The sequence below is a fragment of the Streptomyces sp. NPDC057682 genome, assembly GCF_042799575.1.
In the GTDB taxonomy this organism is placed as follows: domain Bacteria; phylum Actinomycetota; class Actinomycetes; order Streptomycetales; family Streptomycetaceae; genus Streptomyces.
This window is the reverse complement of record NZ_JBHVIN010000030.1, coordinates 1-52,938: the sequence shown is the minus strand read 5'-3', so window position 1 is coordinate 52,938 and position 52,938 is coordinate 1. Positions and strand designations below refer to the sequence as shown.

General features: G+C 72.5%; 35 protein-coding genes and 1 pseudogene. 14 read left to right on the top strand and 22 right to left on the bottom strand.

Going from position 1 to position 52,938, the window contains the following annotated elements; translation table 11 throughout:
• Positions 1-51 precede the first annotated feature (51 nt).
• The 5 genes from ACFVDM_RS37090 to ACFVDM_RS37070 form a co-directional block, all read right to left on the bottom strand.
• A complete protein-coding gene (locus ACFVDM_RS37090) occupies positions 52-426 on the bottom strand; it encodes a hypothetical protein (protein ID WP_383651097.1) in 375 nt (124 codons plus the stop codon).
• Between the two features lie 67 nt (positions 427-493).
• Positions 494-2,008, bottom strand: coding sequence for a methyltransferase domain-containing protein (locus ACFVDM_RS37085; protein WP_383651096.1), 1,515 nt, complete (start codon positions 2,006-2,008; stop codon positions 494-496).
• A 15-nt stretch (positions 2,009-2,023) separates the two neighbouring features.
• A complete protein-coding gene (locus ACFVDM_RS37080) occupies positions 2,024-3,265 on the bottom strand; it encodes a glycosyltransferase family 39 protein (protein WP_383651095.1) in 1,242 nt (413 codons plus the stop codon).
• A gap of 169 nt (positions 3,266-3,434) precedes the next feature.
• Positions 3,435-6,992, bottom strand: a complete 3,558-nt coding sequence (locus tag ACFVDM_RS37075) for a CDP-glycerol glycerophosphotransferase family protein (protein ID WP_383651094.1) — start codon at positions 6,990-6,992, stop codon at positions 3,435-3,437.
• Between the two features lie 340 nt (positions 6,993-7,332).
• Positions 7,333-7,938, bottom strand: coding sequence for a TetR/AcrR family transcriptional regulator (locus ACFVDM_RS37070; protein ID WP_383651093.1), 606 nt, complete (start codon positions 7,936-7,938; stop codon positions 7,333-7,335).
• Positions 7,939-8,294: 356 nt separating this feature from the next.
• On the opposite strand from ACFVDM_RS37070, the gene ACFVDM_RS37065 reads away from it, so the two are divergent.
• The 4 genes from ACFVDM_RS37065 to ACFVDM_RS37050 all read left to right on the top strand — a co-directional run bounded on the left by ACFVDM_RS37065 (position 8,295) and on the right by ACFVDM_RS37050 (position 13,968).
• Entirely contained in the window at positions 8,295-9,233 is a 939-nt protein-coding gene (locus ACFVDM_RS37065) for an ABC transporter permease (protein WP_383651092.1), read from the top strand.
• Positions 9,226-10,017 (top strand): ABC transporter ATP-binding protein, encoded by a 792-nt coding sequence (locus tag ACFVDM_RS37060; RefSeq protein ID WP_383651091.1) that lies wholly within the window; start codon positions 9,226-9,228, stop codon positions 10,015-10,017. The genes ACFVDM_RS37065 and ACFVDM_RS37060 overlap by 8 nt, the downstream gene beginning before the upstream one ends.
• A 118-nt stretch (positions 10,018-10,135) precedes the next feature.
• Complete coding sequence (locus ACFVDM_RS37055) at positions 10,136-11,950, top strand: serine/threonine-protein kinase (RefSeq protein WP_383651099.1); 1,815 nt, start codon at positions 10,136-10,138, stop codon at positions 11,948-11,950.
• A gap of 170 nt (positions 11,951-12,120) precedes the next feature.
• Positions 12,121-13,968 (top strand): serine/threonine-protein kinase, encoded by a 1,848-nt coding sequence (locus ACFVDM_RS37050; protein ID WP_383651090.1) that lies wholly within the window; start codon positions 12,121-12,123, stop codon positions 13,966-13,968.
• Here the strand turns inward: ACFVDM_RS37050 and ACFVDM_RS37045 are convergent.
• The 6 genes from ACFVDM_RS37045 to ACFVDM_RS37020 form a co-directional block, all read right to left on the bottom strand.
• Positions 13,949-17,398 carry a hypothetical protein gene (locus ACFVDM_RS37045; RefSeq protein WP_383651089.1) on the bottom strand — a complete coding sequence of 1,150 codons (3,450 nt, stop codon included), beginning with the start codon at positions 17,396-17,398 and terminating at the stop codon, positions 13,949-13,951. The two genes, ACFVDM_RS37050 and ACFVDM_RS37045, sit on opposite strands and share 20 nt — an antisense overlap.
• A complete protein-coding gene (locus tag ACFVDM_RS37040) occupies positions 17,395-18,468 on the bottom strand; it encodes a hypothetical protein (protein ID WP_383651088.1) in 1,074 nt (357 codons plus the stop codon). Before ACFVDM_RS37040 ends, ACFVDM_RS37045 begins: the two co-directional genes overlap by 4 nt.
• Entirely contained in the window at positions 18,465-19,532 is a 1,068-nt protein-coding gene (locus ACFVDM_RS37035) for a hypothetical protein (protein ID WP_383651087.1), read from the bottom strand. Before ACFVDM_RS37035 ends, ACFVDM_RS37040 begins: the two co-directional genes overlap by 4 nt.
• Positions 19,529-21,205: a VWA domain-containing protein gene (locus ACFVDM_RS37030; protein WP_383651086.1), complete on the bottom strand. Its 1,677-nt coding sequence runs from the start codon at positions 21,203-21,205 to the stop codon at positions 19,529-19,531. Before ACFVDM_RS37030 ends, ACFVDM_RS37035 begins: the two co-directional genes overlap by 4 nt.
• Positions 21,206-21,278: 73 nt before the next feature.
• Positions 21,279-22,727: a hypothetical protein gene (locus ACFVDM_RS37025; protein ID WP_383651085.1), complete on the bottom strand. Its 1,449-nt coding sequence runs from the start codon at positions 22,725-22,727 to the stop codon at positions 21,279-21,281.
• Between the two features lie 233 nt (positions 22,728-22,960).
• Entirely contained in the window at positions 22,961-23,827 is an 867-nt protein-coding gene (locus ACFVDM_RS37020) for a hypothetical protein (protein ID WP_383651084.1), read from the bottom strand.
• Positions 23,828-23,934: 107 nt separating this feature from the next.
• Here ACFVDM_RS37020 and ACFVDM_RS37015 point away from each other — a divergent pair, with 107 nt between their 5' ends.
• The gene (locus ACFVDM_RS37015) at positions 23,935-25,074 is read left to right on the top strand and encodes an FHA domain-containing protein (RefSeq protein WP_383651083.1); all 1,140 of its coding nucleotides are present in this window, start codon (positions 23,935-23,937) and stop codon (positions 25,072-25,074) included.
• 70 nt (positions 25,075-25,144) lie between these two features.
• Here ACFVDM_RS37015 and ACFVDM_RS37010 read toward each other — a convergent pair whose 3' ends face one another.
• The gene (locus tag ACFVDM_RS37010) at positions 25,145-30,163 is read right to left on the bottom strand and encodes an NAD-glutamate dehydrogenase (RefSeq protein ID WP_383651082.1); all 5,019 of its coding nucleotides are present in this window, start codon (positions 30,161-30,163) and stop codon (positions 25,145-25,147) included.
• A 417-nt stretch (positions 30,164-30,580) separates the two neighbouring features.
• Here ACFVDM_RS37010 and ACFVDM_RS37005 point away from each other — a divergent pair.
• Positions 30,581-31,145: pseudogene (locus tag ACFVDM_RS37005) on the top strand (DJ-1/PfpI family protein).
• A 19-nt stretch (positions 31,146-31,164) separates the two neighbouring features.
• On the opposite strand, the gene ACFVDM_RS37000 reads toward ACFVDM_RS37005, so the two are convergent.
• Together ACFVDM_RS37000 and ACFVDM_RS36995 are read right to left on the bottom strand one after the other, a co-directional pair.
• Positions 31,165-31,836, bottom strand: a complete 672-nt coding sequence (locus ACFVDM_RS37000) for an HAD family hydrolase (protein WP_383651081.1) — start codon at positions 31,834-31,836, stop codon at positions 31,165-31,167.
• A 60-nt stretch (positions 31,837-31,896) separates the two neighbouring features.
• Positions 31,897-32,403, bottom strand: a complete 507-nt coding sequence (locus ACFVDM_RS36995) for a DUF6912 family protein (protein WP_383651080.1) — start codon at positions 32,401-32,403, stop codon at positions 31,897-31,899.
• A gap of 288 nt (positions 32,404-32,691) precedes the next feature.
• Here ACFVDM_RS36995 and ACFVDM_RS36990 point away from each other — a divergent pair, with 288 nt between their 5' ends.
• Entirely contained in the window at positions 32,692-33,111 is a 420-nt protein-coding gene (locus ACFVDM_RS36990; RefSeq protein ID WP_383651079.1) for an Rv3235 family protein, read from the top strand.
• A 663-nt stretch (positions 33,112-33,774) separates the two neighbouring features.
• On the opposite strand, the gene secA is transcribed toward ACFVDM_RS36990, so the two are convergent.
• On the bottom strand, positions 33,775-36,585 hold the full coding sequence (gene secA, locus ACFVDM_RS36985) for a preprotein translocase subunit SecA (protein WP_383651078.1): 2,811 nt from the start codon (positions 36,583-36,585) through the stop codon (positions 33,775-33,777).
• A 241-nt stretch (positions 36,586-36,826) separates the two neighbouring features.
• Here secA and ACFVDM_RS36980 point away from each other — a divergent pair, with 241 nt between their 5' ends.
• On the top strand, positions 36,827-37,414 hold the full coding sequence (locus ACFVDM_RS36980; RefSeq protein WP_383651077.1) for a GNAT family N-acetyltransferase: 588 nt from the start codon (positions 36,827-36,829) through the stop codon (positions 37,412-37,414).
• A gap of 69 nt (positions 37,415-37,483) precedes the next feature.
• Positions 37,484-38,659, top strand: a complete 1,176-nt coding sequence (locus ACFVDM_RS36975; protein ID WP_383651076.1) for a winged helix-turn-helix domain-containing protein — start codon at positions 37,484-37,486, stop codon at positions 38,657-38,659.
• A gap of 30 nt (positions 38,660-38,689) precedes the next feature.
• Here ACFVDM_RS36975 and ACFVDM_RS36970 read toward each other — a convergent pair whose 3' ends face one another.
• From ACFVDM_RS36970 to mtnA, 7 genes are all read right to left on the bottom strand, one after another.
• Positions 38,690-39,445: a response regulator gene (locus ACFVDM_RS36970; protein ID WP_383651075.1), complete on the bottom strand. Its 756-nt coding sequence runs from the start codon at positions 39,443-39,445 to the stop codon at positions 38,690-38,692.
• Between the two features lie 182 nt (positions 39,446-39,627).
• A complete protein-coding gene (gene hpf, locus ACFVDM_RS36965; RefSeq protein ID WP_383651074.1) occupies positions 39,628-40,317 on the bottom strand; it encodes a ribosome hibernation-promoting factor, HPF/YfiA family in 690 nt (229 codons plus the stop codon).
• A 321-nt stretch (positions 40,318-40,638) separates the two neighbouring features.
• The gene (locus tag ACFVDM_RS36960; protein WP_383651073.1) at positions 40,639-41,361 is read right to left on the bottom strand and encodes a ComF family protein; all 723 of its coding nucleotides are present in this window, start codon (positions 41,359-41,361) and stop codon (positions 40,639-40,641) included.
• 77 nt (positions 41,362-41,438) lie between these two features.
• On the bottom strand, positions 41,439-43,262 hold the full coding sequence (locus ACFVDM_RS36955) for an LpqB family beta-propeller domain-containing protein (protein WP_383651098.1): 1,824 nt from the start codon (positions 43,260-43,262) through the stop codon (positions 41,439-41,441).
• A gap of 34 nt (positions 43,263-43,296) precedes the next feature.
• The gene (gene mtrB / locus ACFVDM_RS36950) at positions 43,297-45,300 is read right to left on the bottom strand and encodes an MtrAB system histidine kinase MtrB (RefSeq protein ID WP_383651072.1); all 2,004 of its coding nucleotides are present in this window, start codon (positions 45,298-45,300) and stop codon (positions 43,297-43,299) included.
• 1 nt (position 45,301) lies between these two features.
• Complete coding sequence (mtrA, locus tag ACFVDM_RS36945; protein ID WP_187740742.1) at positions 45,302-45,991, bottom strand: two-component system response regulator MtrA; 690 nt, start codon at positions 45,989-45,991, stop codon at positions 45,302-45,304.
• Between the two features lie 4 nt (positions 45,992-45,995).
• On the bottom strand, positions 45,996-47,141 hold the full coding sequence (mtnA, locus tag ACFVDM_RS36940; protein WP_383651071.1) for an S-methyl-5-thioribose-1-phosphate isomerase: 1,146 nt from the start codon (positions 47,139-47,141) through the stop codon (positions 45,996-45,998).
• Between the two features lie 152 nt (positions 47,142-47,293).
• On the opposite strand from mtnA, the gene ACFVDM_RS36935 reads away from it, so the two are divergent.
• The 5 genes from ACFVDM_RS36935 to ACFVDM_RS36915 are packed head-to-tail and all read left to right on the top strand — an operon-like array spanning position 47,294 to position 52,736.
• Positions 47,294-48,493: a glycerophosphoryl diester phosphodiesterase membrane domain-containing protein gene (locus tag ACFVDM_RS36935; protein ID WP_383651070.1), complete on the top strand. Its 1,200-nt coding sequence runs from the start codon at positions 47,294-47,296 to the stop codon at positions 48,491-48,493.
• 4 nt (positions 48,494-48,497) lie between these two features.
• On the top strand, positions 48,498-49,187 hold the full coding sequence (locus ACFVDM_RS36930; protein ID WP_383651069.1) for a DUF4129 domain-containing protein: 690 nt from the start codon (positions 48,498-48,500) through the stop codon (positions 49,185-49,187).
• The gene (locus ACFVDM_RS36925; protein WP_383651068.1) at positions 49,184-50,413 is read left to right on the top strand and encodes a DUF4350 domain-containing protein; all 1,230 of its coding nucleotides are present in this window, start codon (positions 49,184-49,186) and stop codon (positions 50,411-50,413) included. Before ACFVDM_RS36930 ends, ACFVDM_RS36925 begins: the two co-directional genes overlap by 4 nt.
• Positions 50,410-51,411 (top strand): AAA family ATPase, encoded by a 1,002-nt coding sequence (locus tag ACFVDM_RS36920; protein WP_383651067.1) that lies wholly within the window; start codon positions 50,410-50,412, stop codon positions 51,409-51,411. Before ACFVDM_RS36925 ends, ACFVDM_RS36920 begins: the two co-directional genes overlap by 4 nt.
• Positions 51,412-51,422: 11 nt before the next feature.
• Positions 51,423-52,736 (top strand): DUF58 domain-containing protein, encoded by a 1,314-nt coding sequence (locus ACFVDM_RS36915; RefSeq protein ID WP_383651066.1) that lies wholly within the window; start codon positions 51,423-51,425, stop codon positions 52,734-52,736.
• Positions 52,737-52,938: the final 202 nt, after the last annotated feature.

The window sequence follows — 52,938 nt, the reverse complement described above, 5'->3', positions numbered from 1 at the left end:
GGTCCGGACCGGTCCGGACCGCGGGCCCCCTGCCGTGGATGCGGGGCGGGGTCAGCGTTGCTGGCCCGCCATGACCGTGATCAGGCCGACCACCACGAGCAGCGAGCCGCCCCAGGTCCACATCGAGGTCCGCTCGTGCAGCACCGTCGCCCCGGCCCCCACGATCAGCAGATAGCCGAGGGCGTTGAAGGGATAGGCGAGCGAGAGCGGCACCGTGGCCAGCGTCGACATCCAGGCGAGCGCGGAGACCGCGAAGACCACCAGGCCGATCACGACCCAGGGGGTGGTGGCGGCGCGCAGCGCGACCGAGGTGCCGTCCCGTCCCGCGGCGGTCGCGGCGCTCCTCATCCCGTGCTTGAGCATGATCTGCCCGCCCGCCGAGGAGAACACGGCGAACAGCAGCAGGAGGAGACTGGAGAGGGTCAAGGCCTTGCTCCTGACGGCGGCCCGGGGTCCGGAGTCCGGGGCGCGGGTGGGTTCGGGGATCGCGGGCTCAGACGCCGACCCGGTCGCCGGGGACGTACTGTCGGTTGAGGATGTCCTGAACATCGACGTGCTCTCCAGCGATGATCGTCTCGGCCGCGTGCGGGGTGAGCAGGGCGACGTGCTGATAGCCGAACAGCGTCGGCCGGATCCGGGTCAGCAGCCGCGACATCCCGCCGAGGACCGAGGCGAGCGGCCCGCGTCCCAGCAGGGACCAGAACGGGGCCCCGGTCGAGGCGATGTCCAGGACGTCGTAGCCCGCGTCGCGCACGGTGCGGCGCAGGCTGGCCCGGGTGAAGAAGCGCAGGTGCGTTTCGTCGAGGATGCCCCGGCGGTCGTAGCCGAAGGCGCCGACGGCGACCCGCATGCGGGAGTACCAGTGGCTGAAGTTCGGCACGGAGAGCAGCACTTCACCGCCCGGCCGGAGCACGGTCGCGATCTCGGCGAGGACCCGCTCCGGGCGGGAGAGGTGCTCGATGACGTCCCCGGCGACCACGTAGTCGAAGCCGGTGCCGATCTCCGGGGGCAGCCCCTCCTCCAGATCGGCGAGGTGGAAGTGCGTACAGCGTTCACGGACGCCGGGCACCTCCACGTAGTCGACGCCGGTCACCTCGTGGCCGAGGGATTCCAGGCGCTGGGCGAACAGCCCGCCGGAGCAGCCGAGGTCGAGGACGCGGCCGGGCGGCATGGTGCGCATCTTCTCCAGGATGACGGCGTGCGAGGAGCCGTCGCCCTCCTTGAAGGCGTACTCGACGGGCTTGGGGATCCAGGCGCAGGTGCCGAATCCCTTGACGGCCAGCCGGTATTCGAGGACGTCCTTGACGACGTCCTTCGCGTATTTCATGCCGTTGACGTAGCAGATCTCGTCGCCGTAGTACGTGGGCACGGGGATCTCCTTGATCCGCATGCCGGCGTCGAGGAGCTGGACGATGATCTGGGTGTCGAAGTCGAAGGCGTCGGTGTTCCGGTCGACGGGCAGTTTCTTGAGGGCCTCGACGCTGTAGGCGCGGTATCCGGAGTGGAATTCGGTGAGATCGGATCCGAGGAGCCGGTTCTCCAGCCGGGTGAGAATGCGGTTGCCGAGCCATTTGTACATCGGCATGCCGCCCTTGCGGGCTCCGCCGGATTTCATCATCCGGGAGCCGAACACAGCCTCGCATTCGCCGTTCTCGATGGGGGCGACCATATCGGGGAGGAATTCGGGGGCGTACTGCCCGTCGCCGTGCAGCAGGACGACGATGTCGAGTCCGTGGGCGGCGGCGAGGGCGTATCCGGCCTTCTGGTTTCCGCCGTAGCCGAGGTTCTTGGTGTGGCGCATGACGACGGTCCTGGGCATTCCCTCGGCCTGCGACCAGCGGCAGCCCGCGGTGAAGGTGGCGTCGTGGCTCGCGTCGTCGAGGATGAGGATCTCGTCGATCCGGGACCGGAAGTCCTCCGGGATCCGGTCGAGGGTCTTCTCCAGCGTTGTCTCCGCGTTGTACGCGACCACCAGGATGCCGATCCTGGGACTCGGGCTTTCCTTCACGGGGCGTTCTCCTGTTCAGGGGGCGGTGGAGCGGGAGGGCTGGGCGGTGCGGGGTGCGGAGAGCTCCGCCGGGCCGGAACGGTTCTCCGGGCCGGTGACGGGGGGTGCGGTGAGGAGGCCGTGGATGCCGGTGGCGAGTCCGGCCGCGAGGACGAACCAGCCGGCGGCGCCCAGGTGGAGCACCGGTTCGCTCCAGCGCACGGGGGAGCGTCCGCCGTAGCCGAGGACGGCGGTCAGTCCGGCCACGGCGTTGAACGCGAGCCCTTCCCAGGGCCCGAGGACGAACATCGCGGCCGCCGCCCAGGTCAGGTACTGGAGCCCGGAGGCGGTGGAGAGCAGGAGCAGCAGGCCGAGCGTGGCGGCGGTGACGCCGGGCAGCTGGTCGGGGCGCAGCACCGCGAGCCGGACGCCGACGGCCACGCAGACCAGGACGAAGAGGAGGTGGCCGCTGCCCTGCATGAAGGTGATGGCGGCCTCCGGCAGTCCGAGGACGTCGGCGAACCGGATCAGGCCCCAGAGGTGGTAGGAGCCGCCTGTGTAGTCGAGGACGTTCTCCTTGAGGTGCAGGGGGACGGTCACCAGGACCGGCCCCCAGACCACGGCGATCACGGCGGCGAACCCGGCGGTGAACCGGAGCGCCGCCGGCCGGCCGCCGCGCAGGGCGGCGACGAACAGGGCCGGGAGAGCCACGACGGGGACGAACTTGACGCTGATCGAGAGGGCCGCCGCGATCCCCGCCGCCAGGGGTGACCTGCGGTCGGCGAGCAGATGGGCGGCGGCCAGCGCGCACACGACGGCGACCGCGTCGGTGTTGCCGTGGTAGCCGGAGGTCGCGAGGAGCACCGGGCTGAGGGCCACCCCGGCCCCGCACAGCACGGCGGTGCCGAGACGGGCGCGGCGGCGGACGATCTCGAAAACGAGCAACGCGCAGACGAAATCGGCGAGCGAGGCGGGAAAGCGGATCAGCGTGGCGAAGGAAATGCCGTTCTCGGACAGGGCGTTCAGTCCGAGCAGCATCCAGCCGGCCAGGGGCGGATGGTTGTAGACGGGAAGTCCGGGCAGCGGTTGCTCGTAGATGCGGATGGGCCCGTACACCGTGAGCGCCTTGGCGAATCCCTGGAAGAAGCGCACATCCGCGGGCCCCGGTGAATTCGCGGCGATGAGCATGCGCGTCAGGAGACCGGTGGCCGCGACGGCCGACACCACGGTCCTCGCCCGGCGCACGCTCCAGGTCTCGCCCCGCATTCGGATACCCATGAAAACAGAACGTAGCAACCCGGCGACGCTATGCAACGCACCGATGAACAGACTTATCCGGGCCGTCGCTCGCATGCCTGCGCATCAACGCAAACGCCGCCGGGCCGGAATCACCCGAACGGTTCAGCCAGTTCGGACCGCGTGTCCGTCAACGCGCGGGCGCACGGGCTCACTCGGCCGGTGCGAGCATGCGGTCCACCACCCGGGCGGCGGCCCGGCCGTCGTCCAGGTCGCAGAAGTCGCGCCGGAACGCCTCGTACGCCTGGGCGTGTCCCTCGGTGGCCCGGACCGGATCGCGCAGCGCCTCGACGAGGGCGGCGGAGTCCGCGATCAGGGGGCCCGGGGCCCGGGACTCGAAGTCGAGGGCGAAGCCGCGCAGGGTGTCGCGGTAGTGCTCCAGGTCGTAGGTGTGGAAGAGCATGGGCCGCCCGGTCTCGGCGAAGTCGAAGAGCATCGAGGAGTAGTCGGTGACCAGCGCGTCGCTGATCAGCAGGAGTTCGGCGGCGTCCGGGTAGCGTGAGACGTCGCGGACGCGTCCGGTGCCGGAGTCGGGGAGCCGGTCGGTGACGAGGTAGTGGCGGCGCACCAGCAGGACGGTGTCCGGGCCCAGCGCGCGTTCGGCGGCGGCGAGGTCGAGCCGCAGGTCCATGGGGTAGCGACCGCCGTTCTTCGGCAGGTCCTCACGCCAGGTGGGGGCGTAGAGCACCACCCGGGCGGTGTCGGGGATGCCGAGCGAGGCGCGTACGGCGGCGGCGACCTTGGCGCGGTCCGGGGCGTGGAAGAGGTCGTTGCGGGGGTAGCCGCACTCCAGGATCTCGCCCTCGTAGCCGAAGGAGCGCCGCAGTACGGGGGTGGCGAAGGTGTTCGGGGAGACCAGGAAGCTCCACTGCCGGGCTCGGTGCCGCAGGGTGGCGATGTACGCGCGGTTGGCCCGCGCGGTGTCGGCGAGGTCGAGGCCGATGCGCTTGAGCGGGGTGCCGTGCCAGGTCTGGACGACGGTCTGGCCCTCCCGCCGCTCGAACCATTCGGGCAGCTGGGTGTTGGTGACGACGTACCGGCTGCGGGCCAGCGCCTCGTACCAGGCGGCCGATCCGTGCTCCACGGTGTCGGCCGAGGCCGGGACGCGGGCCTGCCCGTCGCGGACGACCCAGACGTGGTCGAGTCCGGTCCCCCGGCGGGCCAGTTCCTCGTGCACGGCGCGCGGCGAGTCGGAGTACTGCCGGCCCTCGAAGCTGGTGAACAGCACGGTGTCGCGCAGGGCGGCGGTGCGCTGGGCGGTGTGGGCGGCGGTGAGCAGCCGCCGGGCGCGCGGTCCGCGCTCGGCGGCCGTCAGCGGCGGTGCGCAGCGCAGCAGCAGCTGGTCGTGGTAGCGGCGTTCGATGGCGTACGTGCGGCCCGCGAGGGTGCGGGCGGCGGGCAGGGTGTGGTGGACGGCGGCGGGCAGGCGCAGGGCGGTGTCGCGGCTCTCGTCGGTGGCGCCGCGCTCGCGGAGGAAGAAGTACCAGTTGCCCTCGCCGAGCGGCAGCGCGCCGCCGCCGCAGACCTCGACGGCGTCGGGGCGCAGTTCGGCGGCGAACCGCCGTTCGCCGCCGGGTCCGGTGAAGGTGACGGGCAGCACGGTCTCCTCGTGGTGGCCGCTGTGCCGGGCCACGAGGACGACGGGCCGGGCGGTGTCCTCGGGGAAGGTGCCCTCCAGGAGCAGCCTGCCGTCCTGGGTCCAGGCGGCCAGGTCGACGAGGGGCTGCACGGGGCGGTCCCCGATGAGCAGATTGCCGCGGGCGCTGACGGTGAGCCCCAGCTCGCGCGGTTCCTCACCGGCCGGAACGAGCGGGTAACGGCCGGGCGGTACGGGGCCGGGGACGTCGAGCGGTGTGCGCCGCCCGCCGGGCCCGACGAGATGGACGCTGTACGGGAGGCCGGCGCGGGGCCCGGTGTCCGCCGGGCGGGCCTCGCCGAGGGCGGCCAGCGGGAGGGCGGCGGTGAAGCGCCGCCAGCCGGTGCGGTCGGGTGCGGCACCCTCGTGGACGGTGACGGGGGCGTCGAGGGCGGCTCCGGAGGCGCGGTGGGTGAGGCCGAGCCGCAACTCCCCGTCGGCGAGCCGGGCCCTGACCATGCCTTCGACGACGACGGCGGGCGCTCCGTCGGCGTCCTCGCCCGCGTGGTGGCTCTCGAAGCGGGCGTCGACGCGCTCGGCGTGCAGGACCAGGCGGTCGGCGTCGAAGACGGGCACGATGCGGTGGTCGCCGTCCGGGCGGTGGACGGGCGGGGCGACGGAGGCCTCGGCGGTGGTGGGCGCGGCGCGGCGCAGGAGGCCCTGGCGGGCGGCGCCGATCTCCAGGCGCCAGGTGACGCGGTCGACCGGCCCGTCGGGGGCGATGCGGATCCGGGCGGGGTCGAGCACCGCCTCGAAGCCGGAGCGGTCGTAGTCGTGGAGGCTCTGCCGGGAGCGGGCGGTGGCCTCCGGTTCGGTGGTGCGGCGCAGGCGCAGCGGGACGATCTGGCGGCGCCCGGCCCGCAGCCAGCCGGCCCGGAACTCCGCGCGGCCGGAGCCCGCGGGGAGGTTGCGCAGATAGGCGTATCCGCCGAGGTGGAGCTTGCCGTCCCGCCAGGTGACGTCGCGGAGCCGGGCGACGAGCGGCAGGTCGCGGTCGGCGACGCGCAGCACCCGGTCGGGGACCGCGCGGGTGAGTGCCGGGTGGACGGCCCGGCGGCGGCGCAGTCCGCGTACGGCGAAGGCGCCGGGTTCGCGCCGGTCGAGGACGAGCACGTCCAGCAGTTCCTCCAGACGGCGTTCGCGCACCAGGTGCCACATCAGCCGCAGCCGCAGCGGGAGGGCGTCGAGGACCGCGGGGTCGACCTGGCCGAGGAAGGCGTTGGCGCGGTCCAGGAAGGCCTCGCGGTAGGCGTCGTCGCCGTCGGGCAGGACCTCCATGAAGTACCAGAGGTCGTTGGCGAGGGCGTGTGCCTCGTAGTGGTTCTTGTCGGCGGGGGTGTGGTGCTCGGCCAGGAACTCGGACACGCCCTGGACATGGGCGACGCGATCGCGGACGCCCCGGACGACGGCCCGGCCGGCGGTGATGGAGCCGGGGCGGTCGCGCCAGTGGTAGACGGGGTCCTTGAGGATGTCGACGGAGGACGCCAGGAAGTGCGCGGGGAGCACGACGGGGATGTCCTCATAGAGCGCGCCGACCGGGAAGGCGAAGGCGTGCGCGTCCCAGAAGGAGCGGCGGAAGACCTTGTTGCAGGCGATCCGGTCGCCGGCGAGGACCCGGTCGCGGGTGATGTGGGTGCGCAGCCGGGTGGTGGCCATGGGCGCGCGGAACATCGGCGACTGCACGAGCCGGCCGCCTGCCCGCAGCCGCAGCACATTGCCGGAGGCGAGGTCGGATCCGGTCTCCTCCAGGGCGCCGAGCAGCCGTTCGTACGCGCGCGGCGGAACGATGTCGTCGCTGTCGACGAAGGCCAGGTAGCGGCTCTCGGGGTCGCAGTGGCGGACGCCCGTGTTGCGGGCGTGGCCGAGCCCGCCGTTCTCCTGGCGGACCAGGCGGAAGCGGTCGTCCCGGGCGGCGAAGCCGGCGGCCAGGGCGGCGCTGTCGTCGGTGGACCCGTCGTCGACGATCACCACGTCGAGGTCGGTGACGGTCTGCTCCGCGAGGGACCTCAGGCAGTCCGTGAGGAAGGGTTCGACGTTGTAGACGGGGACAACGACACTGAGCCGTGGCGGCATGGCGGACACGTCCGTTCATCGGGGGAGCCTGGCGATCCGTAGGGCTCAACCCCGTGTACGGCCGGGGGTCACCGGTAACGGCCCCCGACGGGTGACGGCGCGCGCATGCGTGCTGACGGCGCCTGGCGGGCGAAGGTGTCCGGTGGGTGAGGGTGTTCGGTGGGTGACGGCGGTCGGCGGGGGGACGGCGGTCAGGGGGTGACGGCGGCTGGGGGTGACAGCGGCCGGGGGGTGACAGGCGGCCGGGGGTGACGGCGGCCAGCGGGCAGGGGCTTCTGCGGGCGACGGCCGTCAGCGGGTACGGGGTTCGGCGGGTGCGGGGTTCGGCGGGTGCCGGCGGTCAGCGGGTGAGGGCGGCGACGGCCGAGGCGGCCAGGTCGTCCAGATAACCCGGGGGCAGGTCGCCCCGGACGACCGCGAGCCGCCAGTAGAGCGGTCCGACGATCAGGTCGAGGACCCGGTCGGGATCGGTGTCCCCGGGCAGTTCGCCACGGGCCACGGCCTCGCGCACGACGACGGCCGCGATCCCCTGCTGCGGGTCGAGCAGGACGGCCTTGATGGTGTCGGCGATCTCCGGATTGCGGGCCGCCTCGACGAGCAGGTCCGGGATGACCTGCGAGGCCAGCGGGTGGCGCAGACCGTACGCGGCGAGGTCGAGCACCGCGCGGATGTCGGTGTACAGCGAACCGGTGGACGGCGCGGGCATGCCCTGCACCGCCACGGCCGTGACCAGGTCCTGGACGAGGTGGAGCTTGGACTTCCAGCGCCGGTAGACCGCGGTCTTGCCGACGCCGGCCCGGCGGGCGATGCCCTCGATGGACATCCGGGAGAAGCCCACCGCGGCAAGCTCCTCGAACACCGCTCTGCGGATGGCGTCGGTCACGTCCTCGCGCAGCACTGCGGCTCCGGCGGGGACACGGCGGCGGCTTCCGGGGGCGGTGGTCATGGCCGAAGCATAGTCCGGTGCGACGAAACGGTTGCGTCTCGACGTGGGGAGGTCTTTACCTCGACGTCACGACGAAACGGTTGCGTCGCGACGCTGGAGCGTCCTAACCTCGACGTTACGACGAAACGGTACCGTCGCGACGCAGAGGCGTTCCCTCCTCCGCGTGACGACGAAACCGCCCCGTCGCGACGCAAGACCGTTCCACCCCGTGCGTCACGACGAAACAGTCCCGTCGCGACGCACGACCGTCACACCCCCCGCGTCGCCACGCAACGGTCCCGTTCCGTCGCCCGCACACGTTCCCGCACCCCCGGCACCCCGGGGGGCGCCCCCGCACTTCCGCGTCGAAAGTGATCGTGGTGAGCCAGACCATCGCCCCGGCCCCGCCGGACGCCCCGCCGCCCCCCGGCCCTCCCTCGTACGCCCCCGGCGAGCTCGCCGCCCTAGCCGCCCGGCACGGGCTGGGCGTGAGCGGGGCCCGTCCGTCGCTGCCGCGGTACGTACGACAGCTGTGGGGGCGCCGGCACTTCATCACGGCGTTCGCCACCGCCAAGCTCACCGCCCAGTACAGCCAGGCGAAGCTCGGCCAGATCTGGCAGCTGATGACCCCGCTGCTCAACGCGGCGGTCTACTACTTCATCTTCGGCGTCCTGATGAGGACCAAGCAGGGCGTCGCCGACTTCGTGCCGTTCCTGGTGACCGGTGTCTTCGTCTGGACCTTCACCAGCAGTTCGATCACCGCGGGCACCCGGGCCATCAGCGGGAACATCGGGCTGGTCCGGGCGCTGCACTTCCCCCGGGCCTCGCTGCCGATCGCGCTGGCCCTCCAGCAGCTCCAGCAGCTGCTGTTCTCGCTGGGCGCGCTGGTCATGATCCTGCTGGTGTTCGGCCAGTACCCCCGGCCCTCGTGGTTGCTGGCGGTTCCGGCGCTCGGTCTGCAGGCCGTGTTCAGCGCGGGCGTCTCGATGGTGGTCGCCCGGCTGGCCGCCCGCACCCCGGACATCGCCCAGCTGATGCCGTTCGTGCTGCGCACCTGGATGTACGCGTCGGGGGTCATGTGGAGCATCGACAAGAGCCTGAGCGGCGACCGGGTCCCGCATCTGGTGAAGGCGGCGCTGGAACTCAATCCGGCGGCCGTCTACATCGACCTGACCCGGTTCGCGCTCATCGAGAGCTTCCACGCCTCCCAACTGCCCCCGCACGTCTGGACCGTCGCCGCGGGCTGGGCGCTGCTGTGCGGGGTGGGCGGTTTCGTCTTCTTCTGGCAGGCCGAGGAGCGTTACGGACGTGGCTGAGCACCCGGGCACCGCGGTGCCGACCGTCGTCGTCGACGACGTCCACATCACGTACAGGGTCAACGGCGCGCGCACCGGCCGGGGCAGTGCCACCTCGGCGCTGAGCCGGATCGTCTCGCGCCGGGCCGCCCCGGGCGTCCGCGAGGTGCACGCCGTCAAGGGCGTCAGCTTCGCCGCGTACAAGGGCGAGGCGATCGGCCTGATCGGGTCCAACGGCTCGGGGAAGTCCACGCTGCTCAAGGCCGTCGCCGGGCTGCTGCCCGCCACGAAGGGCCGGATCCACACCCGGGGCCAGCCCTCGCTGCTCGGGGTGAACGCGGCGCTGATGGGCGATCTCACCGGCGAGCGGAACGTGGTGCTCGGCGGACTCGCGATGGGCATGAGCCGGGAGCAGATCCGCGCACGCTACGACGACATCGTGGACTTCTCCGGGATCAACGAGAAGGGCGACTTCATCACCCTGCCGATGCGCACGTACTCCTCCGGCATGGGGGCGCGGCTGCGCTTCTCCATCGCCGCCGCCAAGGACCACGACGTGCTGCTGATCGACGAGGCGCTGTCCACGGGCGACGCCCGGTTCCAGCGGCGCAGCAAGGAACGGATCGCCGAACTGCGGCAGCGGGCCGGCACGGTCTTCCTGGTCAGCCACCACAACAAGTCGATCACCGAGACCTGCGACCGGGCGATCTGGCTGGAGGCGGGGGTCCTGCGGATGGACGGACCGGCGGCGGAGGTCGTCGCGGCGTACGAACGGTTCACCGCGGGGAAGGGCAAGGGCAGATAAAGAGCCGGAAGGGTGGTCCGGAAGGTCCCAAAGCTCCTTCGTAACCAGGGATCTGACAGACCGGTACCTGTCATAGGCTCGTGCGGTCGCACACGATGACGAGGGCGGGGAGGCTCCCATCAGTACAGGCTTCGGCACGGCACTCACGCCCCTCGGCCCCGGCGACCCGGCCGAGATCGCCGGCTACCGGCTGCTCGCCCGTATCGGCGAGGGCGGCATGGGGTCCGTCTACTTCTCGTACTCGCGCGGCGGTCAGGCCGTCGCGGTGAAGCTGATCCGCCGGGAGTTCGGCGACGATCCCGAGTTCCGGCTGCGGTTCGAGCAGGAGGTGCGGGCGGCCCGGATGGTGCGCGGCTACCACCTGGTGCCGGTCGTCGACCACGACACCTCGGGCGAACAGCCGTGGCTGGCCTCGACCTACATCCCCGGCATGCCGCTCCACGAGGCGCTGACCTCGCACGGCCCCCTCCCGCTGCCCTCGGTCCTGGCGCTCGTCGGGATGGCCGCCCAGGCCCTGGGCGCCATGCACACGGCCGGTGTGATCCACCGCGACCTGAAACCCGGCAACATCCTGCTCGGCGCCGACGGCCCGCACGTCATCGACTTCGGGATCGCCCGCGCCGCCGACGCCACCCACATCACCCGCAGCGGCCGGCTGATCGGCACCCCGCAGTTCATGTCCCCCGAGCAGACGCTCGGCGAGGAGGTCGGCCCGCCCAGCGACGTGTTCTCGCTCGGGCTGATCGCCGCCGTGGCCGCAACGGGCCGCCATCCGTACGGGGAGGGCGGGGCGGTCTCCATCGGTACCAGGATCGCCAACACCGAGGCCAGGCCGCCCTCGCTGGACGGGTACGAGGACGGGCTGCGCGAGTTGCTGGCCGGCTGCCTGGCCCAGGATCCGGCGGCCCGCACCACCCCGGCCGAACTGGCCGCCCGCTACGCGCCCCCTGCGGGCCGCGAGGGCTGGCTCCCCGCGCCGCTCACCGCGGAGATCGCCCGCCGCGCGGCCTCCGTTCCGCCGGCCCCCGGCCCCGCCGCTCCCCCGCCGGCGCAGGGCGTCCCCGACGCGCCGCCGCCCCCGGTCGCCGGTTCGGTCGCCGCCGGGACCACCGTGCCGCCCGTGGCCGGAGCGGGGACCACACTGCCGCCGCGTACGGACGCGGGGACCGGCCCGCTGACGCCCCCGCCGCCCACCGCCGCACCGACCGGACCCGGCACCGGCGCCCCGCCGTACGGGACGGTCCCGCCGATGCCGTACCCCGGGCAGCCCCTTCCGCAGACCGGCCGGCAGCCCTCGCGCATGTCCGACCGGCGCCGCGGGCTGCTCGCGGGCGCCGCGATCCTGCTGGTGGCGGTGGGGGTCGTGATCTGGTCGCAGTCCGGCCCGGACGGCTCCGGGAGCGGCGACAAGGCGGTCTCCTCGGACCCGGCGACCACGGCCGGCACGGACCGGGCGTCCCAGGGGGCGGAGAGCCCGGAGAAGTCGTCCTCGCCGAAGCCCACGTACACCGTGGTCTTCAAGGACAAGCCGCTGCTGATCAGGGCGCCGCAGAACACGGACACCAGCGTGATCGACTTCGACGCTCCGAGGCTGAACCCACAGGGCAGCTCCGACAGCGAGGACACGAAGGGGCAGGAGATTCTTTACGAGAACAGCGTCGGTGCGAAGTGGGAGTTCCTGACCCCCGCGGGTACCTCCTCGGCCGCCACGCCCGAGGCGTGCCGGGACGCCGTGGGCACCTCCGCACTCCAGGATCTGGACGAATACGATCTGCGGGACGGCAAGCCCCTGGGCAAGGGCACCATCGTCTGCACGGTGACCACCGACGGCAATCTCGCCATGATGAAGATCGTCGACTGGCATCTGGCGGACGGCGATTACACCGTCCCCGGCTTCGACACCGAACTGACCCTCTGGAAGATCAACGAGTAGCCGTCCGAGCGCGGTCCGGCCGGCCGGCGCGCGGGTCGGACCGGCTTCGCGCACGAAGGGCCAACTACACCGCGGCACAGCACATGTGAGGCCCCTCAACCGTCGTAAGCTCGTTCGGTCAGCTGGACGCGTGAGCGCGGGAGGATCCCATCGGCACCAGCACCGGCACGATGTTCGCACCGCTCGGGCCCGACGATCCGCGCGAGATCGGCGGCTACCGGCTGCTCGCCCGGATCGGCGAGGGCGGGATGGGCACCGTCTACCTCTCGCGCACCCGTGGCGGCCAGGCCGTCGCGCTGAAGGTGATCCGCCGGGATTTCGGGGAGGACACCGAATTCCGCCGCCGCTTCGCGCAGGAGGTGCGGGCCGCCCGCCTGGTGCAGGGCTACCACCTGGTGCCGGTGGTCGACCACGACACCTCCGGCCCCCGCCCCTGGCTCGCCACGGTGTTCGTCCCGGGGCTGTCGCTCCGGGCCGCGCTGGAGGACCACGGCCCGCTGCCCCTGCCGTCCGTCATGCGGCTCATGGGCTGTACGGCTCAGGCCCTCGTCGCCATCCACACGGCGGGAGTCGTCCACCGCGACCTGAAGCCGGGCAACATCGTGCTCGGGAGGACGGGCCCGTACGTCATCGACTTCGGCATCGCCCGCGCCGCCGACACCACGCATCTCACCCGCAGCGGCGGGCTGATCGGCACCCCGCAGTTCATGTCACCGGAGCACGCCCAGGGCGAGGACGCCGGCCCCGCCTCGGACGTCTTCTCGCTCGGGCTGATCGCGGCCCTGGCGGCGACCGGCAGCCATCCGTACGGGACGGGCGGGGCGATGACCCTGGGCGCCCGGATCGCCAACACCGCGTTCCGGCCGCCCCGGCTGGACGGCTTCCTGCCCCAGCTGCGCGAGGTGCTGGAACAGTGTCTGGCGGCGGATCCGGCGGTACGCATCACCCCCGCCGCGCTCGCCTCGCTGTGCGAACCCTGGACGGGCAGGGCGCCGGACGGCCTCGACTCCTGGCTGCCCGGCCCGCTCGCCGCGGAGATCGCCCGCCGTGAGCAGGCCCTCCCGGGACCCCCGGCCCTGCCCGACCCGCCGCCCCCGCTCCCCCGGTCCGGGGCCGGAGACCCCGCGCCGCCTCCCGGCCGGGCGGTCCCGCCCGACCCGGCTCCCCCGGTCCCGGCCGGGACCGGCGAGCGCACGGTGCCGCCCGCCGGGGCGGTGCCACCGGGTGGCGTTCCCGCGCCCCCGGCCGCCGTACCCGCCGCGCACGCGCCCTCCGCACCGGCCCCCTCGGCACCAGCCCCTTCGGCCCCCGGCCCCTCGGCCCCCGGCCCTTCCGCCCCCGGCCCTTCCGGGCCGGTCCCCCGGGCGCCGGGCGGTTCGCGCCGCAGGGCCGTGCTCCGGGTCGCGCTGGCGGCGGGCGCGGCGGTCCTGCTCGTCGCGGGTACCTGGCTGGTCGCCACCCGGACCGCCGACCCCGGCCGCACCCCGGCCGACGGCACCCCCGGCGACGTGCGTACGCCCGGCGGCCGGCCGACCTCGCCGACGCCCGGACCGGACCGGAGCAGCCCGGACACCACCGCTCCGGAGACCACCGCACCGTCACCGGAGCAGCAGCGCCACACCCTGGTCTTCGAGAACCGGCCGCTCTCGCTGCGGGCCCCGTCCGGCTGGGACGCGGTCTCGGTGGACCTCGACGAGCCCCGCGTCGGCGGGCCGAGCGAGGGCAGCGGCACCCACAGCGAGCTGACGCTCGACAGCAACCTGAGCCGGTGGGAGTTCCTGACTCCCATGGGCCGCGGTGCCGGGCCGACGGCCGAGCAGTGTCTGCGGGGCGCGCGGACGGACGTGCTGCCGTCGGAGATCGAGGAGGAGGATCTCAGCCGCACCCTGCCGGTGGGCACGCTGCTCTGCACGGTGACGTCCGACAAGAACATCGCCATGGTGAAGGTGACCAAGGTCGTGCACACCTCGGACGGCATGCCCGACTACTTCACCGAGGTCACCCTCTGGCGGTCGTAGTCCGGGCGCCGCCGCCCCGGCCCGACCACAACCGCAGCAGCACCCGGTCACCGGGCTCCCCCGCCGCCAGGAGCGCCGCCGCCCGGCGCCAGGTGGCCGGGGGCAGTCCGTTGGCGGTGATCAGCCGGTACAGGTCGGGCAACGGCCCGGTGAGCATGAGCAGTTCGCCCAGCAGCCGGGCGTCGGCGGGCGGGGCGTCCGTGGCCAGGACCAGGAAGAGGGCGTCGGGGCCGAAGCGCTCCACCAGGGCCAGGCCGTCCTCGCCCGCCGCGAGGAGCCAGGGGGTGAGCCGTTCGCCGTGGCCGGCGTGCGGTCCGCGCTGTTCCAGCAGCATCCGCAGCACGCGCCGCCCGGACTCCCCGGCCAGCGGCGGCAGCCAGCGCGGGCCCCAGGCGGACACCGCGTCGGCCGTCCCCGGCAGGCGCTGTTCGACGACGGCGGCGGTGACCGCCACCGCGAGCCCGTGGTGCACGGCCAGCGTGAGAACGGTGGTCAGCGCGGACGGGGTCAGGACGTCGGTGAGCGGGGTCAGTTCGGCGAGGGCGCGGCGCTGTTCCGGGCTGAGCGCGAACCGGTCGGCGAACTCCTGCGCCGGGACGCCCAGCCCCTCGCCGAGCAGGGTGTACAGGGCGCGGGCCGGGTCGGGAGCGGTGACGATCCGGGCCAGTTCGGCGCGGGCGCGCGGGTCCAGCACGGCGTCCGGGGCCGTCGCGTGCAGGGCGAGCAGCGCGGCCCGTTCGGCCGGGCCCGGCAGGGCGGCCAGCAGCGGGAGCAGGGCCGGGGCGGCGGCCAGCGCGGCCAGGGTCCGGCCGGGACCTTCGTCGTCCCGGACCGGGGTGCCGAGGACCGCCTCGGCGATCCTGCGGTCCAGCCGCCGGCCGTTCACCGCCCAGGCCCGCACCCGTTCGGGGCGTTCGACGGCGCCGCGCACCACCCGGGTCAGCCCGGTGGTGGCGAGCCGGGCCCGCGACCATTCGACGACCGCGACCGAGTCCAGGGGCGCCGCCTGCTCGCTCTCGTAGCGGCACTCCTGGAAGACGACGAGGACCTCGTCCAGCGGGCGTCCGATGCCGGTGGCGTACGCCCCCAGGATGCGCATCGCCCGCTGGTCCAGGCCGAGTTCATGGGCGTGGCGCAGTCCGTCGGTGCCCAGTTCGGCGAGGGCGGCGGCCGGGTCGGGGAAGGCGGTGACGATGTCCCCGAAGTCCAGGTCGCCCTGTTCGGCGAGCCAGCGGGCGGCGAGGACGGGGTGGGCGCAGACGGTGCGCCAGTGCTCGGGCGAGGTGGCGAGCAGGGCGCGGGCGGCGTCGGGGGCCGCGGCCCCGGCGTCGGCGGCGATGCGCAGCAGGACCCGGGCGTCGACGGCCCCGTCCTGGTCGAGGGCCGTGATCTGCACCCAGCCGAGGCCGAAGTGGCTCAGGTGCTCGGGCTGGCGCAGCCCGTCGAGCAGCAGGTGCCACATCTCCGGGGTGTAGCGGGTCAGCAGGTCGCGGTCGGGGCCCTCCAGGTGCGGGCGGAGCAGTTCGAGGAGCCCGGGGTCGTCCATGCGTCCGGCGAGCGCCTGGAGGCTGGGCGCCGGGATGTCGCAGAGGACGCCGACGACGGTGTCGTCCATGGCCGCGACGGTGCCGGCCAGCCGGCGTGCGTCGAGCGCGGGGAGGGCGGTGCACAGCCGGCCGAGGAGTCCGGCGCGCCGGATGCCGGGCCGGGTGCGCAGGGCGTCCTCCAGCGGGACGCCGTCCGCGTCGGAGGGCAGGTCGGGGTCGAAGACCTCGGCGAGCCGCTGGGCGACCGGCAGCAGCCGCCGGGTCGCCTCGTCGTACAGATCCTCCTCCGACGGGCCCAGCAGCGCGGACATCAGGCATTCCCGGAAGACCGAGGCGGGCACCCCGGACAGGGCGATGACCAGCCGGTCCATCCGGGCCCGGTCCAGCATCCGGTTCTGTTTGCGCAGCCCGGGGGCGTTCTGCCGGGCGCGGACGGCGACCAGCAGTTCGGTGTTGGTGCCGAAGGCGTCGGGCATCCGCTCCAGCACGATGCCGCGTTCGCTGGGCGACATGGTGTCCATGCCGCCGAGCCGGATCGCCCAGCCGGTGGCGAAGGTGCGGCGGCGCAGCGCCTGTCCGCCCTGGCCGGCCAGCATCTCCTGGTGGAAGTCGTCGAGTTCGCGGTCCGTGACGTACGGGAGGCGGTCGGCGGGCATGCCCGCGATCCTGGGGACGGCGCCGGCGATGTCGCCGGGGTCGACGCGTTCGGCGCGTCCGCCGCGGGCGGCCTCGATGCGGCGCAGTTCCTCGCCGTCCATGCGCCCCGCGATGATCAGCCGGGCGCCGGGGGCCGCGGCGGCGGCCCGCTCGGCGTAGCGGATCAGGTCCTTGCGGCGGGCCACCACCCAGCCGGCCCCGGAGAGCTGGGAGGCGGTGCGGGAGGTGAGCCGGCCCTGTTCGAAGGCGGCCAGGGCGAGCACCTGGGGGCCGTGGTCGTGGAGCAGTCCGAGCCGCAGCGATTCGGGGTTCAGGGCGAGCCGGCCGTCCTCGGTGCGCTGGGCGGCGTCGTCGTAGATCAGCAGGGCCCGGCTGTCCGCGATGTCGCGCAGGGCCCGCTCCCGTTCCTCCGTGGCGGAGGCGGCGGAGAGGGACTGGGCCAGCCGGCCGGGCTGGAGCGAGGGGATCTGCTGGAAGCCGGCGGCGCCGAGGTAGCCGGCCAGGTCGGCGGGGCCGCGCACCGGTCCCCAGGCGGCCGGCGGCAGTCCGCAGGCCATCCAGCCGGCCAGGCGCAGCAGCGAGCGCAGCTGGGTCTCGCGCCAGGCGACGGGGCGGCCCTTGCCCCGGGCGGAGGGGAGGTCGTCGCCGAGGAGCAGCGCCCCGGACAGGGACATGCCCTGCGGGGCGGGCATCCGGCCGGTCGAGGGGATGTAGAGGTGGCGGCCGAGACCGACGAGGGTCAGCGCGCCGGAGTTGAAGACGAGGTGGTCGGGGGAGAGCTCGACGGGGGTGTAGCCGGAGCGGGCCATGTCGTCGAGGGCGCGGCCGAGCGGCACCAGGACGCGCAGGGCCTCGGCGGGGGTGAAGCGGTGGCCCTGTTCGAGCATCGCGGCGAGGTCGTCGAGCTCCATGAGGACGTCGAGCGGCCGGGTGCCGTTGCCGGGGGCCCAGGCGGTGACCAGGGCGGGCGGCAGCCCCGGGTGGTCGATGACGTCGAAGAGCGCCGGGGTGACGGGGGCTCCGACGGCGAGGAGCGCGGCGGCCTCGGCGCGGGTGGCCCGGTTGGCGAAGGTGCGCAGCGTGCCGTACTCGTCGGTCCGGGTGTCGCGGACCATCCGGGTGGCGCGCGCGGAGCTTCCGGCCGGGCGCAGTTGGCCGGGCCGGGGCAGGGCGGGGCGGGTCTCCCAGACGCGACCGCTGCGGCCGGGGTAGGTGGCGGTGGTCATGAACGGTGCTCCAGTGCGCGCAGCGCCCCGAGCAGGGCGGTCGCGCTGCGGGCGCGGGCGAGGTCGGCGCGGACCCGGTCGACGGTGGCGAGGCGGTACTTCTGCGGGGCCAGACAGGTGGAGATGACGCTGTTGAGGATCGGGCCGAAGCGGGGGTCGGAGATCTCCCGTCTGACCCGGCCCTGGACGTCCTGGCTGCCGTAGTAGAGGCCCCGGGTCTGCTTGGGGGTGAGCCGGGCGAGGCGGGCGGCGTGGGCGAGCGTGGCCCCGAGCATGTAGATGTCGTACCGCTCGGACGCGGGGGCCAGTTCGGCGGTCTCGTCGCCGCCCTCGGGGCCGGGCGGGGCGTAGGCGACGGTCGTGGTGGTGATCCGGGCGCCGATCCGCACGGCGGCGTCGTAATCGATGAGGACGTAGCGGTCGGGCGGGCCGAGGACGAGGATGTTCTCCGGTTTGATGTCGGCGTGCACCCAGCCTTTGACGACCTCGCCCTTGTCGGTGTGGCGGGTGGTGTGCAGGGCGGCGAGGGTGTTGCACAACTGCTCTGCCAGGTCCAGGAGTTCGGACTCGGTGTAGCGCTGGTTGCGCCCGGCGCGGCGCTCGATCTCGTCCTGGAGGGTGCGCGCTCCGGTGTTCCGGTACCCGATGAACTCCTGGACGAGGAAGCCCTCCTCGTCCTCCTCGTCGAAGGGCACCCCGGCCGCGCGCAGGGTGGGCGAGGGCTGGGACTCCAGCGAGATGACGACCGGGCACTGCTGGGTGAGCTGGGCGGCCCGTCGCGCCGCCACCAGTCCGCTCTCCCGGCGCCCGCGCTGGCCGCCGAGTTCGGCCTTGACCTCGCGGGGTTCGTCCAGGACCGCCCTCGGCCACCACATGCCCTTGATCACCACGTCTCCGCCGGACCAGCTGTCCTGGGCGAGCAGGGCGTACCCCTGTCCGGCCCCGGCGATGAGCCGTTTCGTACGGAAGCGGTCGCCCTGCCCGTAGGCGGCGGCGATGTACGCGCAGCGCGGCGGATCGTCGGGGGCGCCGCGTTCGGCCTCGGCCCAGAAGGGTTCGAATCCGCTCACCACGCCCCACCCCCGGCCCCGCCACCATCGCCGTCGCCGTCGCCGTCGCCTTCCGAGGAGCCCTCGCTGATCCGCAGCCGTACGGAGCCGGTGCCCAGGACGAGTTCGTCGCCCGGTTCCAGTCCGTACGGGGTGCGGGTGGCCAGCCGGGCGGTGCTGGGGCGGCCGTACCGGTCCAGCACGGGGTTGAGGAAGGAGGCGTTGTTGTCCGTGAGATGTTCGGCCATCGGCCGTCCGTCGTCGTCCAGGAAGATCCGTACGTGCTCGCGGCTGATCTCGCCCCTGGCCTCCGGGCCGAGCCCGTCGGTGACGTCGGTGGTGCCGGGCCGGGAGCGCGAGGCCCGGCCGATCACGAGCCCGTCGTCCCCCGGCACGTCCACGGTCCGCAGCACCGCGTAGCCGTGCATCACCGTGATCACGGTCCGGCCGTCCGGGGTCTCCGGCACGGGCGCCTCGGCGACGGTCTCCTCGGCGGGCTGGTCGCAGGAGTGGCAGTAGAGCCGGTCCCCGGAGGCATACACCTGCGGGGGCGTCAGCACGGATCCCGATCTGCGGCAGGGCGAGGGCTCCTCGACATGGCGGAACCGCAGCTCCGAGTCCGGGTCGCGCAGGCCCGCCTTGCCGCGCTTCCTGGCCCGGTCGGCGTCGATCTCCTCGTCGGTGGCGACGGACAGGCTGCGCCGGCTGAACACGACCCGGCCGCGCACCCGCCGGGCGCTCCAGATCCGGTCGGTGTTGCCCTGGAGCCAGGTGTGCTCGCGCCGGGCGAAGCGGAAGTTGTCCTCGCTGATCACGGCGGCGCCGTACTGCGCGGCCATGGAGAGGATGCGGTCGTCGGCGTCGCCCTGGTGGAGTTCGAGCCAGTGCTCCCGCCCGGCCCGGTCGGCGAGCGCCCGGTCCTCCAGCCTCCCGCGCACCGCGCCGTCGAGCACGGCGTACGGATAGGAGCCCGGGTGCTCCCGCAGCCAGGCCTCCCGTACGTCGACGACCCGGGCGAAGCTGACGGTGCCGCCCCGGCCGTGGGCGATGTTGGACGCGTCGATGATGACGTCGGGTGCGCTCACGGGCGGCCCCCCGGGCCCCACGGCGGCCGGGTCGCCTCGTCGTCGTCCGCGCCGGACGCGCCGGGTGTGCCGGACCGTCCGGGTGCGCCGGAGCCGTACGGCGGCCGGGTCGGCTCGTCGTCGTCCGGACCGTGGTCCTGGGGCGGGCGGGTCGTGCGCGGCGGCGGATAGCCGGCGCTCCCGTAGCCGCCGCCGTGGCCCGGACCGCCGCCGTAACCGAAGTCCGGCCCGCCCCCGCTCACCGGCGCGTAGCCGTCCTCGTCATCGTCGTCGTCATCGTCGAGATCGGCGTACTGCTGGGCGCGCCGGGCCTTGATCTCGTCCGGCATCTCGACCGGGATCTCCTCGAACCAGGCCCGTTTGGACCTGGTGGAGCTCTGGCTGGAGGCCGCCCGCGCCTCGTTGGCGACGTCGTTGGGGTCCATGCCGTCCCGGAGCCCGCCGCCCGCCTGGTCGAAGACGGCGGCCAGGGCCGGATCGGGGATCCGCCGGGCCCGCGCCGCACCCTCCCGGTAGACGGCCTCGCGCTCGTACTCCGAGGCGGCGCGGGCGGCCCGGTCGGTGATCTCGCGGTCCAGATCGATGCCCTCCGCCTGGCGCAGCAGATCGCGGCGCAGGATCGGGGTCATCGGGTTGTCCACGACGTTGACCGCGACCTGGGCCCCGGACAACTGCCGCGCCCCGCTGCCGGAGCCGAGCCGCCCCCTGGCCCGGAGCACCGGCATCGGGCGGGCGGACCTGCGGTGCGGGGCGCGGAGCTTGATCAGGTAGAGCGGCTGGCCGGCCTCGCCCTCCCGGATCGCGCCGAGCGTGAGGACGATCCTGCTGGGCGCCTGGCCGCCGCCGTCCTGGACGGCCCCCTCGATCCGCCGGCGGACCGGGTCGAGCTGGTACACGGCGAGGACCGGGAAGCTGGGGTTGATCTCCAGGGACAGTTCGCCGCTGCCGGTGACCACGTCCCGGCTGTTGGCCGCGAACTCCCGGGCGACCTCGCTCATCACCTCGCCCGCGCGGGCCCGCGAGGCCACGTGGCGGGCCATCCCGGTCGGCGTGAGCCGTTCCAGCAGTCCGAAGTCGGCGCCCTCGCCGATGCCGACGGCGTCCGTGTGCAGTTCGCGCCCGGCTGCCTCCGCGGCGAGGGCGGCCAGCCGGCCGGGGTCCTGCTCACCGAAGTTGGCGACGCCGTCGCTGACCAGGACCACCCGGCGGGAGGCGGCCCGGTGCCCCTCCAGCGCGCGGTACGCACGCCGCAGCGCGCCCTCGATGTTGGTCCACTGGCGCTCGGTCTCGACGTTCCCGTTCCACCGCCCCTTGCGCAGCAGCTCGCCCGCCGTGCCCGAGAAGCGCACCCCGGACTCCTGCGCGAAGGTGAGGAGTTCGACGTGGGTGGCGCGCGGCAGCGATCCCACGAGCGCCCGGACCCCGGCGGTGGCCACGTCCTTGCGGCTGGCCTGGCCGCTGCCCTCGACCGGGTACTCCTTGCTGTTGTCGGCGCGCAGCTCCATGGACCAGCTGTCGTCCACGAGGACGGCGTAGACGACGCCCTCCTTGGAGCGGTCGCTCCTGGTCAGCTCGCGTGGTGCGACCAGTACGGCGAACTCCTCGCCGAGATGGATGTCCTGTCGGTCCGCCGTCACCTTGATGTCCTCGGCCGGCTGTCCCGTCTGCGTCATGCCCGTGCTCTCTCCTGGACCTCGTCGGCCGTCGTCCGTCCCCCGGGGCGTGCCCGGGGCCTTCCCGTCTGGATCAGCCCTCGCCGACCGCGCAGACCAGCGCGGTCGCGTTGTCCCAGCCGCCGAGCGCCTCCGCCCGGCCCATGAGCCCGGCGGCCAGCGCCGGGGCGACCGGGCGCCCCGATGCCTCCAGGTCCGCCGCCATGGCCGCCAGCACCTCCCCCGTCCAGCGCCCGCGCTCCCCCGCGGTGGCCCCGTCGGAGGCGAGCACCAGCAGATCGCCCGGAGCCACGGAGAAGACGCGGTGCGCCCAGCGCGCGGTTCCGTCCCCGAGTGCGCTGGTGAGCGCCGAAGTGTCCCCGTGCGCCTGGGAACTGCCGCGCAGCCGCTCGGCGTAGGCGGTGTGCGCGGGGGTCAGTTTCCATGCGGTGTAGGGCAGTTCCCTCGGCCGTACGGCGGCGGCCGCCAGCGGCCGTACGAGCCAGGCCTCGGCATCCCCCACGGAGATCACCTCGGCGGTGCCGTCCGGTGTCACCGTGGCGAGGACCGCGGCGGCGCCGCCCCCGGTCCGCTCGACGACCCGGTCCAGCTCGCCCACGAGGGCGCGCGGCCGGTCGAGGACCCGGCGCGAGGGGTGGGGCGCGGCCGGGCGCGGGGGCCCGGTGCGCGGCACGGCGGCGCCCGGTCCCGGGAAGTCGGGGGCGGCGGCCGGGGACGGCGGCTCCCCGGCCGGGGGCGGCGGCTCGGCGCCGGCCTCGGCCTCCTTCCAGAGCCTGACCAGGCATTCGGTGGCCGCGCGGGCGGCCCTGCCACCGGAGCCGTCCCCGTCGCCGGTGACCCCGTCGAACACCGCCATCCGCAGGGTGCCGTCGGCCGCGCGCAGGGCGGTCGCGGCGTCCTCGTTGTCCCGTTCGGGATCGCCCTTGGCCTTGCGCGAGCCGACGGCGCTCTCCCGGAAGCAGACCGCCGAGACCGGTCCCCCGGGCCGCCGCTCCAGCGCCTCGTGCAGCGCCGCCATGCCCGGTGCCACGCCCCGGCGCAGCTCCACGTCGAGCAGCAGCCGGTGGCAGACCGCGTCCAGCCCCAGCGGGAATGTGCCCGCCAGGACGTCCAGCAGGGCCAGCGCGTCCGCCTGGTCCGCCGAGGGCCGCTCGGCCACCGCGTCGACCAGCGCCTGCACCAGCGCCGAGCGGTCCCGGGCCCGGGGCCGGGCCGGCTCCACCCCGTCGCGCAACTGGAGCCCGCCCTCCGGGTCGTACCGGGGCAGTGCCGCGACCTGCCAGCCCTCGTACGGGTCGTATCGGATCGACTCCGGCACCAGGCAGCCCGGCCCGACGCGCTCCAGAGCGGCGTCCACCGCCCGCCACAGGAAGGGCAGTTCGGCGCAGAGCTTGCCGCTGTCCAGGGTGTGCCGGTCCTGCACGCTCTCCCGCAGCACGGGGGCCAGTTCGTCCGGCCACTCCAGGCGGATCCGGGGCAGCGCGAGCCTCGCGAACCCCGCCCGCTCCTCCCGTGCCCCCACGCCCGTGTCCCCTTCGCCGCGCCCGTACCGCCGTGCCGTTCCGTCCGTCACGCTGCTCCCACCGGTCTCCGCCACCCCACGCCCGTACGGCTCCCCCGCCCCACCGACCCCTGCCGCCTCTGCCGCCCCTTCCGTCACGCGGATCTCACCGGCTTCCGCCGCCCCACGCCCGTACGGCCCCTCCGCCCCACCGACCCCTTGCAGCCTCTTCCGCCCCTTCAGTCACTCGGATCTCACCGGCTTCCGCCGCTCCGCCAGCGGCGCCAGCCGCCCCGCTGCAACTCGGTGTCCAGCCGGACCACTTCGGCCTCGGCGGCCTGGGCCCGCTGCTGCCACTGCCAGGCGCTCTGCTGGGCCTCCTGGACGCCCTGGCGCGCGGCGTCCTGGGCGGCCCGGATCTGCGACTCGGCGTAGCCCTGGGCCTGCCGGGCGGCCTCGTCGGCCCCGGCCCTGAGCCGGTCGCGTTCCTGCTGGAGGGCGGCGGCCGCCTCCTCGCGCTCCCGCCGGACACCGGCGGCGGCCTTCTCGCGCTCCTCCGCCACGGCCGCCGCGAGCAGGGCGTCCAAGTCGGGCCCCCGGCCGGCCGGGAAGGCGGCGGCCCGGTCCGGCACCGGTGCCGTGGGCGGTTCGGGGTCCCGGTAGAGCGCGGAGACCGAGGTGGCGGCGCCGACCGGCGGATCGGCGAGGGCCAGCGGCACGGGGCGGACGGTCAGCGCGGCCGGGTCGACCACCACGACGGGCCGCCAGCCCGTGAATCCGTCGCCGCCCCCGTCCTCCTGGACCACGGTCAGGGCGCAGCCCGAGCCGAGATGCGCGGCGCCGCCCCCGTCCACGTACGCCCACAGGTGCTCGCCCTCCGTCAGCAGCGAGGCGACGGCCTCGGGCGAGGGCACCGCCACGCCGGGCGCGGGCACCGGTGGTCCGACGGGGGCGGGGGCCGCGGACGCGCCGGAGACTTCCGGGCCGTCGGCGAAAACGCCCCAGCCGTCGTCGGCGGCCGGGGGGACGTACGGGGGCGCGGCGGGCTCCGGGGGCCGCTCGGGCATCCGGGGCACGGCCTGCGACGGCCCCTCGTCGACGAACGAACCCCAGTCGGACACCGCAACGCCCCCACGTCGGTACTGCTCCGGAAGACGTCAATATAGTTGCTGTACAAGCTTATTCACAGAGCGTCAGTTCCCGATCGGTGAGCCCGGAGGCCGACCCGATGGAAGAACACCTGACCACCGACTTCGAGGAAGCCTGCTTCCTCGTGGACCTCTCCAACGTCGTGCGCGACCAGCGCCTGGGCGAACCCGGCGGCCGTTCGCTGCGCAGGCTCGCGCTCCTGGTGGACGCCGCGAAACAGCTGGCCCGCGACCCCGACGTGAAGCTGTACCTGGTCGCCGACCGCAGTCTGCGCCTGGGCCGCAGACAGGAGTTCACCGATCCCGCGGACGTCGGACTGCTCGCCCGCTGGGTCCGGCTGGGCCTGGTCGAGGAGCTGGGCGACGCCGACGACCGACTGCTGGAGCTGTGCGAACTGACCGGCATCCCGGTCATCACCGGCGACCGCTTCCGCGGGCACCGCACCGCGTACCCCTGGCTCCAGGGCAACGCCGACGACTTCCTGGAGCCCGTCCCGCGCCCCGACGGCACCGTGGGCCTGGTCCCCGTCGATCTGAAGGTCGCCGCCCCCGTCGAGATCTCCATCAAACTGGAGGAGGACGTTCTCAAGCGTCAGGGTCTCCTCAACCCCCGGCGCAAGCCCCTCTTCGACGTGGTGAACCGCAACTGGCGCTGTGCGGAGCGCCGTTGCACGCTGTACGACACCCGGCAGGGCAGTGCCGCGCTGCTCCCCCGGATGCGGCGCGGGGTCCCGACCTGCGAACTGCACGGGGGCGCGCTGACCGACGACGGCCCGCGCACCGCGACCGTCCAGCTGAAGCTGCTGCTCGACGACGCCCTGGCGGAGCGGTTCACCCTGGTCGACGGGACCCGGGTGAAGGTGGGGCGGGCGGCCGGCGAGGGCGGCATCTCGCTGGCCGGACTGCTGCCGAAGGAGCGCACCGCGGGCCTGAGCCGGGTCCATCTGGAGCTGCGGATCTCCGGCGGCACGGTCCATGTCCGCGACCGCAGCAGCTACGGCACGACGCTGTGGCGCCGCCATCCGCGCCGCTCGGGCCCCGGCCCGTGGGCGAAGCTCGGCACCGAGGAGCGCGCGTTCGCCGGCGGCGACGAACTGCAGCTGGTCGAGGGCGTCCTGCTGACCCGCAGCGGCCGCCGCTTCCCGACGGAGCTGGCCAACGAGTGGCAGCGCCGCAAGCCGCCCCCGTCCGCGGAGACGGACGTGACCCGGCTGGTCTGAGACCCCCGGGACGGACGCGAGGGAGGGGCGGCTGCCGGGCAGCCGCCCCTCCCTCGTGCCGTCCGGTGCGTCAGGCGTGCGTACGCAGCAGGGTGCGCATCGTCCGCATGGCCACCGAGAGGTTGGCCAGGTCGAAGGCGTCCGATCCGCGGATCTCCTCCAGGGTGGAGCGCGACCGGGCCAGGATCGCCGCGTTCTTCTCCTCCCAGGCCTCGAACCGCTCCTGCGGGGTGGAGGTCCCGTTGCCGACGGCGAGCACATCGGCCGTGAGGGCGGCGTGCGCGGCGTACAGGTCCTCGCGGATGGAGGCGCGGGCCATCGACTGCCAGCGGTCGGACCGCGGCAGCTCGATGATGCGGTCCATCAGCTGGGTGATGCCGAGCCGGTCCGCGAGGTCGTAGTAGACCTCGGCGACGGACAGCGGGTCCTTGCCGGTGCGGTCGGCGATCGCCACGATGTCCAGGGCCGGGAAGGCCGAGGAGAATCCGGCGACCCGCTGCGCCAGCTGGTCCGGGACGCCCGCCTCGGTGAGTTCGTCCAGGATGCCCTGGTACCACTCCTGGTCGGCGCCCCTGAGCATCTTGGGCAGCGCGGCCCAGACCTGGTCGACGCCCTCGCGGAAGAAGTCGACCGTCTCGCTGATCTCCAGCGGCTGCGGCCGGTTGCCCAGCAGCCAGCGCGAACCGCGCTCGACGAGCCGGCGCGAGTGCAGCCGGATCCGGGTCTGCACCTCGGCGGCAACGGTGTTGTCGAGCGCCTCCACGGCGTCCCACACCTGGCCGAGACCGAAGATCTCCCGCGCCGCGAACTGCGCCCGCACGATCTCCTCGACGGAGGCCCCGGTCTCCTCCCGCAGCCGGTGCAGGAAGGTCGAACCACCGGTGTTGACGGTGTCGTTGACCAGCACGGTGGTGATGATCTCGCGCCGCAGCGCGTGCCCGTCGACCGCCTCGGGGAACCGCTCGCGCAGCTGCTCCGGGAAGTAGGCGTGCAGCAGCTGCTGCAGGTGCGGGTCGTCCGGCAGGCTGGTCCCGATCAGCTCCTGGGCCGCCGTGATCTTCGTGTAGGCAAGCAGCACGGCCAGCTCGGGCTGGCTGAGCCCCTTGCCGGCGGTCAGCAGCTCGCGGATCTGCCGGTCGTTGGGCAGGAACTCCAGTGCGCGGTCCAGGTATCCGTCGCGGCCCAGCCGGCGCATGAAGCGCTGCTGGGCGTGGAGGAGCGAGGACGCCTGGGCGGACGAGTTGGCGAGGGCGGTGTTCTGCGCGTAGTTGTTGCGCAGCACCAGCCGGCCGATCTCGTCGGTCATCTCGGCGAGCAGCTTGTTGCGCTGCTTGACGGTCATGTCGCCGTCCCGGACCAGGCCGTTGAGCAGGATCTTGATGTTCACCTCGTGGTCGGAGGTGTCCACGCCGGCGCTGTTGTCGATCGCGTCGGTGTTGATCCGGCCGCCGTTGCGGGCGAACTCGATCCGGCCGAGCTGGGTGGCGCCGAGGTTGCCGCCCTCGCCGACGACCTTGGCCCGCAGGTCCTCGCCGTTCACGCGGATCGCGTCGTTGGCCTTGTCGCCGACGTCGGTGTTGGCCTCGGAGGACGCCTTGATGTACGTACCGATGCCGCCGTTCCACACCAGGTCGACGGGGGCCTTGAGGATGGCCTGCATCAGGTCGGCGGGGGTCATCTTGACGATGCCCGGCTCGATGCCGAGCGCCTCGCGCAGATGGGCGTTGACCGGGATGGACTTGGCGCTGCGCGGGTGGACGCCGCCGCCCGCGGAGATCAGCTCCTTGTCGTAGTCGGCCCAGGAGCTGCGCGGCAGGTCGAACAGGCGGCGCCGCTCGGCGTACGAGCTCGCGGCGTCCGGGTTCGGGTCGAGGAAGATGTGCCGGTGGTCGAAGGCGGCGACGAGCCGGATGTGCTCGGAGAGCAGCATGCCGTTGCCGAACACGTCGCCGGACATGTCGCCGACGCCGACGACGGTGAAGTCCTCGGTCTGGGTGTTGTGGCCGAGCTCCCGGAAGTGCCGCTTGACGGACTCCCAGGCGCCCCGGGCGGTGATGCCCATGCCCTTGTGGTCGTAGCCGGCCGAACCGCCGGAGGCGAAGGCGTCGCCGAGCCAGAAGCCGTAGGCGACGGCGACCTCGTTGGCGATGTCGGAGAACTTCGCGGTGCCCTTGTCGGCGGCGACGACGAGGTAGGTGTCGTCCTCGTCGTGGCGGACGACGTCCTTGGGCGGCACGACCTCGCCGGCCACCATGTTGTCGGTGATGTCGAGCAGCGCCGAGATGAACGTGCGGTACGAGGCGATGCCCTCGGCCATCCAGGCGTCGCGGTCGGCGTTCGGGTCCGGGAGCTGCTTGGCGACGAACCCGCCCTTGGCGCCGACCGGCACGATGACGGTGTTCTTCACCATCTGTGCCTTGACCAGGCCGAGGATCTCGGTGCGGAAGTCCTCGCGCCGGTCGGACCAGCGCAGACCGCCGCGGGCGACCTTGCCGAAGCGCAGGTGGACGCCCTCGACGCGCGGCGAGTAGACCCAGATCTCGAACGCCGGGCGGGGCGCGGGGAGGTCGGGGATGGACTGCGGGTCGAACTTCATCGAGACGTAGCCGTGCGGCTCGCCGCTCTCGGCGCGCTGGAAGAAGTTGGTCCGCAGGGTGGCCTTGATGACCGTGAGGAAGGAGCGCAGGATGCGGTCCTCGTCGAGCGAGGCGACCTGGTCCAGGGCCCCGTCGAGCTCTTCGAGCAGTCCGTCGGTCAGCTCGTTGCCGGCGGCCTGGCGGCCGGGAGCCATCCGGGCCTCGAAGAGCGAGACCAGCAGCCGGGTGGTGTGGACGTTGTTCTGGAGCGTGGACTCCATGTAGTCCTGGCTGAACGTCGATCCGGCCTGGCGCAGGTACTTGGCGTAGGCGCGCAGCACCATGGCCTGCCGCCAGCTCAGACCGGCGCTGAGCACCAGGGCGTTGAAGCCGTCGTTCTCCGCCTCGCCGGTCCAGACGGCGGCGAAGGCGTCCTGGAAGCGCTCGCGGGCGTCGTCGGCGAGATAGCTGCCGTTGCCCGTGGACTGCGGCATGCGCAGGCCGAAGTCGTAGATCCAGGCGTGCGTACGGTCGGCGCAGCGCAGCTCGTAGGGGCGCTCGTCGACGACCTCGACGCCGAGCCGCTGGAGCGCGGGCAGCACGGCGGAGAGGGAGACCTGCTCACCGGTGCGGTAGATCTTGAACCGGCGCTCGCCGGGGGCGGCGCCCACCGGCTCGTACAGGCTGAGGGCGAAGTCCTTGCCGTCCTTCTTGAGCGCTTCGAGGTGGACCAGGTCGGCCACGGCGGAGCGCGGCGAGTGGTCGGCCTTGTAGCCCTCGGGGAAGGAGTGGCCGTACTGGCGGAGCAGTTCGGCGGCACGCTCCTCACCGCATTCGGCGCCCAGCGCCTCCTGGAAGCCGTCGGCCCAGGAGCGGGCGGCCTCGACGAGGCGGGCCTCGATGCGGTCGGCCTCGGCGTCGGTGAGGGTCGGCAGCTCGCTGCCCGGGGCGACCCGGACGACGAAGTGCAGCCGGGACAGGATCGATTCGGTGTTCCAGGCGGTGAAGTCGACGCTGGTGCCGTTCAGCTCCTCCTTGAGGATGTCGATCAGCCGCAGCCGCACCCCGGTGGTGTAGCGGTCGCGCGGCAGGTACACGATCGCGGAGTAGTAGCGCCCGTACTCGTCCTGGCGCAGGTAGAGCCGGAGCCGGCGCCGCTCCTGGAGGTAGAGCACCGAGGTGACGATCGAGCGCAGTTGGTCGGGCGGCGTCTGGAACAGCTCGTCGCGCGGGTAGGTCTCCAGGATCTGGAGCAGGTCGCGCCCGTCGTGGCTGTTGTACGAGAAGCCCGCGCCCTCCAGCACCTCGGCGACCTTGCGGCGGACGACGGGCACCCGGCGCACGGACTCGGTGTAGGCGGCGGAGGAGAACAGACCGAGGAAGCGGCGCTCCCCGATGACGTTGCCGTCGGCGTCGAACTTCTTCACGCCGACGTAGTCGAGGTAGCTGGGGCGGTGCACGGTGGCGCGGCTGTTGGCCTTGGTCAGCACGAGGAGCTTGTGCTCGCGGGCCTTGGCGCGGGCGTCGGCCGGCAGCCGGTCGAAGGAGGGGCTGACCGGGTGGGCCTCGTCCTCCGTGTGGTGCGGGTCGGAGCGCAGGATGCCGAGGCCGGTGCCGGGGACGGCGGCCAGCGCGTCGGTGTCCTTCAGTTCGTACTCGCGGTAGCCGAGGAAGGTGAAGTGGTCGGCGGCGAGCCAGCGCAGCAGCTCCCGGGCCTCGTTGACCTCGTCGTCGGCGAGGTCGTCGAGCGGTTCGCCGGGCAGGTCGTCGGCGATGCGCAGCGCGGCGTCCCGCATCTTCTCCCAGTCCTCGACGGTCTCCCGTACGTCGGACAGGATCCGCAGCAGGTCGGCCTGGATCTGCTTGAGGTCGGCGCGGTCGGTCTCGCGGTCGATCTCGACGTGGATCCAGGACTCGACGAGCGCGTCGTGCGGCAGCTCGGGCCGGGCGTCCTTCTTCGCGCCCTTGGCGGTCTTGCGGCCGGACCGGGGACCGGCCGGGGCGCCGGCGCCCTCGCTGAGGACCTCGATGAGCTTTCCGGTCACATCGCGCCGGACGACGATTTGCGGGTGGATCACGACGTGGATGCCGCGGCCCTGGCGGGACAGCTCGTTGGTGACGGAGTCGACGAGGAACGGCATGTCGTCGGTGACGACCTCGACCACGGAGTGGCTGCACGTCCAGCCGTTCTCCTCGACGGTCGGGGTGTGCACCCGGACGTTCGCGGTGCCCTGGGGGCGGTTCTCGGCGAGACGGTAGTGGGAGGAAGCGGCACCGAAGACGTCGACCGGGTCGCGGCCGATGATGTCCTCCGGGGCGGTGTGGAGGTAGTAGCGCTGGAGATAGCCGAGCACGGTGTCCTGCCGTGAACGCTCCTGGCCGGCCCCGCTGCCCTCGGCCTTCGCCCGGGGGCCCCCGTCCGGCCCGCCGACACCACCACCCGGGCTGTTGTCAGCTACCTTGGCGGCCCGTGCGAGCAGCTCGGCCTTGGCTTCGTCCAGCTTGGTCTGCATGTCCTCTGGCTCCTGTCGCGCGCCGTTGCGTGACGTAGGTGGAAAAAAAGACGACGTACCGCCACGACACGGGGTTTCCGGTCTGAGTCGACGCTATGCCGCTATGAGAGACGCCCGGGACCTTATTGGCCATTTTTGGCGGTCTGGCCGGGCTGAGGGGATCAGTCATGGCCCGGGTGCGGTGGCACTCCGGGCGCAGGCCGGGGGCTTCGCTGCCCCCGAGGCGTATCGCGCTGATCACGGGGTCCAGGCTATCTCGCTCTCCCCCACAACCGTCACGAGCCGCATGTGTACAAAAGAAACCCCCGAAGTTTGACACTCCGGACAGCGCGCGGCCCCTGGACAACGCACTCTGGAACGGTTGGGACCGTACTGTCCGGCCCGGATCGGGCCGGCACACCCGTGAGGAGCCCCGCGATGGCACCGAAGATCCTCATCGTCACCGGCGACGCCGCGAATCCCTGGAAGTCCTCTACCCCTACCAGCGGCTGCGCGAGGAGGGGTACGAGGTCGACATCGCCGCCCCTCCCGCAAGACCCTCCGTTTCGTCGTCCACGATTTCGAGCCCGGATTCGACACCTACACCGAGAAGCCGGGCTACACCTGGCCGGCCGACCTGGCCTTCTCCGAGGTCGACCCGGCCGACTACGCGGCGCTCGTCGTTCCCGGCGGCCGTGCCCCCGAATACCTCCGCAACGACCCGGACCTCCGCGCGATCCTGGCAGCCTTCTTCGACGCGGACCGCCCGGTCGCCCAGATCTGCCACGGCCCGCTGATGACGGCGGCGGCCGGGGCGCTGAAGGACCGCAGGGTCACGGCCTACCCCGCCCTGGAGCCCGATATGGCGACGGCCGGGGCCACCTTCGAGGACACCGAGGTCGTGGTGGACGGCACCCTGGTCTCCTCCCGCGCCTGGCCGGACCACTCCGCCTGGATGCGCGCCTTCCTCACGGTGCTCAGGGCCAAGGCCCCGGTGACGTGAGCGAGCCCGGGGCCGCCGGCTACTCGCCCAGGCTCCGGGCGAGGGCCGCGGCCTCGGCGAGGGTGTCCACGACGGGCACTCCGGCCTCCTCCAGGCTGGCCCGGCTGTGCGAACCGCCGGTGAACAGCACGGCCTTCGCCCCGACGTGCGCGGCGGCGACCGCGTCGTCGACGGCGTCACCGATGACCACGGTGTGCTCGGGGGATATGTGCTCCAGGGCAGCGAGGTGCCGCTCCATGTGCTGGGCCTTGCTGCCGCCGGAGGGACCGGTGCGCCCGTCGACGCGCACGAAGTGCCGCTCGATCCCGTAGCCGCGCACGGTGGGAACGAGGTGCTCGTGCCCGTACATGCTCAGCAGGGACTGGCTCCGCCCGCCGAGCTGCCACTGGGCCAGCAGCTCGGCGGCGCCCGCGGTCAGCCCGCAGTCCGCCCGCCGCTCGGCGTAGTGCCGGTGGAACGCGCCGTCCATCAGCTCCCACTCGGCGTCGGTGGGCAGCCGGCCCATGAGCCGCTCGTAGAAGCGGGGTATCGGGACGCAGTACGTCTCGCGGTACTGCTCCACGGTGATGGGCGCGAGCCCGACCTCACCGAAGGCGGCGTTGGTCGCGCCGACGACGGCGGTGTTGTCGTCGAGCAGCGTGCCGTTCCAGTCCCAGACCAGATGCGTGCGGTGGTGTCCGTGCGTCCCCATGCAGGAAAAAATACCCGGCGCCACCGACAACCGAACAAACGGTCCACAACCCGGCTGCTCTTATCCGATCAGATGAGGAATCTCCTGGACGCCGAACCAGAGCAGCTCGTGGTCCTCGGCACCGTCCACGGTGAACTGCGCGTCGTCGTCGCCGAGGTCCGCCGCCCCGAGCGCGGCCGCGGCGGCGGTGACGTCCTTGTCGGCCTCGTCGGAGTCGACGTGGACGGCGGCGGCCTTGGCCAGGGGGACCGCGGAGGCGATCGTGACCTCGCCGAGCGAGGAGGCGTCGAGGATGTGATCGGGGTCGGCGACCGCGTCCCCGTCCGGTACGTCGACGGCGACGACGACCCGGCGGCGGGCGGCGTCCGGGTCCCCGGCGATCAGCCGCAGCGACGCGGAGGCGGCCCGGTTGAGCGCCGCGTACTCCAGCTCCTCGATGTCGTCGGAGACGTACCACTCCCGCAGTGCGGGGGTCACCGCGTACGCGGTGAGCGGGCCGGGGCCGACCTCGCCCGCCCGGTGCGCCGCTGCGAGCCCGGAGAGGGTCAGGGGGACGTACACGCGCATGGCTGGGGTCGCTTTCGTAGTCGGAACGCCCTCAGGATACGTGCGGCGTCCCCCTTTGGGGTTACGTGTCCCGGCCCCGCACCGTCCACCCGGCGCCCGCGCCTCACCCGGACCGGCCCGCCCCGGAAGCCCGCCCCGCACCGCCTCCACCACCCGGATAGGTGAATCCCCGGCCCCGCCGCTCCGTACCCGTCGACGCTTGCGACGGCCCCGCCGCCCCCGTAGAAGATCCCCAGCAGAAGTTACCGCCCGGTACTGGCCGGGCTCCGAAGCACGGGGGCGACAGCGATGAGCACGAACAGGACCAGGCCCGCCGGACGTCACGACGCCCGCAGGCCCGAAGCCGTACCCGCACAACGCCGCCGGATGCCCCAGCGCCTCCGGCCCCACCACTGGTTCGCCGAACGCCTCCTCGCGGTCCTCAGCGGCCAGCGCCCCGTCCACTGGATGCTGGGCCATACCATCGGCGACGCCTACGACCAGCTCGCCGAACTGGCCCCCGCCACCCCGCTCAGGAGCCGGGGCGCCCGCCCCGTCATCCGCATGTGCCACGGCGCCCATCCCGCCCCCGGCGTCGTCGAGGCCTGCGCCAGCATCGCCGCCGGCGAACAGGTCCGCGCCATGGCCTTCCGCCTCGAACAGGGCCCCGACCTCCGCTGGCGCTGCGCAGCCGTGGAACTCGGCAACACCCCCCTCCGCCGCCCTTGACCGCCGCCCCCATCCACCCCGCCCCCGACGAAAGAGCAGAACACCCCATGAACACCGCACACGCCCCCAGAACCCGCCCCCACCCCCTTGGGCCCCACCAGACCCCACAGAGGCCTCCAGACGCCCTCCAGCCCCCTTCCCGACCGCACGAAGGGGCCGGCCACCCCCACCCTTCGACCGACACCCCACGACCGAGCCCTCCCCCTCCGCCCCCACCGCACCTCCACCACGGCGCCGACGCACCCCCGGACCGAGCCCAGCCACTCCCCCGCCCCGACGCCGCTCAGGGCGCGGGATCCGAACCCGTCCCCAGCCCCTTCCCGACCCCACCCGCATCTGACGCACAGGACCAGGACCGACCCCGGCCCCTTCCCCGCCCCGCCGCCGCCTGAGGCGCGCGGTCCAGGGCCAAACCCGGCCCCTCCCAGCCCCGCCGGCGTTTGAGGCGCGGGGTCCGGGGCAGCGCCCCGGTTTCGGGAAGGGGCGGGGAGGGGACCAAGCCCGCCGCAGGCGCACCCAGCCCCGCAACCGGCCCCGCAGGCCCCTACCCCCGCACCCGCCCCACCAGACCGCCGACCGCACCGCACCGCACCCCCGACCAAGCACAACGGCCGGGGCCGGACACCCATCGGTGCCCGGCCCCGGCCGCGAACGCGAAACCGCCTACTTCTTGCGGCGACGCCCCCCGCCACTCTTCTGCGCCTTCCGCCGCTCCGCCCGGGTGAGCCCGTCCGACTCGGACGCCGTACCACCGTCCCCGTTGGAGAAGTCGCCCTCGACGACCCCGCCCTCCCCGTCCACCGTGGGAGCGGAGAAGTGCAGCCGGTCCGGCCGCTGCGGAGCGTCGAGCCCCTTGGCCCGGATCTCCGGCCGCGCGGCCGGCACCGCGTCCTCCTTGGACAGCGATGTCGCCGCGTCCTGCACTGGAACCTCCTCGACCTGCTGCTCGACCTGGACCTCCAGGTTGAACAGGTAGCCGACGGACTCCTCCTTGATGCCCTCCATCATGGCGTTGAACATGTCGAAGCCCTCGCGCTGGTACTCGACCAGCGGGTCCTTCTGCGCCATGGCCCGCAGGCCGATGCCCTCCTGGAGGTAGTCCATCTCGTAGAGGTGCTCACGCCACTTGCGGTCCAGAACGGACAGCACCACGCGCCGCTCCAGCTCACGCATGATGTCCGAGCCGAGCGTCTTCTCCCGCTCGTCGTACTGCTCGTGGATGTCTTCCTTGACGGACTCGGCGATGAACTCGGCCGTGACACCGGCCAGGTCACCGGCCGTCTCCTCCAGCTCGGCGACGGTGACCTTCACCGGGTAGAGCTGCTTGAACGCGCCCCACAGCCGGTCCAGGTCCCACTCCTCGGCGAACCCCTCCGCCGTCTCCTGGCGGATGTAGTCGTCGATGGTGTCGTCCATGAAGTGGCGGATCTGCTCCTGCAGGTCCTCGCCCTCCAGGACGCGGCGCCGCTCGCCGTAGATGACCTCGCGCTGCCGGTTGAGCACCTCGTCGTACTTCAGGACGTTCTTGCGGGTCTCGAAGTTCTGCTGCTCGACCTGGGACTGCGCGGACGCGATGGCCCGGGTCACCATCTTGTTCTCGATCGGCACGTCGTCCGGCACGTTGGCCATCGACATCACGCGCTCGACCATCTGCGCCTTGAACAGACGCATCAGGTCGTCACCGAGCGACAGGTAGAAGCGGGACTCGCCCGGGTCGCCCTGACGGCCGGAACGACCGCGCAGCTGGTTGTCGATACGGCGCGACTCGTGCCGCTCGGTACCGAGGACGTACAGCCCGCCGAGGTCCTTGACCTCCTCGAACTCCGCCTTCACGGCCTGCTCGGCCTTCTCCAGCGCGGCGGGCAGCGCGGCCGCCCACTCCTCGACGTGCTCCACGGGGTCCAGACCGCGCTGGCGCAGCTCCGCCTCGGCGAGGTCGTCGGGGTTGCCGCCGAGCTTGATGTCGGTGCCTCGTCCGGCCATGTTCGTGGCGACCGTGACGGCGCCCTTGCGGCCGGCCTGGGCGACGATCGTCGCCTCACGGTCGTGCTGCTTGGCGTTGAGGACCTCGTGCTGCACACCGCGCTTGGAGAGCTGCTGCGAGAGGTACTCGGACTTCTCGACCGAGGTGGTGCCGACCAGGATCGGCTGGCCCTTCTCGTGCTTCTCCGCGATGTCGTCGACGACGGCGGCGAACTTCGCGACCTCGGTGCGGTAGATCAGGTCCGACTGGTCGACGCGCTGCATCGGCCGGTTGGTCGGGATCGGGACGACGCCCAGCTTGTAGATCTGGTGGAACTCGGCGGCCTCGGTCATCGCCGTACCGGTCATGCCGGAGAGCTTGCTGTAGAGGCGGAAGAAGTTCTGCAGGGTGATCGTGGCGAGCGTCTGGTTCTCATCCTTGATGTCCACCCCTTCCTTCGCCTCGATCGCCTGGTGCATGCCCTCGTTGTAGCGGCGGCCGGCGAGGATACGGCCGGTGTGCTCGTCGACGATCATGACTTCGCCGTCGATGACGACGTAGTCCTTGTCCTTCTTGAAGAGTTCCTTGGCCTTGATGGCGTTGTTGAGGTACCCGACGAGCGGCGTGTTCACCGACTCGTAGAGGTTCTCGATGCCGAGCCAGTCCTCGACCTTGGCGACACCGGGCTCGTGGATGGCCACGGTGCGCTTCTTCTCGTCGACCTCGTAGTCGCCGGTCTCCTCGATGCCCTTGAGGGGGTTGCCCGCCTCGCCCTTGGACAGACGGGTGACCAGCTTGGCGAAGTCGCCGTACCACTTGGTGGCCTGGTCGGCGGGGCCGGAGATGATCAGCGGCGTACGGGCCTCGTCGACCAGGATCGAGTCGACCTCGTCGACGATCGCGAAGTTGTGGCCGCGCTGGACCAGCTCGTCCTTCGACCACGCCATGTTGTCGCGGAGGTAGTCGAAGCCGAACTCGTTGTTCGTTCCGTACGTGATGTCGCGGCCGTACTGCTCGCGGCGCTCGGCCGGCGTCATGTTGGCGATGATGCAGCCGACGTCGAGGCCGAGGAACTTGTGGACGCGGCCCATCATCTCGGAGTCGCGGGAGGCCAGGTAGTCGTTCACCGTGATCAGGTGGACGCCCTTGCCGGAGAGCGCGTTGAGGTACGCGGGCAGCGTGCCGACGAGGGTCTTGCCCTCACCGGTCTTCATCTCGGCCACATAGCCGAGGTGCAGCGCGGCGCCGCCCATGATCTGGACGTCGTAGTGGCGCTGGCCGAGCACGCGCTTGGCGGCCTCGCGGACGGTCGCGAAGGCCTCGGGGAGCAGGTCGTCGAGGCTCTCGCCGTCGGCGTACCGCTCCTTGTACTCGTCGGTGAGCGCCCGCAGCTCGGCGTCGGAGAGGTTGACGAAGTCCTCTTCGATGGAGCTGACCTGGTCCGCGATGCGGTGCAGTTTGCGCAGGATCTTGCCTTCGCCTGCACGCATGAGCTTGTTGAAGACGGACACTGAGGCTGGTCTCCTTGCCGGTCGGGCCTGGGCACTGGGTCGTGTGATGGACACTGGCGCGGGCACGGCAGGTGGGCCCCACCGCAACGGCCATCGTAAGCGAGGACCCGGCCGCGCCGGGAGGGCTGCCGCCGCGTTGACCCCGCAGCGCCCCTCCGAGTCAACGGACGAAGGGCACCGAAGGTGCCGGGAAGCACGAAAAGTGCTCGCCCCGAAGCGGCCGCCTCACGAGAATCCGTCCATGGAGCCGATCACTCTCACCACCGAACGCCTGCTGCTTCGCCCCTTCGCCCCCGAGGACACCGACGCGGTCTACGAGGCTTGTCAGGACCCCGCCATCCAGCGCTGGACGGTCGTCCCCTCGCCGTATGCCCGCGACGACGCCGACACCTTCACCCGCCGCCTGGTGCCGGACGGCTGGCGCGACGACACCATGTACAACTTCGCCGTGGTCCCGCACGACGGCGGCGCGCTGGCCGGAGCGGTGGGCGTCCACCGCCGCCCGGATCCGGGAACGTTCGAGGTGGGCTACTGGACCACCCGTGAGCACAGACGCCGTGGCTACACGACGGAGGCCGTGCTCGCCGTCGCCCGCTGGGCCTTCACCGCACTGGGCTGCGACCGCCTGGAGTGGCGGGCCGAGGCGGGCAACGAGGCGTCGCGGGCCGTCGCGCTGGGCGCGGGCTTCCGCATGGAGGGCGACCAGCGGTCCGCCCTGGTCAACAAGGGGGTGCGGCGCGACGGCTGGCTCGGCTCGCTGCTTCCGTCCGACCTCGGTCTGCCGTCGGCCGTCGCGTACGTCCCGGACGGTGCCGCCGCTCCCCGGTGAGGGGAGTGCCGCCGACCGTGAACCGGCTTCCCGGCCCGACTGTCAGAGCCGCCCTCTAGGGTTCGGGTCATGACGCCTGTGCAGCCCCCCGCCGTCGAACTCTCCGCCGACCAGGCCCGCAGGATCGCGCTGCGGGCCCAGGGATTCCTGGGTGCTCCGGACCGCCGCTCCGGGGTGCCCGGGGTGCTGCGGCACCTGGGCGCGGTGCAGCTCGACACGATCTCCGTCCTCGCCCGCTCGCACGAGCTGATTCCGTACGCGCGCCTGGGCGCGGTCGGCCGCCGCCCCGTCGAGGAGGCGTACTGGTCGGGAGGCCGCGCCTTCGAGTACTGGTCGCACGCGGCCTGCATCCTCCCGGTCGAGGAGTGGCCCCACTTCGCGTTCCGCCGCCGCGCCTACCGCTCGCGCCCGCAGTGGCACCACGACCTTCCCGACGGGGCGTACGCGAGGGTGATCGACCAGCTGCGCGCCGAGGGCCCCCTGACGGCGACGGAGCTGGGCGGCGCGAAGAACGGCGGGGAGTGGTGGGACTGGTCGGCCTCGAAGGTGGCCGTCGAGCGCGCCCTGATGTACGGCGAGGTGGTCTGCACCGAGCGGCGCGGCTGGAAGCGGGTCTACGACCTGGCCGAGCGCGCCCTGCCGGACGCCGTGCTGCACGACGATCTGGACGACGCGGAGTGCCTGCGCCGGCTGGTGGCGCTGGCCGGGCAGTCGCTGGGCGTCGGCACCCGGGCGGACATCGCGGACTACCACCGCCTCAAGGGCGAGCAGTTCGACGCGGTGGTGGCGGACTCGGGGCTGGTCCCGGTGACGGTACGGGGCTGGTCCAAGCCGGCCTGGGCCGATCCCGCGGCCCTCGCCTCGGAGCCCCGGGGGCGTCACCGTACGACGCTGCTCTCGCCGTTCGACTCACTGGTGTGGGAGCGGGCGCGGACCGAGCGGATCTTCGGCTTCACGCACCGTCTGGAGGCGTACGTTCCCAAGCCCAAGCGGATCCACGGCTACTTCGCGATGCCGCTGCTGGCGGGGGGCCGGCTCCGGGGGCGGGTCGACCCGGCGCGGGAGGGGACGACGCTGGTCGCCCGGCAGGTGTCCCTCGCGGACGCGAAGGCGGTCGAGCCGATGGCACGCGCACTGGCGGAGGCCGCCACGTGGGTGGGGTGCACGGACGTGCGGCTGGAGCGGGTCGACGCACCGGAGCTGCGCACGGAGCTCGCCAAGGAGATCGGCCGGGTGCTGGCCTGAGCACTCCTTCCAAGGGACGCTACAGCCGGTTCACCGGATCTCCAGGATCTTCTCCCGCATGGCATAGACCACCGCTTCCATGCGGGAGTGCAGCTGGAGCTTCTCCAGAATGTTGCGGACGTGGTTCTTCACGGTGTTCTCGGAAATGAACAGCTCTTTCGCGATATCGCGATTGTTCATGCCCGTGGCGACGAGTTTCAGGACCTCCAGCTCGCGCTCGGTGAGCCGGGGCGCCGGAACGAGCCGCCGCTCGTCGGTCCGCTGGATCATCGACTTGAACTCGGTGAGCAGTTTGGACGCCATGGACGGACTGATCTGGGACTGCCCGTCGGCCACCGCGCGAATCGCGGTGGCGACCTCGTCCGTGGAGATCTCCTTGAGCAGATATCCGGTGGCACCGGCCTTGATCGCGTCGTAGAGGTCCGCCTCCTCGTCGCTGATCGTCAGCATGATGATCTTCGCGCTGGGGGCCACCTCCTTGATGGAGGTGCACGCCTCGATACCGCCGCGCTTGGGCATCCGGACGTCCATCAGAACGATGTCGGGCAGCAGATCGGCCGCCTTGTCGACCGCTTCGGCCCCGTCGCCCGCCTCGCCGACGACCTGGATGTCCTCCTCCTGCGCGAGGACGATCTCCAGCCCCCGGCGGAACAGGGCGTGGTCGTCGACCACCAGGACCCGGATCGGCTCCTTGCGGGAGCCTCCGTCGTCGTCCGCAGCGGCACGGGAGCGCCGCACGTCATCGGTATCGCGCGCGTCGCGTACGGGCCCGAAGGTGTCCGCCATCGTTCTTCCCCCTGAAGGCCACGGCCTGATTCGGACGGTCCGCCAACGGCAGTTCACAGCGCACCGATTGGCTTGGGCCGCCATGATTTCATGCCCGGACGGCGGTGCGGTGATCCCGTGGTCGCACGGGGGTGCCCCTGGGGGCGCACAGGGCGCTCCAGGGGCACCACGAGGTGAGGGCGTCAGCCGCCCAGCGCACCGCCGGCGCCGCCCGCCTCGTCGGCGGCCAGCGGGTCGGTCCTCAGGTGGATGACACCGTAGTCGTAGGCGTGTCGCCGGTAGACGACACTCGGTTCCTTCGATTCGGAATCGACGAACAGATAGAAGTCGTGACCGACCAGCTCCATCTCGTAGAGCGCCTGGTCCAGCGACATGGGCGCCGCGACATGCGTCTTCTCGCGCATCACCAGCGGTCCTTCGCCCTGCACTTCGAGCGAACCGATCCTGGTGGTGGGCACGGGCCGGTCGCCCTCGTCGGCGACCAGCTCGCCGTCACCGTTGAACGATGCCGCGTCCGGTACCGTTTCGCCGACCTCCGCAGCGGGCGTACGACCCGATCCCCGGCGGCTGTAGCGCTTGTCGTGCTGCTTGCGCAGCCGCGCCTCCAGCTTGCCGGTGGCCAGGTCCAGCGCTGCGTACGGGTCGCCTGCGGCCGCTTCCGCCCTGATGACCGGTCCACGCGAGCGGAGCGTGATCTCCACCCGGTCGGAACGGTCCGCCTGACGAGGATTCGGCTCCTTGGACACCTCCACGTCGAGGCTGATCACCTTGCCGTCGAACTTCTGGATCTTGTCCAGCTTCAGCTTCTCGGCCACGTGCTTGCGGAACCGCTCGGGCACCTCGGTCTTGCGGCCCTTGACGACGATGTCCACGCAGAACTCCGTTCCCGGATCGCTCCGCTCCCTGGCGGAGCATCTCCCTTTTGCACCAGGCCCCGGTGATGTCCGGAGCCGCGGACTCGGTGACTTCCACCTCCTCCTCCCCCATCGGGGAGGTCTCCATCCCACCGAATTTCCGGTTTCGGTCCACCGGTGGGTCGCCTGCCCGAAACCTGGTGGTGCATTCGCCGAGGTCTGGCATTCACCATTCCTCACAACCGAACATAGCCTGCCCGGCGGGATGTCGGCACCCGCTACTCGCACGTACCTCCGTTCAGGTCTTTTTACCCTCTCATCACCTGCAACGATGCAAGTTCAGTTCCAGTTCCGGTTTATTTCGAAGGCGGAGGGAGAAGCGGCCACGACCGCCGCGTGGCGGACCCCGGCGGCGCCCCGGTCCCCCGCCCGTCGCAGTGCCCGCGCCGCCTCGGTCAGCGAGGCCCCGGTGGTCAGCAGATCGTCCACGAGCACCACCCGTCCGGCGGCGAGCAGCCGCGCGCCACCGGGCACGACGCCCAGCGCACCGGTCAGATTGGCCAGCCGCTCCCGGGCCCCGAGCCCCGACTGGTCGGCCACCGGACGCCGCTGCCGCAGCACCCCGGCCACCCGGGCGGGGATCCCGGCCCGGCGCAGCTCGGCGGCGGCCGCCAGCGCGATCCGCCGGCCGGGATCGTGCCCGCGCGCGGCCACGGCACGACGGGCCGAGGGAACGGGCACGAGCAGCAGTGGACGCGGGTCCGGGTCCTTCCCCGCGCCGGACCGCACCGCACCCGCCAGCGCCCTGCCCGCGGCCCTGGAGAGACCGAGGGCGCCACGCTCCTTGTGGGCCAGCAGCACCGCGCGCACCGCGTTCCCGTACGCGGCCGCGGCGTGGACCACGGGCAGCCCGGCCGGCTCCGGATCGGGTCTCACCCGGCGCGGCGCCCCGCCGTACAGCTGGGCGCCGCACGCCTCGCACAGCTCCGTCCGCGGTCTGCCACAGCCCCCGCAGACCACCGGCAGGACCAGTCCGGCGATCTCCCGCCACCACCCGCGCATGGCTCCATGCTGCCCCCGCGGGAGCGGGGCTGCCACCCCTGTGGACAACGCCGGCCGAGGCCGTCCGCCGTCGGCGGTCAGCCCGGGTAGACCAGCGCGGAGCCCTCCTTGAGAACCGTCTGCCAGTTGTCGCCGGGCAGCAGTTTCACTATGCCGTAGCCGACCGCGTCCGCCATCAGCGGAAGCTGCTCGTCGTCGGCCGCGGCGATCGCCCGCACCTGGTTGACGCCGGGCAGCACCCCCGAGGTCGGCGTCGAACCGTCCGCCTGCACATAGCGGACCTGCTGGACCCCGCCCTCCTCGTTGCCGACCACCACGAGCCGGCTGCCGCCGGACCACGACATCGCGGTCACGTCCGCGAGCTGCGGGGCGGCCTGGCGCAGATCCGCCACGGAGACCTGTCCGCCGTCCTCCGGGCCGGTGCGCTCGATCCGGCCGATGTGCAGCGTCGTACGGTCGTCACGGGTCAGCAGCAGGGCGATGCGCACCCCGTCCGAGGAGAGCCGCAGGGCGGTGATCCGGCTGCCGTCGAGGCTGGGCACGGTGACTTCCTGGGGTTTGCCCTTCCCGCCCGCCAGCCGCAGCAGCCGCGCGTTCTCCGGGTCCCGGTCGGCGACCCAGAGATCGCCCCGACCGTCCCAGCTGGGCGCTGTCAGCCGGTCCTTGACGCGGGGGGCCTTGCTGGTCACCGACGGGACGGGCAGGTCGCCGTCCACGGCCAGGGAGGACACGTAGAGCGCGTCGCCCTGCTGCGAGACGGCCGCGGCGGACTGTTCGTCCCGGGCCACGCCGACCGCGCTCATCCGCAGCGGACCGCTGCCGAAGGGGCCGGTGACGGGCTCCGGGTCGCCGCTGCCCCGGGTGCTGCCCGGAATGCGCTCGACATGGCCCTTGCCGTCGATGAAGTACTGGCTCTCCGGCGCGCCCGAGGAACCGGTGGGGGCGTACCCCTCCGCCTGGTCGGCGTCGAGCACGCACAGCGGCGAACCGTCCGAACGCTGCAGTTCCACCTGCTCGACCCGCGCCGAGGTCAGGTCCCGCAGTGTGAAGAGAACCTGCGACGCCATCATCCGGCAGGAGCTCTGCCCGACCCCGTCGGCCTTCTTGTTGAGCGGCACCTTCAGCACGTTGCGGTCGTCGGGGGTGAGCGAGGTGACCCCCTTGCGCAGCGCCGTCCCGGCGGGAAAGCGCGATTCGACCACGGGGCTCAGCCACTCCGTCGGTCCGCTGAGCAGGCTGCGGACGGCCTGGGTCACGGTGTCGGTGCCGGTCGCGGGGTCGGTCCGGTTGCGCAGATAGACCGGGTCGGCGACCAGCGTGGACTTGGCGTCGCTGCGCCCCGTGGCGAAGTAGAACTTGTTGACCGAGCGGTAGAGCCGCTTGAAGTCGGACTGGCCGAGTATCAGCCCGTCCGGCACGAAGTCGATGCGCCACTCCTTGCCGTCCGGACCGTTCTCCCGCACCAGGTGCAGCGTGCGGGAGAACTCCGTCGGCGCGAGCGGCTGGTAGGCGTTCTGGGCGTCGACCGTGGCCACCTTCTCGCCGGTCAGCGTGTAGGTCACCTCGTCGGTGCGGCGGTCGCCCTCGTGGATCGGGCGGTCGCTCCGGTTCGGTGCCTTGGCCAGCACCGTGGTCAGCTCGCCCGGCTTCCACCGGCTCGACGCCTCCTTGGTCAGGTACTGGCGCGTCGTACGGAAGTCCGAGTCGTCACTGGTCATCGACTCCAGGAAGCCGTCGACCACCTCGTTGGGCGTGGCACCGTCACGCGGCGCCACGGCGTACACCTGGACCTGCGAGTCACCGGGCTGCGAGGCGTCCACCGCCTTCACGTCCCCGGTGACGGGCATGGAGCCACAGGCGGTCAGCAGCAGCATCCCGCCGCAGCCGAGCAGTACGGTCATGCCCGCCGCGTGTCCGCGGCCGTCACGGCGACGGTCAGTGCCCACGAGTCGTGTCCTCCCGCCCCCGGTCCTGCCCGGGAGAGTCGTTGTGACGGGCCGGGCGCTCCTCGGCGGAGCGCGGCACCACCCGGGCACCGCTGCCCGGCAGTGCCGCCGGGTGCACCGAGGCCGGTGCGGTCCGGGCGGAGACGGGCAGCGCGGAACGGTCGGTGCCGGGCGGCTGGGTGGGAACCGTCATCAGCCGGTGCTCGCCGCCCCGGGCGGGCGTGCTCCCCGACCGCTCACGGTTCTCCCGGTTGCTCCGCGAGTCCTCGGGCTCCAGCGGTATCGGCGAACCGCGGAGCGGCTCGTCCGCCGTACGCGGCAGCGTCAGCCGGAACTGCGAGCCGCCGCCCGGCTCGCCCCAGGCCTGCAGCCAGCCGCCGTGCAGACGTGCGTCCTCGACGGCGATGGACAGACCGAGGCCGGTGCCGCCGGTGGTCCGGGCGCGGGCCGGGTCGGCCCGCCAGAAGCGGTTGAAGACCCGCGTCGCCTCGCCGGGCTTCAGCCCCACGCCGTAGTCCCGGACGGCCACGGCGACCGCGCCTCCGGCCGCTCCCATCCGCACCACGACGTCACGGCCCTCACCGTGCTCAACGGCGTTGACGACCAGATTGCGCAGCACCCGCTCCACACGGCGCGCGTCGGCCTCCGCGATCACCGGCTGCTCGTCGCCGACGACCCTGATCCGGGTCCCCTTGCGCTCGGCCAGCGGCTCGGCACCACCGATCACCCGGTGAACGACCTGGCGGAGGTCTATCGGCTCGGCCTCCAGCGCCGCGGCTCCCGCGTCGAACCGGCTGATCTCCAGCAGATCGGAGAGCAGCGACTCGAAACGGTCGAGCTGGTCCCCGAGCAGTTCCGCGGAGCGCGCGGTGACCGGGTCGAAGTCGACCCGTGCCTCGTGGATGACATCGGCGGCCATCCGCACGGTCGTCAGCGGGGTCCGCAGCTCGTGCGAGACGTCCGAGACGAACCGCCGCTGCATCCGGGACAGCTCCTCCAACTGTTGGATCTTCAGCTGGAGGTTCTGCGCCATCTTGTTGAAGGCCTCGCCGAGCCGGGCGATGTCGTCCTCGCCGGTGACCTTCATCCGTTCCTGGAGCCGCCCGGCCGACAGCCGTTCGGCGATGCCCGCCGCCATGCGCACGGGCGTGACGACCTGGCGCACCACGAACCACGCGATGGCCCCGAGCAGCACGACCACGAACAGTCCCGCGGTCGCCAGAGTGCCCTTGACCAGGTTCAGCGACTTCTCCTCCTGCGTCAGCGGGAAGACGTAGTACAGCTGGTACGGATTGCGGTCGATGTCGTAGAGCCGCTTGCCGACGACGAGGCCGGGCTGCGACTCGTGGTCGTTCGAGTACTTGATCCGGGCATACGTCTGGTACGCCCCCGGGCCCTTGTTCACCGAGTCGCGCAGCTTCTGCGGAATGCTCGCCGCCTCGACGCTGCCGGAGCCGCGCGGAGCGCGGGAACCCTCGTCCGCGCTGAGCGCCACGACGTTGAACGCGTTCTTCCCGCCACTGGCGAGCTGGTCGACCAGCTCGGTCCGCCAGGAGTTGTTCGCCGTCACCCCGTCGGCGGGGTCATCGCCCTGGCCGCCGAGGTTGAGGGGGTTCGCCTTGTCCTGAGCGGCGGCGAAGCCACCCGCGGCCTGGGTCTGGGCCGCCTTGCTCTTGGCGTCCAGCAGCCCGTTGCGCACCTGGCCGATCACGACGAGACCGAGCAGCAGCACCACACCGAGCGACATCAGCAGCGTGCCGGCGACGACGCGCAGCTGGAGATTGCGCCGCCACAGCCGGACCGCGGGCAGCAGCGGACGCCGCACCCAGCGCATCAGAAGCCTGGGCAGCGGCCCGCCGGGCGCCCGGTCCCGGAACAACCGGCCGCCCTGCAGGAAGCGCCCCAGCGGAGACGACGTGTGCCCCGAACCGGCAGCCCGCTCCGTACGGACTCCCGGCTCCCCGGGCTTCGGAGCAGTGCTGCCCAGGGTCATATCAGCTCGGTCCGGCCTTGTAACCGACACCACGGACGGTCACCACGATCTCCGGCCGCTCCGGGTCCTTCTCGACCTTGGAGCGGAGCCGCTGCACATGCACGTTCACCAGCCGGGTGTCGGCGGCATGGCGGTAGCCCCAGACCTGCTCCAGGAGCACCTCACGGGTGAAGACCTGCCACGGCTTCCGGGCGAGCGCGACCAGCAGGTCGAACTCCAGCGGGGTCAGGGCGATGGACTGCCCGTCCCTCTTCACCGAGTGACCGGCCACGTCTATGACCAGGTCACCGATGGTGAGCTGCTCCGGTGCCGGCTCCTCGGACCTGCGCAGACGTGCCCTGATCCGGGCCACCAGCTCCTTAGGTTTGAACGGCTTGACGATGTAGTCGTCGGCCCCGGACTCCAGGCCCACGACCACGTCAACCGTGTCGCTCTTGGCAGTGAGCATGACGATCGGCACGCCGGATTCGGCCCTGATGAGCCTGCAGACCTCGATGCCGTCCCGTCCGGGCAGCATGAGGTCGAGCAGGACCAGGTCCGGCTTCGCTTCACGAAATGCAGCAAGTGCCTTGTCGCCGTCCGCTACGAACGACGGCTCGAAACCCTCACCACGCAGCACAATCCCGAGCATCTCGGCCAGTGCGGTGTCGTCGTCGACGACAAGGACGCGTCCCTTCATAATCGACATCATCCCATTAGCTAATCGTTACCTGCGATGATCTGGCACACAGCTCTGCCAGCCCGACCCCCGTGACCGGGGAGATTACGCCCTCTTCCGTGACGATCGCCGTGACGAGTTCCGGCGGTGTGATGTCGAACGCGGGGTTGTACGCAGGGGTTCCCACCGGTGCCACGGACACCGGCCCACCTCCACGCCCACCGGCCGCACCCTGCGGGAATGTGACCTCCGTCACCTCACTCGCGGCACGCTGCTCGACCGTGATCGCCGCACCGTCCGCAGTCCGCAGATCCACGGTCGTGGTCGGCGCCACCACGATGAACGGCACATGGTGGTACTTGGCCAGCACCGCCAGCGGATAGCTCCCCACCTTGTTGGCCACCGACCCGTCCGCGGCGATGCGGTCCGCCCCGATGAGCACCGCGTCCACCTCCCCCGCGGCGAACAGCGACCCCGCCGCATTGTCCGTGAGCAGGCTGTACGGCATCCCGTTGCGCGCCGCCTCGTAAGCCGTCAGCCGGGCACCCTGCAGCAGCGGACGGGTCTCGTCCACCCACAGACGCCTGAGCCGGCTCGCCCGGTGCGCGCCGAGCGCCACCGCGAAGGCCGTTCCCTCACCGCCCGATACCAGCGCCCCGGTATTGCAGTGCGTGAGGAGTCGGTGACTTCCGCCCGGCAGCAGCTCTTCGAGCAGGGCCAGCCCGTACTCCGCCATGCGCCCGCTGGCCTCGGCGTCCTCCCGGTGCAGCGCCCGGGCCTCCGCGAGAGCGGTCGCGGCGGCCTGCTCGGGACCGGCTCCCTTGTCCACGGCCGCCCAGTACGCCCCGGCGGCCCGGCGCACGCCGTACCCGAGGTTCACCGCGGTGGGCCGCGCCTGCTCCAGCAGCTCCGCGGCCTCGGCGACGTCGTACCCCCGCACGGCGGCGAGAGCCACTCCGTAGGCCCCCGCGATGCCCAGCAGGGGCGCGCCCCGCACCGCGAGCGTCCGGATGGCCTCCACCAGCGCCGGAACATCGGTACACGCCAGCTCGGCCTCCTCGGCAGGCAGCCGGGTCTGGTCGAGGAGCACCAGCACGGGCCCTTCCGGCGGCTCGTCCCAGCGGAGTACGGGAAGGGCGGAGGGCTCGCTGCCCACCGGCGTTTGCGCATCCTGATCAGCCATCCGCCCAGTCTGCCCCGCCCGTCACTCGCACAGGAAGAAACCGCCGAGATACCAGGGAGATCCGGGGCCCGGCCCGCACCGGAGTGACGCGTGGCACGATGGCTGCCAACCTGACGCCCCGGTACGCGGACAGGACCGTGAAGGAGCGAGCAATGAACAACACTCCGGGCTGGGCCTCGCCCGGATCCGCCCCCTCCGACGACCAGGAGCCGGGCGTCCCCCGCCCCTCCGGTCCCGCCGACGGCTCCCCCGCGGGGAACTGGTCCTCCGCGCAGCCGCCGGCCGGGCAGTGGTCCCCGCCGAGCGCTTCCACGCCCGGACCCGGCGTCCCGCCTCCTCCTCCCGGCTGGGGTGTCCCCCCGCAGGGTCCCGGCCGGTACCACCCGCCGACCGCGGCCAAGCCCGGTGTCATCCCCCTGCGCCCCCTGGGCGTCGGCGAGATCCTGGACGGCGCCGTGTCCGCCATGCGGGCCCACTGGCGCACCGTCCTCGGCATCACGCTCGCCGTGTCGGTGGTCGCCCAGACCGCCAATCTGCTCATCCAGCGCTATCTCCTGCCGGACCCCCCGGCGATCGACCGGAACGCGACCGGCTCGGAAGCCCTGCGGCAGGCGAGTGAGGCCTTCCGCTCCAGCCTCCTGAACACCACGCCTCCGATGCTGATCGGCATGCTCGCCACGATCTTCACGACCGCCGTGCTGACCGTGGTGATCAGCCGCTCGGTTCTCGGCCGGCCCGTCACGCTCGGCGACGCCTGGGCCGAGGCCCGGTCCCGGCTGCTTCCGCTGCTGGGTCTGACGGTCCTCCTGGCCCTCATCGCGGGCGCGATCATGACCGTGGGCATCCTGCCGGGCTTCCTGCTGGGCGACACGGCCGGTGTCGGGCTCGCCTTCCTCGGGCTGCTGGCCGCGATCGTGGTCTTCCTCTGGCTGATGGTCCGCCTCTCCCTCGCCTCCCCCGCGCTGATGCTGGAACGGCAGTCGATCGCCTCCTCGATGCGACGCTCCGCCAAGCTCGTGCGCGGCGCGTGGTGGCGCGTCTTCGGCATCCTGGCGCTCACCGTCCTGCTGACCTTCGTCGTGACGCTGGTGATCGGCATCCCGTTCGGGCTGATCGCCGCAAGCGTCGACGGAGGCGGCCTGAGCGCCTTCGCCACCGGCGAGACCACCGAATTCGGCTGGCCCTTCCTGATCGTCTCGGCCATCGGGGACGTGGTCATCTCCACGATCACCTACCCGCTGTCCGCAGGCGTCGTGGCCCTTCTCTACGTGGATCAGCGCATCCGCCGCGAGGCCCTGGACCTCGAACTCGCACGGGCAGCCGGGCTGCCGGGCTACGACGACAGGAGCTGACACCGTGTCGGGGGCGGGAGGCACAACGGCGGCACGACTGATCATCCGGGCAAGCGGTGACGTTCCCGTGGACACTCCACGGGCACCCGCACGCGAGGCGGCACAGCGGGAACTGTCCGATCCGAAGTACCACGAGAACGATCCGAACCTGCTCCAACGAGCGATGGACCACCTGTGGACCTGGATCGGCGATCTCCTCTCCGCCGCTTCCGGGGCTGCCCCGGGCGGCCCCGTCGGACTGGTCGTCCTCGTACTGATCGTCATCGCCCTCGTCGCCGCGCTCGTATGGCGCCTCGGTTCCCCCCAGCGCATCCCGACGCCACGGGACGCCCTCTTCGAGAGCGGCCCCCGCAGCGCCTCGGAACACCGCGCCGCCGCCGACGCGCACGCCGCCGCGGGCCGCTGGAACCAAGCCGTCCAGGAGCGGATGCGGGCGATCGTCCGTTCTCTGGAGGAACGCGCCCTGCTCGACCCACGCCCAGGGCGCACCGCCGACGAGGCCGCCGCGGAGGCCGGCCGCGTCCTGCCCGGCCACGCCCCCCGACTCCGTTCCGCCGCGCGGGAGTTCGACGACGTCACATACGGCGGCCGCTCCGCCGGCCGGCAGGCGTACCTCACCCTCCGGACCCTTGACCTCGACCTCGAATCCACCACTCCGGACCTGGCCGGCGCGCACCCGGGAGCCGCCGGATGAGCACGGCCACCACCACTCCCTCCACCTCCGCCTCGCCCACCGCGCGCCAGGTCTGGACCCGCACCCGTGGGGTGCTGCTGGCCCTCGTGGTCCTCCTCGTCGCAGCCACGGGTCTGGCCGCCACCCGTTCCGGCGAGCAACACGGCCGGCTCGACCCCCGCTCCGCCGACCGCTACGGCAGCCGGGCCGTGGCCGAACTTCTCAAGGACCGCGGCGTGTCCGTCCGTGTGGTCACCACCCTCGAAGCCGCCATGACCTCGGCCGATCCCGACACCACGCTGCTCGTCAGCGCCCCCAACCTGCTGACACCGAACCAGCGGCACACGCTCCACGGGGCGACCACCGGCACGGGAGGCCGCACCGTGCTCCTGGCCCCCGGCCCCGCCGCGGCAAGCGAGCTGGCCCCCGGGGTCCGTGTCGGCTCCCCCGCCCCGGTCACCCCCCGGCCTCCGGACTGTTCGCTGCCCGCCGCCCTTCGAGCGGGCGCGGCGGAAACAGGCGGCTTCCGCTACACGGCCGACAACCCGGACTCCCTCGCGTGCTACCCGGTGGACAGCACGTCCTCCCTGCTCGTCCTCAGCGAGAGGGAAGCGGGCGACACCGTCCTGCTGGGCGCCCCCGACCTCCTGTACAACGAACGTCTCGACCACGAGGGCAACGCCTCCCTTGCTCTCCAACTTCTCGGCTCCCGACCGCATCTCGTCTGGTACATCCCTTCACTCAGCGACCCCTCCACCGGAAACGGCGGCGAAGGAGATGACAACGGCACGGACAGCGACGGGACGGAAGGCGAGAGCGGCTTCCTCGATCTCATTCCGTCGGGCTGGCTCTGGGGCACCCTCCAACTCGCCCTCGCCGCCGTCTTGGCCGCGATCTGGCGGGCCCGGCGTCTGGGCCCGGTGATCGTGGAACGGCTGCCCGTGGCCATCCGGGCCTCCGAGTCCACCGAGGGCCGCGCCCGTCTCCAGCGCAAGGCCAACGCCCGGGACCGTGCGGCCGCGTCCTTGCGCCGGGCCACCCGCACCCGGCTGGCCCCTCTCGTCGGCGTCCCCCTCCGCGACGCCCACTCCCCCGCGGAACTCCTTCCGGCCGTGTCCGTGCGCATCGGCCCCTCCGACAGCGATCTCCACGCGCTGCTGTTCGGTCAGGCCCCCACCGACGACGCGGCCCTCGTGCTCCTGGCAGATCGACTCGACACCCTCGAAAGAGAGGTCCGTACCTCATGAGCGCCCCGCTCCCCACTCCCGCCGGGACCACCGGCACCGTCGCCGACGATGCCGCGGCCCGCGCCTCCCTGGAGGCGCTGCGCTCCGAGATCGCCAAGGCCGTGGTCGGCCAGGACCCGGCGGTCACCGGACTCGTCGTCGCCCTTCTCTGCCGCGGCCACGTACTTCTCGAAGGTGTCCCCGGGGTGGCCAAGACGCTCCTGGTGCGTGCGCTCGCGGCGTCATTGGAACTCGACACCAAACGCGTCCAGTTCACCCCCGATCTGATGCCGAGCGACGTCACCGGCTCGCTCGTCTACGACGCCCGCACGGCGGAGTTCTCCTTCCAGCCCGGCCCGGTGTTCACCCATCTGCTGCTGGCCGACGAGATCAACCGGACACCCCCCAAGACCCAGTCCTCTCTTCTTGAGGCGATGGAGGAACGACAGATCACGGTCGACGGGGTTTCCCGCCCCCTGCCGGACCCCTTCCTCGTCGCCGCCACACAGAACCCCGTCGAGTACGAGGGCACCTACCCCCTGCCCGAGGCCCAACTGGACCGCTTCCTCCTCAAGCTGACGGTGCCGCTGCCCTCCCGCGACGACGAGATCAACGTCCTGACCCGCCATGCCCAGGGCTTCAATCCCCGAGACCTGGACGCGGCGGGCATACGCCCCGTCGCCGGGCCCGCCGACCTGGAAGCCGCACGAGCGGCTGTCGCCAGGACCTCGGTCTCTCCGGAGATCGCCGGCTATGTCGTCGATATCTGTCGTACCACGCGTGAATCCCCCTCACTCACCCTCGGCGTCTCACCCCGAGGTGCTACCGCTCTGCTGTCCACGGCCCGCGCGTGGGCCTGGTTGACCGGTCGCGACTACGTCACCCCCGACGACGTGAAGGCGCTTGCTCTCCCCACGCTTCGGCACCGCATCCAATTGCGACCGGAGGCGGAGATGGAGGGAGTCACCCCGGACTCCGTCATCACCGCTGTCCTCGCTCATGTCCCCGTACCCCGTTGAGGCGGTGAACCGTGGCCCTCACCGGACGCTCCGCCCTACTGGCCGCCCTGGGGTCACTCCCCGTAGGCATCCTGGCCCCGAGCTGGACGGGCCTGCTCGCGGTCAATGCCCCGCTCTCGCTAGCAATTCTGTGCGACTATGCCCTGGCAGCGCCAGTGCGACCGCTGCAGTTCACCCGATCCGGTGATACAACCGTTCGACTCGGCGAGGCGGCCGAGGTGCAACTCACCGTAGTCAATCCTTCCCGCCGTCGGCTCCGCGCACACCTGCGGGACGCCTGGCCGCCCAGCAGCTGGCTCCCCGGCGCGGCCCACGACGCGTCCCGCCATACGCTCGACGTCCCGGCCGGCGAACGCCGCCGCGTCACTTCCCTCCTGCGTCCCACGCGCCGCGGTGACCGCCGTGCGGAGCAGGTCACCGTCCGCTCCTACGGCCCGCTGGGCCTGGCCGCGCGTCAGGGGAACCATCGGGTCCCGTGGACCGTGCGCGTGCTCCCCGCGTTCTCCAGCCGCAAGCATCTGCCGTCCCGACTCGCCCGTCTGCGTGAACTCGACGGGCGCACGAGCGTCCTCACCCGGGGCGAAGGCACGGAGTTCGACAGCCTGCGCCCGTATGTGCCCGGCGACGACACCAGGTCGATCGACTGGCGGGCCACTGCCCGCCAGTCGGCGGTGGCGGTGAGGACGTGGCGTCCGGAACGCGACCGTCACATCCTGGTGGTCCTGGACACCGGCCGTACGTCGGCCGGCCGGGTCGGCGACGTGCCCCGTCTCGATGCGTCCATGGATGCGACGCTGCTTCTGACCGCCCTCGCTTCACGTGCGGGCGACCGTGTGGACGTTCTCGCCTATGACCGCCGGGTCCGGGCCCATGTCCGGGGCGGCGGAGCCTCGGGCGCCGTCCTGTCGGCCGTGGTGGAGGCGCTGGCGCCCCTGGAACCGGAACTGGTGGAAACGGATGCCCGTGGTCTCTGCGTCGAGGCTTCGGCGCACGCCCCGCGCAGGTCGTTGATCGTCCTGCTGACCAGCCTGGACGCGGCACCCATCGAGGAGGGGCTCCTCCCTGTGCTTCCACGTCTGACTCGGCGCCACACCGTACTGGTGGCTGCGGTACGCGATCCCCGTATCGAGGAGATGGCCGGCGCCAGGGGCACAGTGGACGCGGTGTACGAAGCAGCTGCCGGGGCCCGAGCCCAGGATCAGCGTCGCCGGACGGCCGAGCAGTTGCAGCGGCACGGAGTGGTGGTCGTCGATGCGACACCGGCCGCTCTCCCGCCGGCGCTTGCGGATGCCTATCTGTCTCTCAAGGCGTCCGGGCGCCTCTAGATACGTCAGGCCCCGGACGCAAAAGGACCCGGGTCGCACCAGCCAGCGAAGAACTGGTCTGGTGCGACCCGGGTCCAAGAAGGTCCTGAAACGCAGAAAAGCCCCGTGCCAACGGCACGGGGCTTTCCCACAAAGATTGTTCGGCGGCGTCCTACTCTCCCACAGGGTCCCCCCTGCAGTACCATCGGCGCTGAAAGGCTTA

Coding starts and splice junctions, on each gene's coding strand:
- ACFVDM_RS37080 (WP_383651095.1), bottom strand. CDS start 3,265: ATGGGTATCCGAATGCGGGGCGAGACCTGGAGCGTGCGCCGGGCGAGG.
- ACFVDM_RS37075 (WP_383651094.1), bottom strand. CDS start 6,992: ATGCCGCCACGGCTCAGTGTCGTTGTCCCCGTCTACAACGTCGAACCC.
- ACFVDM_RS37070 (WP_383651093.1), bottom strand. CDS start 7,938: ATGACCACCGCCCCCGGAAGCCGCCGCCGTGTCCCCGCCGGAGCCGCA.
- ACFVDM_RS37050 (WP_383651090.1), top strand. CDS start 12,121: ATGTTCGCACCGCTCGGGCCCGACGATCCGCGCGAGATCGGCGGCTAC.
- ACFVDM_RS37045 (WP_383651089.1), bottom strand. CDS start 17,398: ATGACCACCGCCACCTACCCCGGCCGCAGCGGTCGCGTCTGGGAGACC.
- ACFVDM_RS37030 (WP_383651086.1), bottom strand. CDS start 21,205: ATGACGCAGACGGGACAGCCGGCCGAGGACATCAAGGTGACGGCGGAC.
- ACFVDM_RS37015 (WP_383651083.1), top strand. CDS start 23,935: ATGGAAGAACACCTGACCACCGACTTCGAGGAAGCCTGCTTCCTCGTG.
- ACFVDM_RS37010 (WP_383651082.1), bottom strand. CDS start 30,163: ATGCAGACCAAGCTGGACGAAGCCAAGGCCGAGCTGCTCGCACGGGCC.
- ACFVDM_RS37000 (WP_383651081.1), bottom strand. CDS start 31,836: ATGGGGACGCACGGACACCACCGCACGCATCTGGTCTGGGACTGGAAC.
- ACFVDM_RS36995 (WP_383651080.1), bottom strand. CDS start 32,403: ATGCGCGTGTACGTCCCCCTGACCCTCTCCGGGCTCGCAGCGGCGCAC.
- ACFVDM_RS36990 (WP_383651079.1), top strand. CDS start 32,692: ATGAGCACGAACAGGACCAGGCCCGCCGGACGTCACGACGCCCGCAGG.
- ACFVDM_RS36980 (WP_383651077.1), top strand. CDS start 36,827: ATGGAGCCGATCACTCTCACCACCGAACGCCTGCTGCTTCGCCCCTTC.
- ACFVDM_RS36975 (WP_383651076.1), top strand. CDS start 37,484: ATGACGCCTGTGCAGCCCCCCGCCGTCGAACTCTCCGCCGACCAGGCC.
- ACFVDM_RS36970 (WP_383651075.1), bottom strand. CDS start 39,445: ATGGCGGACACCTTCGGGCCCGTACGCGACGCGCGCGATACCGATGAC.
- ACFVDM_RS36960 (WP_383651073.1), bottom strand. CDS start 41,361: ATGCGCGGGTGGTGGCGGGAGATCGCCGGACTGGTCCTGCCGGTGGTC.
- ACFVDM_RS36955 (WP_383651098.1), bottom strand. CDS start 43,262: ATGACCGTACTGCTCGGCTGCGGCGGGATGCTGCTGCTGACCGCCTGT.
- mtrB (WP_383651072.1), bottom strand. CDS start 45,300: ATGACCCTGGGCAGCACTGCTCCGAAGCCCGGGGAGCCGGGAGTCCGT.
- mtrA (WP_187740742.1), bottom strand. CDS start 45,991: ATGATGTCGATTATGAAGGGACGCGTCCTTGTCGTCGACGACGACACC.
- mtnA (WP_383651071.1), bottom strand. CDS start 47,141: ATGGCTGATCAGGATGCGCAAACGCCGGTGGGCAGCGAGCCCTCCGCC.
- ACFVDM_RS36935 (WP_383651070.1), top strand. CDS start 47,294: ATGAACAACACTCCGGGCTGGGCCTCGCCCGGATCCGCCCCCTCCGAC.
- ACFVDM_RS36925 (WP_383651068.1), top strand. CDS start 49,184: ATGAGCACGGCCACCACCACTCCCTCCACCTCCGCCTCGCCCACCGCG.
- ACFVDM_RS36920 (WP_383651067.1), top strand. CDS start 50,410: ATGAGCGCCCCGCTCCCCACTCCCGCCGGGACCACCGGCACCGTCGCC.